The organism is Paenibacillus sp. B2(2019) (genome assembly GCF_008370385.1).
GTDB lineage: Bacteria > Bacillota > Bacilli > Paenibacillales > Paenibacillaceae > Paenibacillus_AQ.
Window position 1 is genome coordinate 57,672 of the sequence record NZ_VTZR01000012.1, and the last position, 57,671, is coordinate 115,342.

Sequence of the window (57,671 nt, forward strand, 5' to 3'; positions counted from 1 at the left end):
AACATAAGCAAGGCCGATCTCTGCATCTGTATTATCCGCAGGGATCAGCCTCTTAAACACTATATATTCTATTCGAATGTACTAATGGATTAATGGCAATGAGATTACAAAATGAGTACCTTCGTTAACTCTACTACTGACAGAAATACATCCGCCATGATTTTTGATGATTCGGTCACTCACGGAAAGCCCTAGCCCTGTCCCATTCTCCTTAGTTGTAAAAAATGGACTAAATAACATGTCCAGTGTACGGATATCCATTCCCTTACCGTTATCAGAAATGAACATACGGACCTCAGAACCCTCTCTGTGGGCTCCGACCTCTATTTTACCCATTAAACCATCTGCTCTATCCGCAACGGCCTCCATAGCGTTTCTAATCAAGTTGAGGACTACCTGCTTCATTTGTTTTACATCTCCAGAAATCATCATATCCTCCTGAAAAGGATGTAGATTGATCTGGCAACCTTTCATCAGGGCTTCGCTCTCTGTAAGCAGCACTACTTCCTTGAGTAAAGCTGACACAGGAATCATTCCCACTTGAGGAACTGACGGCTTGGAGGAAGTAAGGAATTCATGAATGATATCATTGGCACGATCGATCTCTGCCAAGATTATCTTGCCGTATTCCTGCTTCCCAAGCTGCTGTAGATGCGGGTGAAGCAATTGAATAAATCCACGAATTGCAGTTAATGGATTCCGGATTTCATGTGCAATAGATGCAGATAATTTACCTAGCATAGCCAAACTATCGTTCTGGTAAGCCGTTTGCTCAATCAACTTATAATCGGAGATTTCTTTAACTGTAAACAAATAACAACCCTTCATTTGCTCTCCACAGCATAATGTAACCTTCCAGTAACGGCCATACTCGTCTAAAAATTCATAATTTGATTTTCCTTTGTATACCATCTCTCTATAGCTTTGCAGTACTTGCTTTTTCTTAAAGCGGCTTAGTCTAACGTTAGATAATAGGTGTGATATTGTACAGCCGACAAGGGAGTGACGGGTTAATTCTAGCATCCCGTACATTTGCTTATTTACAAAACTTATAACTCCCTCTTCATCAAAAAGCATGATTCCGCTGTCAATATTCTCTAGTACATCCTCGTATGTAGTATCCACAGGTCCTGATTGATAGGTTCTTCCCGGTAATAGAAGACTTTCTTGATATTGGCTAATCACGATACGAAGTTCCCCCTTTTACTGCATTTGACGAAGACGCTAAAGCGACATCAAATTACTATGTATTTGAGTATATGACGAAGCCGCCAGAACATTCGGTAATCGTTGCACTTTTTCCAACCGGTTCAATTATATTCCAATCATATCCAAGTGAAGTAGACAACGCAATCAGAGAAACTGTCGAATGATAAAAAAATTCATAAAATGATTCCAAAGACATATAAAAAATCACATCTAATTATATTTATTACTATTAATTCGTTCAATTGATTTAAACACGTTTAAGAAAAATTTAGAAAAAGCTAAAAGCCCTCGCAGTTGCGAAGGCCTTGATAAAGAAATGGGTCAGACCCAAATTGTAAATAATCTTACGCTTTCTGTTGCAGACGAAGGCGTCTTTGACTCATCACAGCTAATCTTTTCTTCAATTCCCGTTCCCACTTCGTATCCTCAATCTGTTTGGCTACAGCAAGCAGGTCAAGCGCCATATCGATCTGACTCCGCACAATAGCTAGAGGCTCTTCACTCTCGATGTTAATGACATTCTCGAATATTGCAGTTTCGTCTTCCATGACATAGTCCTGAAAATCCACATCAGTAACACCGTCTCCATGTGCGTATTCCGCCAAGATCTCATACTCGTTTTCGACCTTATAGTGAACCTCTACACGATGACATACCGGACAAAAAAGCAGGGGAACATTATGGACTTGCGTGCGATAATGTTTAAGGGTTCCCTTTGTTCCTACCATACTCGCTCCACAGCAAAAGCTCATATTTGTTCACCCTCCTTAGAATAACTAACCCATCTGAGTTTTTATTATTGTATTACATTACCCCAATGGAGATTCCTCCACTCGAGGACATAATATAACTTTTCACGCCTATTTTCAAATCCATTTTTTATTTAAGTCTTTTTTGGTGCAAAAAACCTCCATACAGAAAAAACTTCTGCAAGGAGGTCGAAATCAGAATATCAAAGATCAGATAATAGCAGAACAACATTTAAAGGTTTCTGTCACCTGGTTTCCAGTTCATAGGGCATAAGCCACCAGATTGCAGGGCTTGCAGGACACGAAGTGTTTCTTCTACGCTGCGACCTACATCATTGTGATTAACGACCTGATATTTCAATTCACCTTCAGGATCAATGATGAACAATCCACGCAATGCAATACCTTCTTCTTCAATCAGAATGCCGTAGTCTTTAGCAACTTGTTTAGTAATATCAGCAGCAAGCGGGAAATTCAAACGGCCAAGACCATTCGAATCCTTAGGTGTATTGATCCATGCTTTGTGGCTGTGGATCGAATCTACACTTGCGCCGAGAATCTCTGTATCAAGCGCTTCGAACTGCGCAGCTGCTTCACTGAGAGCTGTGATTTCAGTCGGACATACAAAAGTGAAGTCCAGAGGATAAAAGAAGAATACCAGCCATTTGCCACGATAGTCGGACAGACTTACTTTACCAAAATCCTTACCATCACCTGATACGGTTTGCATAGTAAAATCTGGAGCTGGTCTACCTACTAAACGTTCAGCCATTGCCAAAATCCTCCTTTGATTATGTAAGAAACCAACCATTTCTTGTCGTGATATGCTGGAATAATTTACATCTTGTCTACATATCAAATGGTATCATCGTACAAAATCAAAGTCAATCTTAGACAAATTCCCCTATAATCGTAATTAGGAATCAGATTTTATTATGCTTTGCGGATAGCTGCAACAATCAGGTCGCCCATTTCAGATGTACTGATCGCTTTGCTCTTATCTACGGCGATATCACTTGTACGGTGTCCTGCGTCCAATACTTCAGCTACTGCAGCCTCTATCGCAGCAGCAGCATCCTCATAACCAAAGGTTAAACGGTACATTAGTGCTAAGGACAAGATTGTTGCAATCGGGTTCGCAAGTCCTTGTCCGGCAATATCAGGTGCGGAGCCGTGAACGGGCTCGTAGAGACCGTAGTTACCATCGCCCATTGATGCGGAAGCAAGCATACCGATAGAGCCTGTCAACATCGCAGCCTCGTCGCTCAGAATGTCACCAAACATGTTCTCGGTAACGATAACATCAAAGCTAGCTGGACGACGCAGCAGCTGCATTGCGCAGTTATCAACGAGTACATGCTCAACCTCTACCTCAGGATATTCTGGAGCAATCTTATTTACGACCTCACGCCATAAACGTGAAGTTTCAAGTACATTCGCTTTATCAACACTTGCCAGCTTATTGCGACGCTTGCCAGCAATCTCAAAAGCCTGACGCACAATTCGTTCCACTTCCATTACGTTATACACACAGGTATCCACTGCTTCTTCACCATATTCACCTTGACGACGCAGTTTATCTCCGAAATAAATCCCACCAGTCAGCTCACGAACGACCATAAGATCGGTACCTTCTAATACTTCTGGCTTCAATGTCGAAGCGTCCTTAAGGCAATCGAATACGACTGCTGGACGTAAGTTTGAGAACAATCCAAGCGCTTTGCGAATGCCAAGCAATCCGGTTTCAGGACGAAGCTCCTTAGAATTGTTATCCCACTTCGGTCCGCCTACAGCGCCCAGTAATACGGCGTCAGCACTGCGACAGATTTCCAGTGTATCTTCCGGCAGCGGTGTGCCTCTTTCGTCTATTGCAATGCCTCCAAAAAGAGCGTGCTCCGTTTCAAAAGCATAACCAAATACTTCTTCAGTTGCTTTCAATACTTTTTCTGCTTCAGCTACTACTTCAGTTCCAATACCGTCCCCTGCGATTACGGCGATTTTTTTAACCTCACTCATCTCAGTCACTCCTCAAGTGGTCTGCTCTAACAGACATAGTTCTTCTTTATATTGTTGTATCATACCCAGTCGTAAAGGACAAAGATATAGATTCTATTGAGTTGATAGGCATAGCCTATAATTCAATGAGATAAGACAACTTATCCAAATTGCCGCTTCATATTTGCTCTTATTTGCTCTTATTTCTGAAGATGTTTACAATTAAGTTGAAATCATCTACCTAAGGAGTGAATGCGAAGTGCAATATGCTAAGCTTGGTAAATCCGGTATGAAGGTCAGTCGGCTATGTCTCGGAACAATGAACTTCGGCCCACAAACAGATGAACAAGAAGCCTTCCGTATTATGGACGCTGCACTCGACGCAGGTGTTAATTTTTTTGATACCGCTAACATTTATGGTTGGGGTGAGAATTCCGGTTTAACAGAAACGATTATTGGTCGTTGGTTTAAGCAAGGTGGTGGGCGACGTGAAAAGGTCGTGTTAGCTACCAAAGTATACGGTGCAATGAGTGATAAGCTCGATGGGCCTAATGATGAGGGTGGACTATCATCTTATATTATACGCCGCCATCTAGAGGGGTCTCTGCAGCGTCTCCAGACCGATCATATTGAATTGTACCAGATGCATCACGTTGACCGTAGTGTCTCTTGGGACGAGCTGTGGGGGGCTTTCGAGCTTGCTGTAAACCAAGGAAAGATTGGTTATGTCGGCTCCAGTAACTTTGCGGGATGGGATATCGCTGTAGCCCAACAAGAAGCGAAGGCACGTGGCTTTTTAGGTTTGATTTCTGAGCAGCATAAATACAGCCTCACCTGTCGCCTTCCTGAACTTGAAGTATTACCCTCCTCTCTCCATCATGGATTAGGCGTTATTCCTTGGAGCCCACTCGATGGAGGTCTTCTTGGACGCAATGCACTTAAGAAAATAGAAGGCAGCCGCAGTGGAGGAAATGCTGAGCGCGTAGAGCAATACAAAGATCAGCTTGAGGCTTTTGCAAGCTTATGTATGGAGCTTGGGGAACCACAAGATAATGTAGCACTAGCATGGTTATTAGCCAATCCTGCTGTAACCGCACCAATTATTGGACCACGCACACTAGAGCAATTCGAGAGTGCACTGCGCAGTCTTGAGATTGTGCTAGATGAATCTGTCCTTAAACGTCTAGATGAGATCTTCCCAGGACCGGGCGGAGAAGCTCCTAAAGCTTACGCTTGGTAGGTTTCTTATAATTTGAAAAAGGGAGCTAAGGCTTCAGCAGAACCAATCGCTGAAGCCTTAACTCCCTTTATTGTTCGTACTTATTCAGCTGTGTCCACGGTTACACTTCCATTACTCGTACTTAGGTCCACAGTATAAGTTCCTTTACCAAGAATGGCAGTGCCAAAGCTGTCCCCGTCTAGATCCCAAGGGACATTCCCCTTTAGTGAGCCATTGCTAGTATCCGCTGTAATCTTCGCATCGGACACAGTTGGCAATCCCACCGTAATCTTTCCGTTACTAGACGAACATTTCCATTTTCCAGTCACTGCTGAATTAATAGTGATCTTGCCGTTGCTGCTCTTTGCGGTCAACGCTCCATCTATACTATCCAATATAATCGCACCATTAGAGCTTTTGAGCTGCGCTCCACCTTGGATGTTCTGAACAGTCAGTGAGCCATTGCTGGTATCTGCCTCAACTCCGCCAGCAACATCATGAATATTTATAACCCCATTACTAGTGTCAACCACTAAGCCAGACTTTAAATCCCAAGCTTCTATTGACCCGTCACTAGTATCTACCTCAACGGCAAGGCTGCTAGGTACACTTACATTTAAATAAGGACTTTTAGTATTAAATCCAAACTGAATATTAGAGAACCAATTATGATCTGTATCAAGCTCCATAATCAGTGTATCTCCCTCAGTTTTTACTTTCCATTTCTTTTCCAACGCACTTTCGGCTTCACTTTGTGATTTTCCAGGTAGGAGTAAGCTTCCCTCATAATCCAATGAGCTTCCATCTATTCCCTCGACCTTTACTTTTCCACTTGGAAGTACGATTTTCAGCGTCGTAATATTGTCTTTCACTTCGAGATTGCCGCTTAGTGGAGTTAAATGTGTATTCCCGATTAAACTGCTAAGTGAGCCGCCGGCCATTACGCTCTGTGCACTGCTTGCTCCAACCAACAGGATGATCAATAGGATTGCCCAACCGCTCACACGACTTTTGGCATCGGATTTGATAAACAATCTTAGCAACATCTCGAGTCCGAACAGGATCAACAGTGCTGGCCATAAATAACCAAGTACTTCATAGCTGATCATATTATACTGAGCCATCACAATAATGACACCAAGTGCAATGCAGCCTATAGCTGCAGTAAAACTCCCGATTTTCCATCTCCCCATAGTCAAATCCCCGTTTCTTACGCTCTCGTATTGTTTCTTAGCATCTTCAGACCGTACGCAATCAGACCCAGTGATAACAAGATCGTACCAATGTTAATCTCAATTAACATTCTCCAAAGCGTCGGAAATGCTGAGATCACCAGCATAAGGAACCCAGCAACAACACATCCAACACCAACCCAAGCCGGATTCACATCTTCATGTGGGTAACCCGGCATAGAGGATATCCCCATCGTCCAAGGTTCTCCGAAGCTGTCAGGATGGAACATCATACGCTCGTGTTCGGCAGCAGTTACTTTCATCCAAGCCGCTTTCTGCAGGGCATCAAACAATTGGTAAAACCATAGTGCAGCTAGCGCAAAAGGGAAGATCATGGGCTCAGACGGAATAAACATAATACATAAGGAAGCCCCGATCATAAACTGCAGCCCCTGCTTTTTGAAGCCTAAGTACAAATGACCTACACCAGGAATCATAGCTAGCATAAAAGTGAGCCAACGTCTCTTCTTAATCATAATACATCCTCCTAAAATTTGGATAGCATAAACTTTTCAGTTTACCTGAATCCATCTATTATTTATAAATCTCTTTATGACTATTTTCTAAAGCCACCAAACCATTGGGTCACCGAATTCGACACATGACCATTAATTTCAGTAATCCCATAAGCCAAATTCTCAAAAACGCCAAACTGTAACAATAAGAAGCTCAAGCAGGCAGCCACCGCATAATGCATCCAAGATGTTCTAGGAGCATAACGACGTCTTACACTTGTCGCTTTAACCGCTCGCTCTCTGCGTCCTGTTTCGAGCTGCTCGATATGGGCCATAACACCTGCTGCGAGATCTGGAAAGTCCATCTGTTCATGCTGATATTCACTGTCCGTTTCCATTTCTGACCAAAGAGCGGACATTTCCTTAGCTTCCTCCAGCCACTGCGCGCAATCAGGACAGGATTGTATGTGCAACCGGATACTCAGCTCCATATCTGGAGACAGTAGGCCGTCAATGTAATGTGGCATCCATTCCTTCACTATTGCACAATTCATCGCAATTCCTCCCTTTGTCTACGCATCATCTGTCTGGCACGATAAAGCTGCGATTCGATAGTCTTAACGGAAACACCTTTTTGCTCCGCTATCTCTTGATAAGAATTTCGCTGAAAATAGTACAGCTGTACGACCGACCGGTACGGTTCCGCAAGGCTGTTCACATTCTCACCCAGCTCAGCTGATTGTTCCTGCTCTAGCACCTCTTGCTCTGGTGTTTGAGACGTTACCCAATCATTCTCAGTGTAATCAGCTGCACTCCGATGCCTCCACTCCCTATCATTGGCCCGTTTCCAGTCCAGACAGGTACGATAGGCTATCCGATAAAGCCATGTCGAGAAGGTAGACTGTCCTCTGAAGGAGGGGAGCGCTTTGTATGCTTTTATAAAAACCTCTTGGGCCATATCTTTGGCCGATTCGGCTTCTCCAGTAATCTTGACGCACACTCTGTATACCATGCCTTGATAACGTGTCACCAAATGCCCAAAGGCCTGATGCTCACCGTTCAGCACAGCAGAAATCCATTCCGCCTCTTCCAGCTTTCTCCCCTCCTTCACCTACATAACGTTAGACGCCAGCCAATTCTAATCCCCTGCAACTTTTTTTTAATTTTTGAAATATTTTTGGGAAAGGAATATATTGTTTTTTGTCGAATAATGTTTAATTACTATGACTAAAAGAAAACTCTTTCTAATTATCGTGCTATTTCTTACTATACTTACTGGATTTCGCTTCTTATGGGTTTGGGCATCGCCTCATGCTATACAACCACAATTAGTCAAAGGAGTTCTCGATTTACGGAATAAAGACTTAAATCAAGACAAGCTCCTTACCTTAAAAGGCCAATGGGAGTTCTATCCTAATACGCTGCTTCCCACTTTCAATAAAGAATCTCTAAACAAAGCTCCCCCTAAAAAATATATACAAGTCCCGGATCAGTGGAACGATGCCATTCATAATGGCGAAAAGTCTGCTTTTGGCTACGGCTCCTATCGGTTACGGATTCTTGTAGATAAAAATGAAAAGCAGTCTTATGGCATACTCATATCCGGGGTTCGGACTTCTTCGGAAATATATATCAATGGTGAACTACTAGGAAATTCAGGTTCTCCATCTGCCAATAAAAAAGACTATGTTGCTCGTGTATTACCTTACTCCGTATCTTTTACAACGGATAAGACTGAGATTGAAATTGTGATTCATGTAGCCAACTACTCTTTATCTCATACAGGCGGTATTTTTAAACCCATTTTATTTGGTAACGAAAAAACCTTAACACATCAGCGGATCGTTTCCATAATCCTTCAACTGTTATTATGTGTAGTACTTCTACTTCATGCAGTCTATGCAGCAATATTATATACCATTGGTCCGCGGCAAAAGATGTTGATCTATTTTTTTCTGTTGGTAATTTCCGCTATAACTACAGTACTCATTGATGATGACAAGCTTTTGCTGCATATGCTTCCCTTAAACTACCAATGGAGCTTAAAACTATTAATTATATCTAATATTATGGCTTTTTTATTCATCTTACTGACAAGCAAGCATCTAATGTTCCAGAATTTAAAAATTAAAAGTGTTCGGATCCTGACCAGCTTATCCTTGGTACATATCCTTTTCATAATGCTCGGTCCCGTTGTCCGCTATTACGAATTATTTACACCTATTTTTATCATCAATATAATCGTTCTATCATTAGAAGTTGTAGTTCTCTTTCTGAAATCTGCGCTTAAAAACAACGATGGCTCTATTTTTCTATTGCTATCTATCCTAGCCATCGTTAACAGCACTCATTGGGGATTGTTCAAAAATTTCGATCTGGTTGACGTTACCTATTATCCTTTCGACCTGATTATTGCCTTTTTATGCTTTGCGACTTTTGGGTTTAAGCGCTATTTCTGGAATGCTAAGCAGACTGAAAATCTGGCAAAAAGCCTGCAAAGAACCGTTACGCAAAAGGATGATTTCCTAGCTAATACCTCTCTCGAGCTGAAAAACCCCCTACATAGCATCATTAATATTGCTGAGACCGTCTTAGACAGTGAGAGAGATTCTTTAATGCATCAGAACGCAAATAATCTAGAACTGCTAATTACCGTCGGAAGACGTATGTCTTTACTGATAAACGATCTTCTAGATCAATCACAGCTTCGTGAAAGCAACATTCAATTACAGTTAAGAAATGTTCCCATTCAATCCGTAGCTGTTGGCGTACTCGATATGCTCAAGTTCCTAACGGAAGGTAAGCACATTACACTAATCTCGGAGATTCCCGACTCGTTTCCTTCTATTGTGGCAGATGAGAAAAGACTCATTCAGATTTTGTTCAATCTGCTTCAAAATGCTGTGAAATATACGAGTGTAGGCTCAGTTAGGGTCCATGCGGATATTCATAAAGGTGTGGCGCGCATCCATATTACGGATACTGGCATTGGAATGAACGAGGAAACACAGCTTAGAGCCTTCCAACCCTATGAACAGGGTGACTCAAGCGTGACAGCAATAAGTGGTGGAATTGGATTGGGCTTAAGTATTTGTAAACAGTTAGTTGAACTTCACGGTGGAGAGATTAGCGTAAAATCTTCACTTGGCAAAGGCTCTACTTTTACTTTTACTATGCCTCTGTCCGATTCAAACATTCAAAAATTCAATTTAGAATTCTCAACAGTGACTGAATACACGGACAAACTATCTCATATTAGGCTATCCGAATTTAACACTACATCTGCTACTTCAACGGATGGAAGGAGACCTAAGATTTTGGCTGTCGACGATGACCCGGTTAATCTGAAAATCCTTACTAGCGTACTATCCATCAAAGACTATGAAATGGTTACGGTAACCAGTGGAATTGATGCTTTAATAAAACTGGATACTGATCAATGGGATTTAATCATTACAGATGTAATGATGCCCCAGATGTCCGGCTATGAATTAGCACAGAGAATTCGTGAACGTTTTACTATAGCTGAGCTTCCTATTCTACTTCTGACCGCACGTAGCCAGCCGGAAGATATCTACACCGGATTTGTTTCGGGCGCGAACGACTATGTAATGAAACCCATGAACGCTATGGAGCTAAGAGGACGGGTACGTTCCTTAACAGACTTAAAACAGTCCGTAAATGAACGGCTTCGTCTGGAAGCAGCATATCTTCAAGCGCAAATACAACCACATTTTTTATTCAACACATTAAATTCTATATCTGCTCTGGCATCTTTTGATACACAGCGTATGAGTCACCTTATTGACGCCTTTAGCTCTTATTTACGCTTAAGCTTTAACTTCTTGAACGCTGAGCCGATGATACCGATTGAACACGAGCTTGAGCTTGTCCGTGCCTATCTGTACATAGAGAAAGAGCGCTTTGAGGACAGGATGACCATCAACTGGGAGTTAACAGAAAATCTACATTTTCAGTTACCTCCCTTGACCATTCAGCCACTCGTTGAAAATGCCGTTAGGCATGGTATATTAAGCCGCTCCAAAGGAGGTACGCTTTCAATATCCATCAAAGAACTAGCTGATGACATCGAGATTACAATCGCTGATAATGGTAAAGGTATGACTTCCGAGCAACTTCAGCAACTGCTGAGCAGTCAGTCTAATGTAACAAGAGGGATTGGATTTCTTAATACACATAAACGCTTGTTACGTGTCTATGCTAAGGGTTTGCAAATTAAAAGCAAGGAAGGGCTAGGTACTTCAGTAAGTTTCATAATCCCTTCTGAAAAAAGAAATATGAATCACAAAAATACCTAGTCACAGACAGACTATAATGAACCGAAAAATAAAGAAGAGTTTATTGTTTTTTGCTAAAAAATACTATATTGAGTGGTGAAATAACAATGATTCAAGCAGTATTGGTGGACGATGAACGCCTTGCTCTCGTAAAGTTAGAATTCATGTTAAAAGAAATGGAAGCTGTTCATATCATCGCGTCCTATACAGATCCTGTTCAAGCTATACAAGAAGCTCCAGCCTTGGAGCCTGACGTTATTTTTATTGATATTGAAATGCCTGAAGTGAGCGGACTTCAAGCTGCCGCAATTCTGCAAGAGGTCTGTCCAAACGCTAATATCGTTTTCGTGACCGCGTATAACCAATATGCAGTGGAAGCCTTTGAGTTAAATGCGATTGATTATATTTTGAAGCCCGTGCGACATGACCGTTTATTCAAAACAGTACAACGCTTGGAGGACAGATTGAGGTTTGCACCAAAAAGCACAGAGGTAGCACATGAACTAACGATTCGTTGTTTTCAATCGCTGCGTTTTGAACGAGGAGGACAACCTTTAAACAATCTCCGTTGGAGAACTTCTAAGGCACAAGAATTGTTTGCTTTCTTGCTTCATAATCGCAATCGATTCGTCAGTAAAGATACCCTGATTGACCTACTATGGCCAGATTTCAACCTTAAAAAGGCTTCTACCCATCTCTACACAACCATTTATCAAGTACGACAATGTTTAAAGCAGAGTGAGGTAGATCTGCATATCAGCAACGTCAGTGGCGGGGAAGGGTATACGCTTGAGACCGGGCCGCTTCTAATCGATGCAGCCCAGTGGGAGCACAACATTCTTGCACTCGAATCCATCGGAGAGGACAATTGTGCAGAACATCAAAGCTTATTTGAGCTTTATTCAGGGGATTATTTTGGAGATTACGATTATTTGTGGGCGGAGGGTGAACGACAACGTCTGCGCACCATTTGGCTACACCATGCTATGGGAATGGCCCAGTTCTATATCGACAACAACAGAGTTCCCGAAGCTGTCACTGTGTATCAAAAGGTAGTACAGCTTCAGCCCTATTTTGAACAAGGACATTTAGGATTAATGAAGGTCTACGACAGTATTGGGGAACGATCCGCAGTGGAAGAACAATACAAGAATCTGACGGAATTATTGAAAGGCGATCTAAGTATTGGTCTTCCTGCCGTTGTTCAAGATTGGTATGAACAATGGGAACTACATAACCTTAGAATACGCAGCAAGAAATAGTTTCTATTTAACAAAGACACCCGGATCTATTCGGGTGTCTTTGTTGTTACGATATATTAATTGCTGCATTTGAAACAGCTAGTTAAACGAAGCTAGCGAATTATGCAAGATTGAACAAACTTGTCCGAAGCAAATTCAGACATTGTTCAATAAGCCGCAATTCTAACATGTTGTTGGCGGAGCTATGCCCTATTATCCTAGTTCCGGTTGATCTACGAAGGTAACAGCGGTATCTGAAGTGCTGTGCAATTCAAAGATGACAATCTCATTGTTGCCTTGTTTCAATAGAGGACCTGGCACATACATTGTTTTCTGTGGTCCAATATTCCAATAGCGTCCAAGGTTGAACCCATTAATGAACACGACGCCTTTAGTCCATCCTTCCATGCTCAAGAACGTATCACAAGGTTCATCCACAACCAAGGTGCTGCGGAAGAAACTAGGTTCCACTTGACTGAATAAACCCTCAAACTGCAGACCAGATAAATCTGTTAATGGCAACCTATAAGTCGTCCATTCCGACAGAAACTGCCGTCCATAACGTACCCCTTCAGTAATCCCTTTACAATCTCTCATAAAAGGACCATAGTTGACGCGTCCTAAATTCTCCACAAGTATACTAACATGCAGCCCTTCGGCCGGAACCTCGAACTCTAATTTCACCTCTGGCTCTACACGATCTAAGGTTGCAGTGAGCTCTCCATTCAGAAAGACTAATGCACGATCATGTAAATTCTGGATGAAGAACTCATCTTTGGGACGAGGTCCTGTAAGGAACGTACTATAATGAATAAAGCCATAATCCTGACCCAATTTCTCCATCGGTTCAGGGTATGCAGAGTGAATAGGTGCAGAAATGCGATTCAAGTTTGCGGTAAGTGAAGTTTGCTCCTTCATCTCTACTCTCCCATATGCCCTCTTAGCAACAGGAGCTGGCAATTCAATGGGTCCGAGATCTACATATTTGGAGATCACTTCACGAACTGCATAATATTTAGCTGTCGGCTCACCGGATTCACTCAGTAAGGAATCATAGTCATAACTAGTAATTGTTGGTTCATAGCTGTCAAACGTATGTCCATTCGCTCCGTTGTAGAACCCAAAGTTAGTTCCGCCATGGAACATATAGAAATTAACGGATGCGCCTAAACTAAGTATCTCATCCAATACCTTCGCTACATCCTCAGCCGGACGCGTATGATGCTCCTCACGCCAATGATCAAACCAACCGTTCCAGTATTCCATACACATGATTGGAGCCTCTGGTTGGTATTCACGGAGCTTGTTGAATGCTTCTACAGGACGTGATCCAAAGTTCACCGTCTCCAGCACACCTGGGACCATACCTCCCTGTAACATCGCGTCTTCAGGTCCATCGGAAGTGAATAGTAGTACATCTATCCCACGGGAAATCATGCTGTCTTTTAAATGAGTCAAATAGCGCTTGTCATTACCGTAACTTCCGTACTCATTCTCAATCTGCATAGCAATGATCGGGCCACCATTTGTACATAACAGTGGTTGTAATTTGGGGAGCAATACATCATAATACGCATCTACATGATCTAGAAATGGCTTATGGTAGCATCGAAGACGCATATCCGAATCAGCTAGCAACCAAGATGGCAGTCCACCAAATTCCCATTCTGCACAAATATAAGGTGCGGGACGAACGATGACATGCAGACCCAAATCTCCAGCCAATTCAATAAACCGGACTACATCTGCCATACCTTCAAAATTATGTTGGCCTTTCTTCGGCTCGTGTAAATTCCATGCCACATAGGTTTCAACCGTATTGAAGCCGCAAGCTTTTAATTTGATAAGACGGTCTTCCCAATGTTCCGGCAGAGTCCGAAAATAATGGATGGCTCCTGAGATAAGCCGTATCGCCTGATCGTTATAATAAAAGGAAGATCCTGAATAATGAAAAGTTGCCATATTCTCAACACCTCGTAATGGTATGATCACTTAAGTAGAATAACTTGCTATCGCTTGATTGATCCGCTCTCTTGCCTCTAAGAGCCATGTTCCATGATCCCTTGGGTATACAGAGAAGGTCAACGATGTACTCAGACCCTCTTCCATAATGGCTATCGTTGCTTTCTTGCCAATTTTCTGCTCAAGTAATTCTAGTGCGCGCAAATCCTGCAACCCTTCATATAGAACTTCCAATCGAATGGATTCAATCGGGCCTTCTTCTCCCGGATAGACCAAGTAGGCATCTCCTGAGGGAAATGCATGCTCAGCGTCAGTCGTACGATAAGGGTCCAGCTGCTGATTCAATGAATATTGCGAGTACCAGAAGTTATAACCCCAATGCAAGAAGCCCTGTAATCCGAATTTATACAATTGAAACCCGATTATACGATTTCTAGCAGACGGCATGTTGAAAAACCGGTTGGATACTTGTTCACCTTGAGCGCAGCAATAGTACGTCCAAAGGTCTGGAACCTGATGTTCTAAGAACGGTTCAATATGCGTATTCGCAGGAATCGGCCTTTTCACCAGGCCCTGTTCATACAACTCCAATTCGGACAAAGCGTCCATGATCGGATAACTTGATAAATGTTTATAAATGATCTCACTTGCAGCTCGGTACGATTCCAAATGTTCCTCTCCTGGTTCATCTGAAATATGGAACCAGCTTTGCTGGTCTATTCCCTGCTCTTTCAAATATTGATCTAAGCAAGGTAAAAATTGATCCAAGAAACTACGGTATTCCGCCGAGGATGCGTCCGTATCCCAGCCGAATAGTTGCTGATCTTCACCTTGAATGGTTACCATTATTTTTGGTGCACATTTTGCACCCCATTGAGTAAATAAATGAGAGAACTCAAAGTATTTGAAGCCAAGTCGGCGGCACATCGATACCCAACGAGTAAGCAGATCAAATCCGAATTCATAACGATCTCCCGCTTTAGTCACGGAAATCAATTGAACGGTTGGACGTACTCCACCAATGGCTGTATCCAAAGGCGGTGTAAACAACGGAGTTAAGATCATGTTCATGCCATGCTTAACCATCGTATCTGCATAACGTTCTATAAGGGCCCAATGCGCTTCACTAAATACTTCGACACCATACTTTGTAGCAAGACAATCCACATGGAACCATTCCGTATGAATTAACTGTTGCGGAGGTAGTGTTGCAGGGATAACGGTTAACTCGAATACATCCGATTCACCTAACATCTGCCCTTCAGATGATTGGAAGAGGACCTGAATAGAGCGAAGCCCCGTACTCATTGTTTCATCCAAGGTTATCGTCACCCATAAAGATCGCCATTGTCCCGGGATCGATGAAATAGATTGTTGATCCAGCGTATACAATGGATCTGGATATAATCCCGGCGTAGTTCTTAGCACATCGTCATCATGATTTTTGAAACAAGGCATTTCTGAGGGAACAAGTCCAACAGATCTTATACATATTAGATCTGGAAGAGATGACTTTATCTCTACTTTAATATTCTTTAGAAGTGTATCTGAGGTATAAGCGACTTGGAACGAAAATGTTTCTCCGACAAGTGCGGTTGCACTGTGATAGGATTCATGATTCGGCACTTCATCAGCAAATACCTTAACCAACGAACTTAATAACATCGTCTGAAATGGCTGCGGGGCATTCATCGTTGCTTCACCTCTTCATCATTACAGACACTTTGTGCAAATTCTTTCAGAACAATACTGTTACCCTCGATGCGAGATTGCTCTGCTGCAAAAGCCATAAGGTGACTTTGAACGGAATGATTTGCTGATGTAAGACCTTGAATCTTCCCTTCCGCTCGAACCAGCTTAACAAAATCTTTGATTAACCCCATATCGCCGCCGCCATGACCAACATGACCACCTGCATTCTCGAACGAGATTCTCTCTACCTTACCGCTGCCAAAATGGATCACTTCAATTTCATTCTTCTCCATCGCACCGCGAATTTCCCCCGTGGTACCCATCAGCTTGAGGGTACGACTTACATCTTTGGTAAACGCACTCATTGTAAAAGCTATAGTTACGGAATTAGCAAATTCTAGATTTACCACTTGATGGTCAACGACATCATTATCACAATGATAGACACATCGTCCATAAGGTCCTTCCTGAAGAGCATTCAGGCGGGCTTCATAGCTTGGATCATCGCTAATTGCCGATGTAGGCCAATCCGTATCCTCCGTCAAATATTGATTAGGAGCATAATAGAGACATTTATCTGCTGCTGGGCATCCATCTGTGCAACGTAGCGGGGCTCCTTCCGGTGCTTCACTAGATTTGAAATGGGACAGTGAGCCAAAGGAAGACACTCGAACACATTCTGAATCTGTCAACCAGGAAAGAATGTCCAGATCATGACAGGACTTAGCGAGAATCATCGGACTGGACTCATCCTTTTTGCGCCAATTCCCCCTTACGAAGCTATGAGCTTGATGCCAGTAACCCACGTTCTCATTATGTTGAATGGACATCAATTGTCCGATCGCACCACTTTCCAGCAGCTCCTTGATCGTAGAGAAGAAATTGGTATATCTCAATACATGGCATATCGAGAAGACACGATTCACTTTAGAGGCCATTTCCCCCATAAGTACACATTCCTTGGCATCAGGGGACATCGGTTTTTCTAATAGTACATGATACCCTGCCTCCAGTGCTTTCATTGTTGGCACATAATGCTGATTGTCTTGGGTACAGATAAATACCGCATCTGCTACTTTCGGGGAGGCAAAAAAATCATCCCAATGGGTAAAGCACATATCATCAGCCAGCTTATGTCTTGCCTTAAATTTATTTCTCCGCTTCGCATTCGGCTCTGCAACAGCTACAACTTGAAGCTCATTGGGGTGCTGAATCGCATATTCTGAATAATTAATTCCTCGCAGGCCCGCTCCAATTAAAGCAACAGTAACTTTCTTCATCGCAATCTGCTCCTTCATATGAGACTTTATGCTATGTCTGTACTCTATTTCTTTATTCTTTAACACTACCAACCGTCATTCCTTTTACGAAATACCTTTGTAAGAATGGATACACTACCATAATTGGCAATGCGCCCATGAATATTTGCGCCGTTCGGATCGTCTTCTCACTCAGGTTCTCCATCACCTTGAGCTGCTCAATGGACATCGAGGACATCTGGGCATTGATAGACATAATCAAGGTAGAAAGATAGGTCTGTAGCGGATAATGCTCAGGTGAATTCAGGTAAAGGATACCGTCAAACCAAGCGTTCCAATGCCCAACTATGGTGAATAACCCAATCGTTGCGATGGATGGAAGGGATATCGGTAAATAAATTTGCCAAAGTACTCTCCAATGTCCGGCACCATCAATCGTAGCCGCTTCATCCAATTCTCTTGGAATAGATCTGAAGAAGTTAAGCATCAGAACCATATTCCATACATTCAATGCACCTGGTAAGATAAGTGCCCAAATGGAATCGATTAAGCCTGTATTCTTCACTACGATATACGTCGGAATTAAGCCGCCTCCAAAAAACATCGTAATCGCGAATATCCATACATATACGGTTCTAAATTTAAACTGATCATTCGATTTGGAAAGCGGAAAAGCAGTAATAAATACTAGAAACAAGTTAACTACTGAACCGAGCACTACTCGTTTTACGGAGACTCCCAAGGAACGAAAGAACTCTACCTTTTCTCCTAAATATACATAAGCATCCCAGGAAAAGCCGACGGGCCAAAGCTTCACTTCTCCAGCCATCGCAGCTGTATTCGAGCTAAGTGAGATGGAGAGTAAGTGTACAAATGGGATAATGCCGAGTATGGTAATGAAAGTTAACAACAGCGTATTGAACACGATAAATAACTTTCTGCTGAATGATTGTTTATGTAGCACCATCTCCACCTCCTAGAATATGCGGTAATTGTTAAATTTGTAAGCTGCATAGTAAGTTGTTGATACCATAAATAAAGATATTATCGATTTAAAGAGACCCACTGCTGCCGCAGGTCCAAATTGTTGGCTGAACATCCCCAATCGATAGACAAATGTATCTATTATATCTGCGCCTGCATATACAGTCGGGTTATACATAATCAATATCTGCTCAAAACCTGCGTTAAGAATACCACCGAGACCTAATACACTAAGTAAAATAATAATCGGTGCTATACCTGGAAGCGTAATGTTAAGCATTTGCTTCCATTTCCCTGCACCATCTACCTCTGCCGCTTCATACAGCGTCGCATTAATTCCTGTGATGGCAGCAAGCATGATGATCATATTGTAGCCCATGCCTTTCCAGACATCCGAGCCAATGATAATCCCCCTGAACCAACCATTATCAAGCATGAACATGATAGGTTCTAAGCCCATAGCGGAAATTAAGCCATTAATAGGCCCATTCAGAGAGAATAATTCAATAATGACACCCCCAAGTACAGTCCATGAAAGGAAGAACGGGAGGAAAATGGCGGATTGAATAAAACCTGCGAACCATTTCTTAGTAAGCTCATTTAATAATAAAGCTAGAATGAGCGGGACAAGCAGAGACAATACCATTTTGATGATAGCTATGACTAGCGTATTCCAAAGTACTTGCTTGAAATCCGGTAAATTAAATACATAACGGAAGTTATCTAATCCCACAAAATCGGATTTAAAAAAACCGGATAACGGCTCAAACTGTTGAAACGCCATAACCAGGCCGGCCATCGGTCCGTAGGCATAAATCAGTGTAACAATCACACCCGGTATTAACATGATATGAAGCGGATATTCTTTCTTCAGTGATTTCATAGATGCCCTCCTCACCAACTTACTCATTTTAAAACGGGAGGTGAGTCGGCTCACCCGACTCACCTCACCCGCTTTCTTGTCCCTATGATTTATTTCGTAGCTTCCGTGCTATACCATTCATTGACCTCATCGATAATTTCATTACCGCCAAGTGCCTTCCAGCTATCCACGAATTTATCGAAATCATCAAGAGAACCGCCCATGATAATCTTGGTAAAGGACTCTTGCATCAACTTATCCAGCTGACCGCCCTTTTCCACTACTGTTGGTGTAGGAAGACCGTAAAACTCGTTGTATACAAATTGTTGATTTTCTTTAATTTGTCGTGTTAAGCCCCAGCCACCGTCTTTTGCAGCCCGGCTATAATATTGACCCCAGTTTACACCTTTGGTAGCGTTAGATGTGTCGCCTGCCAGGAAGTCCTTAGTTGCTTTGAAAGTATCCGCAACGGTCTTATAATTTGCATCGTCTATTGTAATTTCAGTCTGATTAGCATCGAGCGCTTTGTTTACTTCCCTGTAAATCGTATCAATATCAACAGGGTTGGCAATCCGTGGGTTAAACCAGTTGTATACATAGCCATCCGCTGCTTTGTTCTTATCCTTGTATTTCTTATTACCAACTTCGATGTAGAAATTGAGCATCTTAATCGCTGCTTCTGGGTTCTTCATCTTTTTGTTCACAACGAAAATTTTGTTGCTGCGAATTTTTGGAACGAGTGATTTAGCTGGACCATCAATCCCTGGAAGCTGAATTGCAATCCAATCCGCCTTTGGATCTTTGTCTACGCTGGAGTTAAGCGGCCAGTTCGGATACCACCACTCTCCGTAGGAAATACCCACTTTACCTGCAGTCAGATCTTCTACAGCCTTATTCTCATCCTTTAGTGCAAACTCTTTATCAATAATTCCATCTTTATACCATGCTTGTAGCTTACCAAGTGCAGTCTTCACTTCAGGCTGAATCAATCCCGGTAACAATTTGTCATCGCCGCCTTTAATCCAAGCCGATTGTTTATCACCAACGGAAGGATAAGCACCGAATCCATTAAAGAAACCTCTGACATCAAATCCCCAAAAGAAGAGATTCTTTTGCATGGCGATACCATAGGTGTCATTCTTACCATTCTGATCTGGATCATTATGTGTGAATGCTTGTGCAACTTTCTCAAGCTCATCGATCGTCTTCGGTGCCTGTAAACCTAGATTATTAAGCCAATCTTGACGAATCCATAGCAGCTGCGTGGATAAGAAGGGATCTTCAAATGCAGGAATACCTAATTGCTTACCATCCGCACTGAACGTTTTCATCGCGAATCCTCCATCTGAGTCCATATAAGCCTTAAGAGCTGGTGACGCATATTGTGCATAAGCATCTGTCAGATCAGCAAGCATATCTTGCTTTTTAAGTTTCTCATAGTTCTTCTGATCGACTTCTATCACATCGGGTAGATCCCCCGATGCCATGGCAAGCGAGAACTTCTGCTCAAACTGGGCAGAGGGAACGGTCCATTTGTATTTCACTTCAATATTCATCATCTCTTTGAGATCTTTCAGGTAGGCATTTTGTTCCGGTGTTATTCCGCTTGGAGTTCTTGGATCTTCTGGTGGATTATATCCTAGTATTTCTGTAACAGTGACCGTTTCCGGGTATTTCCCTAGTGGATCAGGTGCTGTGGCGCTGTCTGTCGCACTATTCGTAGTCTCTTCCTTAGGCGTAGATGGTGCATTCGCATTTCCATTCCCTTGACTTCCACATGCTGACAATAATGAAAGAATCATCGTTACTGACAAAATCATTTTCCATGGTCTCATTTTTTTCATCTGAACGCTTCCCCCCTTTGTTTGCTGCAATTCTTGTTGTTAATCAGTGTTCCTAGTTATTATTTTAGTCACAGAGGAAACCGCTTTCAATTTCACTTTTTTTACATCACTTTCACTTTATTTACTTATTTTGAATTTCGATAATCCTGTGGAGATAAACCCATTTTGCGTTTGAAGAATGTTGTAAAGTAGGATGGTGATTCAAAACCGACCCGGATGGCGATTTCATTTAATTTCAGAGTTGTATTCTTCATCAGCTGCAGAGCAACATGCAGCTTCGTCGACTGGATATACTCTAATAAATTTTGACCTGTCGTCTGTTTATAATAACGAGATAAATAGGACGGATTAAGATGCACCTCTGCAGCAATTGAGGTAAGCGATAGATCTCCAGATAGGTTCTCCTGCACAAATTGGTGAATTTGTTCGATGATTAGCGTCTTGAAATCTTCCTGCTCGATTCCTCCAGCTTTGTGCATCGTATCCTCAAGTTGACTTAGTTTCTCAAGGTCTAAGATAAGCATGTGCTGACCTAATAAAGCTCTCTTAAGAATCATAGAGCGCACTGCTTCAACTTGAAGATGGATTGATTCCCAATGGTTAAGTAAATCCCCCGATATTCCGAATGAAACGCAGACACTTAGCAGCTCATCACACTCATTCTGTACAGGCTCTAATATCCCTCTCATATAAGCAACGATTCCAGGCCAATTCACCCCTTGATCTGGATAGCCACTACGAAAGCGATTCAGCAATCCTTCATCTGGTTGAAGCAGCCATATGAATACACGATCATCATAAATCACTTCTTCACATGCAATAGATGTAGGCAGGTGATCATGGAAAATATGCTGAACAGACGGAGGCATTTTAAATTTAGGATCATCTAGTCGATCCAAGATACCAACAAGAAAGAACGAAGGACGATCTAATGTAATGCCGAACTCTACATCCTTGTAACGTACATTATTGAGTATAGAAGTAATAGACTCCCCGCTCAGCACCCGCTCCATCAGCTCTTTCTTTAGGAAGGAACTAGCGATTTGATAGTGCATTTGTGCCTTCTCCAATTGAAGTCTACGACGGTTCTCCTCGTCTAGCTTGTCGACTGCTGCCTTCACAGCTTCGAAAATAGGTTCAATTCCTTCCGTTTTCAGAATGTAATTGTCCACATTCTTACGAATCGCTTCGTATACATAATCAAATTCACTGTATCCTGTAAGGAAAATCACTCGGCATAATGGCCAATAATAGACGATTTCGTCCACGAGCTGGAGACCATTCTTCTGAGGCATACGAATATCGCTAACCAAAATATCCAATTTCGTTTTCTTAGCAATTTCAAGAGCTTCGCTTGAGGAGTAAGCTTTTCGTATATCCAGTTCAAATTCTGAGTTATCCTGAAACAGTTGGACTAATCCATTCACAATCACAGGCTCGTCATCTACGATTAGTAATCTATACATAATCACACTTCCTTACTCTCATATTTAACTATCAGTTCTACCCTCAATCCTCCGTATTTGCTGCGTGAGACAAACAAGCCACTATCTGGTCCGTACTTCAATTGGAGTCTATTATTAACGTTGATTAATCCCGTCTTCTCAACTTGTTTCAGACCCATCGCAAGTTTCTTCTGCAAGTACTCTATTTCCTCATCTTTTAAAAGATTGCCGTTATCTTCAATCGTGATAATTACTATTCCCTCTTCGCATTCGGCACCAATATAGACAACCCCTTGTCGGGAGTCGTCTTCGAAAGCATGCTCGAACACATTCTCAACAATCGGCTGAATAATCAGCCTCGGTACTAAAATCGCATTCGCCAAAACGGGTATTTCTTCATATTCGAAAGAAATACGATTCGAGAAGCGAATACACTGAATTTCACAATAATCAAGCGCATGCTGATACTCCTTAAAGAAAGCCACCTCGTCCGATCCACTTCTTGTGATGTATTGGTAGTAGCTCCCTAGCTTTTGTGAGAGCTCAGCCGCACTATCGGAATCTCCTACTTTACACATCATGTAAATATTAAAGAAGCTGTTATAGAGAAAATGCGGGTTAATCTGTGACTGCAATTGCTTCAACTGCGAATGCTGCAGGGCAATCTTCTGTTCATAATTTTCCTCAATAGAACGCTTAAGTCTAGAAGCCATGCGATTAAAACTATTAAATATATAGTAAAACTCATCTTTGGTCTTTGACTCGATGACTAAATCAAGATTATCCGTTTCTACCATACGGAATGTCTTAACCAATTTGGATAAGGGCCTATGAATCATTAGATTTACCGAATAAGAATAAAGTATCATTACCACAATAGCGATGACGAAAGAGGCATATAGTAGTGTATTAAATTGGCTTAAGGGCCTTGTGATTTCATTCTGATTCACGTACATAATCAAGGATAGATTCAAAGAACTGATAAAGTTATGGGCAATAAAGTAACTTTTACCGTTCACCTTGTTTATTTCTGGGATATCGGAATTAAACTGATCCTGTTTGGTGATGAGTCTAAGGACCTCAGTAGATACTAACTGATCGTCTGTAGTAGATAGAATATTGCCCAGCTCATTACTTCCCAGAAATACCTCCGATTCTTGATATAAGGTTGCGATTTGATTTAGTGCCTCCAATAGCTTACCTTTTGAGATTTCAATATACGACCAAAGCTCCGCATTATCTCCTGTTTCTATAAGGAAAATCGCATCACCACTCCGATAGAATGAAGGCTTCTGCTTAACGTTAAGTAACGAGGAAATTTTTTCGTACTCCATATTAGGAATAGACGTGATCCCCGTCTTACCAGAGATCGTTTTTCCCAGAGACTTAATATATACCCCGGCGTTAACCACATATTCGCTTGAGGCAATGATCCGATTCAATAGATCTTCAGCATTACCGATTAATTCTACCTCTTCATACTTTTCTAAACTTTCGCCTCGGAAACTAAGCTTCTGTATGTTTTTATCTTCTTGAAATTGTAATTGTTGATTGCGGATGAAATATATCTCTTTATCCAGTTGCTTGGAATAGAACGACGCCCCAGCCAGGGATGAGTCCAAAATCGTATTTTTGGTGAATGACATCCCCTTATAATTCACCCAAATATTCATCGATATGAGCGGAATCAAAAAGACGATAAATACGATGACAACTTTCTGATAGACGAACCATTTTACTTTTCCCGTAGCCAGCAGCTTCATTCTCTACCTCCGTATCTACTCATTTTGAGCCCTTAAAGCTATAAAAAAGACCCGTAAAGTAGTCCTTTCCTCAAGGGAGGATTTTACGGGTAATGACTATTCTTTTAATTATAGATAGACTATCATCATGTCATGCTAAGAAGACTTTCATCCCATCATAGGAAATGATGAAATTCTCCTCTGCTGTATTCTTAACTAAAGTATCATGCAACTCTGCGCTGTAGTGTGAGAAATGAGTCAGAATAAATGATGTACTAGTATCACAACTATTTTGGTCAAGCAAACGTTCTCTTACAATCCGACAACCGGAGATCCCCATATGATAATCATATCTATCCTCTAGCCCATAATTACAATCCAGACTAACAACGTCCAGATGCTTATCACGTAGATAATTGAAGGTTTCATCACTGAAACACCACTATCATTGCCGTATAAGAATCTTGTGTTATTCTGCTCAAGTAGATAGATAAAGCTGTGTTCATCCGGCTTGTGATGGGCTGGCAATGCGGTTACTGTCACTTCTCCTAGAGTGAAGGGCATGAAAGGCTGTATGATATGAAACTCGTAAAAAGGATCTTCAATCGTATCGGTTCCATAATCATAGCGAAGAGCTGACTTCATCGTTTCTTCTACCGTTTCATTTCCGTAAATATGCAGTTTTTTTTCACTCTCCTGCAGCTGACAATACCAATGTTCATGCCTCATCATGAGCTCTGCTGCTGCAAAATGATCCGTATGCGAATGCGTAACAATCAAATGATTAACTTTCCCCAAATCCAATTTGTAACGAAGCTTATTCATATACATGTCAGGTGAGAAATCCAGCAGAAAATCAGAGTTAATAAGCGCTCCTGTACGAGCGCGAATATTCTTGCCACCAAGCTCCATCGCCATAGAGCAACGTTCACATTGACAAAATAAAGCTGGATAACCCTCGCTTGCTCCAGTTCCTAAATACATAAATTCCATGGTATCATCTCCCAGCGCATTTTATGATAGCGCTTACTAATTAGTAAAAAAAAGATATATGCTAAATAGTGTCGCTGGCGCTACATTACGAATAATGAGTGAAAATCCCATTTTCGTCAAGGTTCACTTCGTTGGGAGTTGGGTAGTAAGTGAAGAAGGTTATGAAACGAGTAGCCATAGACCAAAAAAAAAGCAAGGCTCCTCCAATAACAGGAGGAGCCTTGCTCCGTTGACTTTTATCCTATGGGTGTTGAGTGCCGGGACAGCACCCTTATCATTACGATATATTAATTACTTCGTTTAAATCTTCGAGCTAACACAAATCCCACAAGAACTAGACCTCCACCTACTAAGTAAATAGGAAGTGCACTGTCTTCTCCCGTTTTCGGAAGCTCTGTTGGTTTATTGCTGTTATCCCCTGGTTCTTTCACAGTACCTGTCGGTACTTCCTCGACATCAATCTCGATCTCAATCTCTTCTTCATTTCCATTCTCATCTGTCACAATGATCGTGAACTTGTCTTTGCCAATGAAGCCTGGATCTGGTGTATAAATCCACTTGCCATCTTTAGTAATTGTCACCTTACCATGATCTGGCTTTTCGCCGACACTCGGCACGCCCCCAAGTGGGATTTCACCTTCAAGAGGAACTTCCTCATCTGTAGTCAGTTTCTCTACAGGTGGCGTCACCTTCGGAACAATAGGCGTACTAGTTGGCACCGACGTGATAGTTGGTGTTACTGTTGGTGCTACTGTTGGTGTCGCCACCACAGGTGTTGCGGATGGAGTAGCCGTAACGATTACTCCCGGTATTGACGTCGGGGTCGACACAGGGAAAATTGGATTGTCTGGCGTCGACGTAGGTGTTACTGTCGACACAGGTGTTTCCGTCGGTGTTGGTGTTGGTGTTGTTGTCGACGTTGGTGTTGTTGTCGGCGTCGGCGTTGCAGTTGCTGTCGGCGTCGGTGTTGCTGTCGGTGTCGGCGTTGCTGTCGGCGTCGGCGTTGCTGTTGCTGTCGGCGTCGGCGTTGCTGTCGGCGTCGGTGTTGCTGTCGGCGTTGGTGTTGCTGTCGGCGTTGGTGTTGCTGTCGACGTCGGTGTAGGCGTTGCTGTCGGCATCGGTGTCGGTGCTGTTGTTGGCGCTGTTGTTGGTGAAGTTGTTGGCGTCACTATCTTTTGATTCGTTACAGTCATATCTGTAACTGTTGTTGAAATAAATTTCACCTCATATTTATTTGGATCCTTGATATATCCAATAGGTGCCGTTTTTTCTTGCAGGAAGTATTTACCTGGCCGGAGATCTTTAAATACTGTTTTACCGTCCTTATCTGTCGGTATAGACGTGCTAAATAAAACCTCTTCCGATCCAGACACTCGATATAAATTGAAGATAGCTCCTTCAAGAACTTTACTATCTGCTACATCTACTTTCTTGACGGCTAATTCTTTTCTAGTCCCTTGTCCAATTCCACTGGAATCCGAAAATACTACAGTTACACTTGATTCTTTTGATTGGGTTCCTGTTTGGGATCCATTACCACTAAATTTAACGAAGTTACTAATCTTCCCACCATTTTTCGCCTCTAAAATTATGGAGTCATACTTCAAAATAAAAGGTTTCTCAATACTATTATTGAACTTCAATATAAACTGCTCTGCACCTGTCTTTTCATCCTTAGTAATTTCAAGTGTATAATCCTTGTCCGCTCCTTGTTTAAGTGCTGGGCCAGATTCAACAACTACGCCTTCCTTTGTAATTGTTGTCGGCAGCAACCGAAATGACTCCGGCAATAACATCTGGTTAGCGTCCGGATTGTCAATGATTTGTGCATCTTCTACAAAAGATTGATTATAGTTGATCTTTAAAGTCCAATTTATCTTTGTCTCATTTTTAGGATCCTGAGCCCCTGCCTTGGTAACATACTGATCATTTTTACCGCCGTTTGGAATGCTAACTTCACTTTTCAAATCTTTTGATACAGGCACACCGTTATCAGACAGCTTAGCTGTATTATAAATTTTTTCATTCTCGACCACTTGATCTTTTAAGCTGGTGGTGAATTTAATCAAATAAGGCTTAGCGATTTTATCATTAAAGCTTATTTTCAACAATTTAGTCGTTTTATTGTAATCTACTGAATATAGTTTGGGATTAGAACTGGCAGTAACAGTGACTTCTTTTCCAACCTTAGGGTTGCCATTGCTTTCTATCGAAAGCTCATAAACCTTTATAGATTCCTCTATCAACTGCTGTTTATCTTCTAAGGTATCAACAAGCACAGCTTTAGCAAGCTCTTTGCTGTTGTAGTTAATTCCTATTTCCCAAGAAATCTCCTTGGTTTGAGCGTCATAGGAACCGTTTTTGTAGCCATTATTCTGTGCTTTTGAATTAGGATAGAATGTATCCTCAACCGTGATGGTTTTCATTTCTGTAGGTTTGGATGGGTCATTCCAGGCAACAGAAGCTCTATTCAAAAATTTCACTTCGTTCTTAACCCAATCATATACAGTTCCATTACTATTCTTCATCCAATCATTATTGAAATACGTTTTGTAAGTAATCGTATAACTCTTATCAATAGTTGATTTGAATTTCACGGTAAAACCTTCTGTAGGTTTTGAATCATCAAGAATATACATAGAAGGAGCCATTAGATTACCGTCTTTATCCTTGATAGTAAACCCAACATCAGTAAATTTCAAACCTCTATTAGGGAAGGTATCTGTAATCACTACATTATTCATTACTTTTTCATCACTATTAATTTTTATCGTCCAGCTTACAGTTTTATCAGCGTAATTAGCCTGTCCAACCTTTTTGGAGATAATATTTTGATTAAGTGTCTCGTCATCAGTCTTATCATTAGTAACACCATTAACTACAGTAGTAACAGTATTTGAAACCTTTGTTGCTTCTTCGATGCGATCTTTCGCCCGGGTCTGATACTCGATCTTGTAAGCATTCGAAATATTATTATTAAATGATAATTCGAAATTTTTCAGCCCTGCTTTCGGAGTTAAAGTATTCTCAGATACTGTGTAGTCAGTTACTAAAACTTTATCAGGATTATCTTTAGACTTAGTGAAATCTAATTTATATACCTTCAGAGAGCCAGGTACAAACTGTTGAGAGTCCGTATAATAATCGAACAATTTGGCATCTGCTTTAGAGATCGATTTTTCACCATAATTGTATTCAATCGCCCAATAAGTGTCCTGTGTCACGGAATTATAACTGAGAAAAGATTTCTTCAATAATGCTCCATGATTAAGAGATACACTTGCATTATCTGAAAAAGGTCCTGTATTATTCCCCTTGAAAGTTGCCGTGTTTACAAAAGTGGTTTTAGTATCATCAATAACATCCGTAACGTATTCAATACGGTATGCTTCCGTAATAGGTGTATTAATATCTGGAGTAATAAACTTTACCTCTAAGGTGTTCCCCTGTTGACTTGCAGAATATTGACTAGTGTTTAAAGGAGCACCAGGAGATACATCACCGTTTAGTGCTACATTAAGCTTACTGACCTTGATATCACTTATATCAGTTAAAGCTAAACCCGTAGGGATTACATCAGTTACAACAGCTCCATATACACTATCCATAACTTTGTTCACATCAACAGTCCATTTAATCTGTTTGGCATTATAATTTCCTTGATTAGTGCCTACCGCAACTCCATCTTTGTCAATAGTAGAACTAACCTCAGGTTTAAATTGGACTGTAAACTCCTGCTCTGCACCACCATTTATCGGAAACTTAATCGTATAGGGTATAGTATCCGTAAACTTTGTTGTGTCAAAACGAGTCTCCACTTCAATTGCACCTTTGACATCGAAATATTCTCCGACTTCACCGGTGAATGTTAAGGTAACTTTGTTAGGACTCCCTTTTATAATGTCGTAATGCCCCAGTTCTTGCCCTTCAATCATAATCTTTTTATTCAAAAAGTCTTTCTCGAGCACAAACCCTTCTGGTAGTTCAAATGTAAAAGTATCACCTGCAACGTAATCACTTCCATCTGGAACCGCCCAGTTATAGTTCAACTTCACGGTGGAGCTCAGCTTGTAAACAGAATCTGTGACCTGTACCCCCTTCTCATATACAGACATCGTCACACTTGTAATGATATTAGCACTGTTCTCAATCGCCTTTGCTTTGACCTGAGAATCGAAGCCAAAAGCATTGAAAAACTGCGTACTAAGAAGTATTACTACCATCCATAAACCAATTTTCTTTTTCCACATAAAACGAAAGTCCTCCTTCTTCCTATAAAATACTTACTCGACTATTTCTAAGTTGTTTGTTCTCCAAATACTTCAATAATCTCCCTTCGATTGTAATTTGCCGACATGAACAATTTCTGAACAGATCTGAAATTTCGCCAGAATTGGCTCAATTAGCAAATTTTTTGAATAACAAAAAAGCCCTGACAGTGAGTTCACTGTCAGGGCTTCCTCTAAGTATTAGTAAATTTCTGCACAATATAATTTCACTTATATACTTGCGTGGTCACGTTTGGTGTAAGTTTTACGCTTCTCCAGAAGCTTGTTAAGCGCATCAATATAAGCACGGGCACTCGCTTCCAGAATATCGGTGCTAAGTCCACGGCCCTGTGCAGCAACTTCACCCTGCGACAGTACTACATGAACCTCGCCCTGTGCATCTTTACCACGGGAGACGGATTTAATGGAATAGTCCCCAAGGGTAACTTCCTCACCCGTGGCTTTATCAATAGCATTGTAGATGGCATCTACAGAACCATTGCCTTCTGCCTCTGCTACAATAGGCTCCGCTTCCGGACCATCGATAATCACCTTAGCAGTTGGAACAGCTTTATTACCGTAAGTAACGTAAATCGTCTGAAGTCTGAATACTTCTGGCGTATCAATTAGTTTCTCTTCAATTAATGCCAAAATATCTTCATCCGACACTTCTTTTTTCTTATCCGCCAAGTCCTTAAACCTTGAAAAAGCTGTATTAAGCTCTTCTTCAGATAAATCATACCCTAGATCACTTAGCTTATCGCGGAAAGCATGGCGTCCAGAGTGCTTACCAAGTACCAATTTGCTCTCTTTAAGTCCAATGGTCTCCGGTGTCATGATCTCATAAGTGGTTTTCTCTTTCAGCATTCCGTCCTGGTGAATACCCGATTCATGAGCAAATGCATTAGCTCCTACAATCGCCTTATTCCCTGGGACTACCATACCTGTCAACTTGCTGACCAAGCGACTTGTGCGAGAAATCTCGGACAAAGTTAAGGAAGTTTTTGCGCCAAAGAATTCAGCACGTGTCTCCAGCGCCAATGCCACTTCTTCAATCGCTGTGTTCCCGGCACGTTCACCGATACCGTTGATCGTTCCTTCGATCTGATCTGCACCATTCTGAATCGCAGCCAGTGTATTTGCTGTAGCCATGCCAAGATCGTTATGACAATGGGCACTAAGCTGTACGCGTTCAATATCAGGCACATTCTCTTTTAGATATTTAAAGATAGCTCCGTACTCAGAAGGATTCAAATAACCTACAGTATCCGGGATATTAACAACATTAGCCCCTTCCCGGATAGCCATGCCGACCATTTCAGCCATGAAATCATACTCCGTACGGCCCGCGTCTTCTAATGAAAACTCGAGCTTAGGGAAATATTTCTTAGCGTATCGGATAGCAGACTGTGCAGTTTCCAACACCTGAGCCTTATCCATCCGCAGCTTATGCTGCCGGTGAATAGGAGATGTAGCTAGAAAAATATGAATACAAGGGTCCTGCGCTCCCTGTAGTGCTTCTTTTACAGCATCAATATCTGTCTCTCTAGAACGAGAAAGGCCGATTACCGTGACGTTCTTCACAGCTCTTGCCACCGCATTAACAGAAGCTAGATCACCTGGAGAAGCTGCAGGAAAACCCGCTTCCATGCGATCAATTCCCAGCTTCTCTAACTGGTAAGCGATCTCCACTTTCTCACGCGTGTTGAGGTTCACACCTGGTGACTGCTCTCCATCTCGCAGTGTCGTATCGAACACATAAATTTTCCGCATGCTAAGCACCTCCCAAAAATTGTGCTGAAACTCTCAAATGCGGCTCGCAAAGTCACGGCCGCATTTGAAGGTAACACTATTTAATCATAAGTATGAATATGATTATTTCTTAATCCAGTGCATCATTTCACGCAATTGGCTACCTACAACTTCTACTGGGTGAGCAGCTTCGTTGCGGCGAGTAGCGGTAAGGAAAGCACGTCCGGATTGGTTCTCAAGGATAAAGTCACGAGCGAATTTACCTTCTTGAATATCTGTCAGAACAGCTTTCATTGCTTTTTTAGTATCTTCAGTTACAATGCGTGGTCCAGTTACATAGTCACCGTATTCCGCAGTGTTACTGATGGAATCGCGCATGCTGGACAATCCGCCTTCGTATACCATGTCAACGATCAGTTTCAATTCGTGCAGACATTCGAAGTAAGCCATTTCAGGAGCATAGCCTGCTTCTGTCAAAGTTTCGAATCCAGCTTTGATCAGTGCGGATACACCACCACAAAGTACTGCTTGTTCGCCGAACAAGTCGGTTTCGGTTTCTTCGCGGAAAGAAGTTTCGATAACTCCTGCACGTGTACAACCAATACCTTTTGCATAAGCAAGACCGATTTCTTTCGCTTTACCTGTTGCATCTTGTTCGATTGCAATCAAGCCAGGAACGCCGAAGCCTTCAACATAAGTACGACGAACCATGTGACCTGGAGATTTTGGTGCTACGAGCAGCACGTCCGCATCTTTAGGAGCAACGATTTGTCCAAAGTGTACGTTAAATCCGTGGGAGAACATCAAAGCTGCGCCTTTTTTGAGGTTTGGTTCCACTTCATTTTTATATACGGATGCTTGAGTTTCATCTGGCATTAAGATTTGCACAACATCTGCACGGGATACTGCTTCAGCTACTGGCAATACTTCAAAACCGTCATTTTTCGCAGTTTCAAAAGATTTACCTTCACGAAGACCGATGACAACTTGAAGACCACTGTCACGTAGGTTTTGTGCTTGGGCATGTCCTTGGCTACCGTACCCGATTACCGCAATTGTCTTTCCTTTTAATACACTAAGTTCTGCATCCTGTTCATAGTACGTTGTAACTGCCATTGTCAATATCCTCCTTTAATTTGAGACCCATCATAAAGAGCGGGTGCTTCAAGAGAACTGGATTCGTCGATTAGATCAAGCTGCTCCTCAAGCTCCCGCTCTTTAGCGGGAATGTCATTCATATCATATCAGATTAATGCAATCAAGCAGTAATCCGTTAAAGTCGCAAAATAAACTATTTAAGAGTTGCCACGTACCATAGCCGTAACACCTGTGCGAGACAGCTCTCTGATTCCATAAGGCTTCAATAGCTCTATCATCGCGTCAATCTTCTGTGTCTCCCCAACTACCTGCACCAGTATAGTGGTGCTGCCGATATCGACAACTGAAGCACGGAAAGTCTCAACTACACCCAAAATTTCCGGACGCTCACTTGGATCAGCATTCACTTTAATCAGAGCCAGCTCGCGTGCAACCATTGGCTTAGCTCCAAGATCAACAACTTTGATAACATCAATTAGCTTATAGAGCTGCTTCTCGATTTGTTCAAGGGTATGCTGGTCGCCAAGAGTAACGATAACCATCCGGGATAATCCAACCTCTTCGGACTGGCCGACTGTAATACTCTCAATATTAAATCCACGGCGACCGAACAAGCCTGACACCCGTTGAAGCACACCTGGCTGGTCATTTACGAGTACAGAAATCGTATGTCTTGTCACTGTTATTCATCCCCCATCAGCATATGATCGATGGTTGAACCTTGAGTTACCATCGGGTAGACATTCTCGTCTTTTGGAACAACGAATTCTACCAATACTGGACCCGGTGTTTCCAGAGCTTTCTGCCATGCATCACGTGCTTCTTCCTTATTCGTCGCCCGTAGACCTTTTACACCATAGGCCTCAGCCAGCTTAACGAAATCCGGACTACCTGCAAGGTCTGTATAGCTATAACGTTTGTCATAGATAAGATTCTGCCATTGGCGAACCATTCCAAGCACTTGATTATTAATAACAACGATTTTGACAGGTATATTGTTAATCGCACAAATCGCCAGCTCTTGGGAACACATTTGCATACCGCCATCCCCGTTAATCGATACTACCAACCGTTCAGGATGTGCCATTTGCGCACCGATAGCTGATGGGAATCCGAAGCCCATCGTTCCAAGACCACCTGAAGTAATCCATGAACGCGGATGATTGAACTTGTAATATTGTGCTGCCCACATTTGATGCTGGCCAACGTCCGTAGTAACAATCGCTTCACCATTAGTGGTGTCATTAATCATTTCAATAACCCATTGTGGTTTAAGCTCTGTCTCCGAATCTTTATACCGAAGTGGCTGATCAAGCTTCGACTGCGCGATATGCGTTCTCCAAGCATCAGCCTTAGATGCACGGCCAACCTCAGGAATCAGCATTTCCAGTACAGTTTTTACATCTCCAACGATCGGAATATCAGGCGATACATTTTTTCCGATTTCTGCAGGATCGATATCGATATGCACGATCTTGGCTTTTGGCGCGAAGCCGTCCAGCCTACCCGTAACACGGTCATCGAAGCGGGCACCGATATTAATGAGCAGATCGCATTGCTGAATCGCATTGTTTGCGGTATATGTGCCATGCATACCTGGCATTCCCATCCAAAGCTCTTCAGCACTTGGGAAGGCTCCAAGTCCCAGCAAGGTTGTAGTTATTGGAATCTCTGTCCGTTTCACGAATTCGAACATAGCCTCATGTGCTCCAGAGTAGATAACTCCACCACCTGCAATGATAATCGGACGTTCAGCAACCTCAATCGCACGAACCAGTTTATCAAGCTGCAGTTTGTTTGGAACTGTACAAGGGTTGTAGCCACGAAGATTTACGGTCTTCACTGGTGTGAACAACGTCTTTGCTGCCGACACATCTTTCGGTATATCGATCAATACTGGACCTTTACGACCGGTATTCGCCACATGGAAAGCTTCATGTATTACGCGAGGGAGATCCTCAACATCTCTTACAAAGTAGCTGTGTTTAGTGATTGGCATCGTGATTCCAGTAATGTCTGCTTCCTGGAAAGCATCTGTACCGATCAGGCTTGAGAAAACGTTACCTGTGATTACGACCAATGGAGTGGAGTCCATATATGCTGTAGCAATACCTGTTACAAGGTTTGTTGCGCCAGGACCCGAGGTTGCGATACACACCCCTGGTTTGCCACTTGCTCTAGCGTAACCGTCAGCTGCATGAATCGCTCCTTGCTCATGACGTGTTAACACGTGATTGAAATCCGTAAAACCGTACAATGCATCATAAATGTACAATACAGCTCCACCTGGATATCCGAATACTGTGTCTACACCCTCCAATACAAGGCTGCGGAGTAGTATTTCCGAACCGGTAATAACTTCCGGCTCCATCCATTTTTCTTTTAGCTGCTCTGTAGACCGTAATTCCGGTATTTGCGCGCTCATCAGTATTCCTCCTCCGATATTTAACATTCATTATGCAAATGACGGACCGTCCTCTATACATCAGCAAATAGTTATTTATAAAACAAAAAAACCTTCCGCCTCCCACGCACAGTATTAGCGCGTGAGGGACGAAAGGTTGATCTTCCGTGGTACCACCCATGTTTGCATTACATCTCGCGATGCAACGCCTTATCAGGTATACAAAAATCCATCGATGTAGGCAAGGGCCCTAATCTCTGTAACCTGAAGTCCGTAACGCGGACTAAACGATTCCCCCTAATAATTCCACCACTCTAGCCAGTGGACCTTTCAGGGAAACAGCTCCGAGGTGAGCTCGTATATAAGGGATTTCGGTGGAGGTTGCAGCAAATCCTCACACTCTCTGAGCAAAAGAGCCCTTAAAACTTCGTCCTCATCATTGCCGATACATGTATGTTCGTTAAAATGTTTAGACACATTATATGATTCCTACCACGGATAGTCAATACCCTTATTTTTAAAATCGTCACAACTCCTGCTTCTACCCTCTCGGAACGCCTGCCCCTCTCCCAACATATGATGTACGACAATGCGTGGAAAGGGGACGCTCTATGATTCGTTATCGTCGACCGAAGCAGGATGACGTTGTTATTTTTGATTTAATCGAGCGACAGCTCGTTCCATTATCTCATCTGCCGCAAACTGAAATCACTAAAATCAAAAAGGATTTACCCCGTCGTCTAGGACACGGAATCACACTTGTCACCTGTCCCGACTATGAAAGCGATCCAAACGGGTTTGTCCATTTCTTGCTGCATGGTGACTTACTCTACATCGATATGCTAGCCATTGCACCAGATGCTCGGCGAAAACACTTGGGAAATATGCTTATGGATCGGGCAGAAAGATTTGCACTTTCTCGCGGTTGTCATCGTTCTAAGGTATCTGTCGATCTAGGGAATGCAGCAGCGCTAGCCTTTTATCGAAAATTGGGCTACAGTGTAGCCCGTTATCAATCGCTAAGTTTTTGTTACGAGCTTGAGAAACGATTCTCCTAGCCAAAGCAGCACTTATCGGAACTCAAAAGAATCCAAAAGGTGAATATGGTGTGCCTCCGTACCCATAACCTCCATAAGGAGTTCCATATCCGTAACCGCCACCATAAGGTGTAGCTCCACCATAGCCACCGCCATAACCTCCACCATAAGCATAAGGGGCAGTACCAATGGCGAGCAAATCAAACAACACTAATGGAATGATTGCTTTAGTTTGTACTTTTTTACCACTTACACGTTGCAAAATAAGACGATTTCCTGATACACGAAGCAGCTTTCCTGTAACCTGTGTGCCATCTTTTTTCACAGCGATGATCTGTTTACCTATGAGCCTCATAACCTGCTTCTTCGTAACTGGCTTAGTCATAATATCCCCTCCAAAAAGTTTTGCATGCCTCTGATTCCCGCCATCTTCAAAACAGTTTATTCGCACAAAAGTACCTTCGCCTGTACACTTGCCCTTACCTCTTAATGTTTATCCATATCGATCCTAACAAAAAAAGCCGTATCTCCGGAAAAGTCCGGAAATACGGCTTGATAATGATATAAGCAAAAAATCGAAAAGATCTAGCGTTTACCAGGATCGTAAGGCTGACCTAATGCCTTAGGAGCAGCGGAACGACCTACAGCACCCACCAATACAATGATCGTTAATACGTAAGGAATCATAAAGATAAACTCTTGTGGAATGTCCTTTGACCATTCAAACAATTGTACGTAGTTACGGATCGCTTGAGAGAATCCGAAGAATACAGCAGCGCCAAAGGCACCAAGCGGATTCCACTTACCAAAGATCATCGCTGCAATAGCGATAAAACCTTGACCTGAAATCGTATTATGTCCAAAGGTTCCGGTTGTAGTTAGAGTGATTGTAGCACCACCGATACCAGCCAGCAATCCACTCAGCATTACGCCGATATATCTCATCCGCTTCACCTTGACCCCTAAGGTGTCTGCAGCACTAGGATGTTCACCTACTGCGCGTAAACGCAGTCCAAATGGCGTTTTAAACAAAACGAAATAAATAACAATAACCAGCACAATGGCCAGATAAGTGGTCGGATAGGAATTAAATATCCCTTCACCGATCACTGGGATTTTGGAGAGTCCAGGAATTGAAACCTTGTTAAACCCATCGATTAGTGGAGTTTCAGCAGATCCATCAAACAGCAGCTTTACCATGTAGAGCGTACTGCCTGCGGCTAAAAAGTTAATAACCGTACCACTGATCGTCTGATCCGATTTAAAGGTAATAGCTGCAACTGCATGAATTAGTGAACCAATTACTCCGACGGCCATAGCACATAGTACGCCAATCCAAGGAGCCCATTCACCCATCCCAGCATCTTGAGCATAATAACCGCCCACTGCTGCGGCAAAAGCACCAAACATCATCAAACCTTCAAGTCCAATATTTACGACACCGGAGCGTTCAGAGAAGATGCCGCCAAGTGAGGCAAAAATAAGCGCTGTGGAAAAAACAAGCGTTGTATTAAGCAGTTGACCTAACGTCTGCAGATCCATCTATAACACCTTCTCTTTCTTGCGCTTGAAGTAAAAGGGCTTAAGCACCCAGCGCACAATCCCTTGTGCCGCAATAAAGAATATGATTGAACCTATAACGATTCGAATAAGCTCTGGAGGAACATCTGCAGCAAAACTCATTCCTGCAGAACCATAAGTCAACGTACCATAGAGAATCGCAGCAAGAACAACACCAAGTGGATGTGTTAAACCAAGTAGAGCCACTGCGATACCATCAAAACCATATCCTGGTGATGCCGCGAACACAGATTGATAATGGAATACACCCAGTACCTCCCCTGCTCCGGCCAACCCTGCAAACACTCCACTTATGAACATTGCTTTTACAACGTTACGGCCAACATTCATACCTGCGTACTCGGCAGCATGAGGATTGTAACCAACAGCACGCATTTCATATCCTTGCTTAGTCTTCCATAAGTAGACATAGAAGAATACTGCTGCGGCAAGGGCAATAGCTGTTCCCCAGTGCAGACGTGCATTGTCAAATAACGAATTCAAGAACGTCATAGAAAGTGAAGCTGGAATATCCTCGGAACGATTCTGTCCCGGGAGTAAAAGAAATGCTCTTACAATATAATTCGACAAGTACAGAGCAACCCAGTTTAACATGATCGTGGTAATAACTTCATTAATCCCACGTTTGGCCTTCAAGTAGCCGGCGATACCAGCCCACAGACCTCCACATAACCCCGCTATAATAACAGCAAGCGGAACCAATATGAATCCTGGCAAGGCTGCAAATTTAATGCCCACCACGGTTGCAGCTGTCATACCAATCATCACTTGTCCGTCTGCCCCGATATTAAACATCCCTGAACGGAATGCAAAGGCTACGGCTAAACCAGTGAGCATTAATGGCGTCATTTCGCGCACGGCTTCACCAAAGTTGTACAAGTTACCAAATACACGTGAGAACAGTGCGGAGTAAGCAGTTATCGGATCATAACCACCCATAAGCATAACTATTGCTCCCACAAGAAAACCAAGTACGATGGCGACAAGAGGAACGATATAGCTGTCAGTTGTGAAGATTTTTTTGAACTTATTCAACTGCCTTACCTCCCCGCTTCAAGCTGCCTGCCATCATAAGACCCAGTTCCTGGTCATTCGTATCCTGCGGGAACACTTCACCGACAATTTTGCCTTCATAGATAACAGCAATTCTGTCTGATACATTCATAATCTCGTCCAATTCAAACGAAATGAGCAATACAGCTTTTCCTTGGTCACGCTGTGCGATAAGCTGCTTTTGAACAAACTCGATAGCCCCAACATCTAGACCGCGTGTTGGTTGTGCTGCAATAAGTAATGTCGGATCTTTATCTATTTCCCGAGCAATAATCGCTTTCTGTTGATTTCCGCCGGATAGAGAACGTGCTTTGGTCTGAATTGAAGGTGTACGCACATCAAATTGCTCCACAAGACCTTCAGCATATTTATCAATGACATCATTTTGCATAAAGCCATTTTTGTTATATGGACTCTTATAGTAAGTTTCCAGAACCATGTTCTCACTTACTGAGAAATCAAGCACCAAACCATGCTTATGACGGTCCTCTGGAATATGAGACACATTCATCTCCGTAATCTTACGCGGGGATAAATTAGCTATCTCGTTCCCGGACACCTGAATAGAACCAGAATCAATTTTACGCAGACCTGTAATGGCCTGAATCAGTTCACTCTGTCCATTGCCATCTACACCAGCTATTCCGAGAATTTCTCCGGCTTTCACATCAAAGCTAAGGCCGTCCAGCACTGAGACACCATCTTTACTCTTGCTGTTCACATCCTTCAGCTCGAGTACAGTTTTGCCAACCTCAGGAGCCTTCTTATCTACCTTGAAGGTTACGCCACGTCCAACCATCTTCTCAGCTAGTTCATTCGGATTAGTCTCTGCGGTATTTACGGTATCGATTACTTTCCCGCGTCTAATAATGGTGACCCGATCAGATATTTGCATAATTTCTTTAAGCTTATGCGTAATCAGGATAATAGATTTTCCCTCTGCAACAAGCCGCTTCATAATCGCCATCAATTCCGTAATTTCTTGAGGCGTAAGTACTGCAGTCGGCTCATCAAATATGAGAATATCCGCTCCGCGGTACAGGGTCTTCATAATTTCTACCCTTTGCTGCATACCTACAGAAATGTCATGAATAACGGCATTTGGATTCACTTGCAGGCCATATTGCTCCGATAGCTTCCGAACCTGTTCCGCAGCGGATTTATAGTCAATTTTAAGACCTTTCTTCGGCTCCATCCCAAGAACAATATTCTCGGTAACCGTAAAAGGTTCCACGAGCTTGAAATGCTGATGCACCATACCAATACCAAGCTCAATCGCTTTATTGGGATTATCAATTATAACCGGTTTCCCGTCGATTTCAATACTACCTTCGTCCGGTTGATACAATCCAAACACGATATTCATTAGGGTTGATTTACCTGCACCATTCTCACCGAGCAATGCAAGAATCTCACCCTTTTTTAAGGTCAAGCTAATGGAATCGTTAGCAACAATACCAGGAAATCGTTTTGTGATTTGCTTCAACTCTACGACAGGAGCCGCAGCACTCATGGAATCACCCTCATCACAGAATATATAACTACCATGCAGACACGGATGTACCGCCCTTTTCAAGACGGTATAACTGTGTCCAACTTATCATAACCAGTGCTTTAACAAGGAATAAGGCCAGCACATAACCGGCCTTATTCTTTGTTGCTTATTGTAATCCGACAAATAAAAGGGAGATCTTACTCGGTAGGAACTGTAATTGTTCCATCAATAATTTGTTTTTTGTAATCTTCAACTTTAGCCAAGATCTCTTCAGAAACGTTAACTTTAGATGTATCAGAGATACCTACACCATTGTCTTTCAAACCAAGAACAGTTGTAGTACCACCTTTGAAAGTACCATCGATTACTTCTTTGGAAACCTTCTTCACAGCTTCGTCAACGCGTTTGATCATGGAAGTCAAAGTTACGTCCGTACCAAATTCAATGGATTGGTCTTTGTCTACACCGATAACCCAAACTTTTGCACCGCCAGCTTTGTTACGGGATTTAGCTTCGTTAAATACGCCATTTCCTGTTGCACCAGCAGCAGGGAAGATGATGTCATTACCATCGTTATATAATGTAGCGGCAAGAGATTTACCAGTATCTGGCTTGTCATATGCACCTGCATAAGTAATTGTAACTTTAGCGTCAGGCTTAACTGCTAATACACCAGCTTTAAAGCCTACTTCAAAACGTTTGATTACTGGGCTTTCCATACCGCCGATAAAAGCTACCTTGTTAGTTTTTGTAGTCAAACCAGCAACCACACCAACCAAGAAGGAACCTTCGTTCTCAGAGAAAGTAACGGATGCTACGTTAGGAGCATCTACAACGCTATCAATAATTGCCAAGTTAGCATTTGCGTTCTCACCAGCAACCTTTTTAATTGCGTCGCCAAGATCAAAACCAATACCCCAAGTCAAGTTGTAGCCATCTTTAACGAATTGGTTAAGGTTTGGCTCATAGTCAGCGTTTGATTTACTTTGCAAATATTTAACGGAAGAACCTGTTTCTTTTTCAAGAGCTTGTAATGCTTCCCATGCGGATTGGTTAAACGATTTATCGTTTACGCCTCCGATGTCAGTAACCATACCAAATTTGAAATCAGATTTTGCGGCATTTGTTCCGCCATTTGTTCCTGCATTAGTCTCGCCATTTGCAGCATTTTTAGCGTTGTTGTTTCCGCAACCAGCCAATACTACTGTGAATGCCAGCAACATTACAAGAGATAGCTTGAAAACTTTTTTCATTGAATGTGATCCCCCTTAAAATATTGGATGTCATCTGTGTTCTACTTGGACATTCCATAGATCAAATTATAACTGCAATAAAATCTAAAATCCAGTCCATAAATGACCTCAGGTCAATAAATATTTGTACTTTTTCGTAAGTAACCGCTTTCCATGACACGACATGTTATCATCATGTTTGAATGATGTTAGAAAACCTTATTTTACTTTGTATAGTATTCCAACACATTACAAATATTATTGCACACTTATGTGTTTTCTATTATTATGATTGCTTAGTATTTGCACTGAAAGGAAGTTATCAGATATGACCGATGAAAAAAATCCACAAACGATGCCGGCTTTTAAATATTGCCGTGAATCCCGTGTCTTCAAAACCGGACGCGTTTTCCCTAATGATGTTAATAATCACAAAACATTGTTTGGCGGTAAGCTTATGAGCGGCATTGATGAAGTAGCCTCCATCTCAGCTATGCGCCATTGCCGTGCTAATGTCGTTACAGCCTCTACAGACTCTGTTGACTTCTTGAGGCCCATCCGACCTACAGACTCCGTATGTTTCGAATCCTTCGTTTCTTGGACCGGACGTACAAGCATAGAGGTATTCGTAAAGATCATTTCAGAAAACTTATATACGGGTGAGCGCGCCGTCGCCGCCACTTCATTCCTTACCTTTGTTGCAGTTGGGGAGGATGGTACTCCCACTCCAGTTCCTGCCATAATCCCAGAGACCGATGAAGAGAAATTGATCAGCGAATCAGCTAATGAACGTTCTGAGCTACGTAAAGTAAGAAGAACCATCAGTAAAAAGCTCGCTGCCGAGCTCAATACTGTGAAGTACTGGGAATAACTCTGCATTAAGCAGAGTTTTTTTCTCGTTTTTTTACGGCAGAGAAATCATTTCCTTATTTTATATACTTCATACCACACAAAAAAGCACCGCTGCATGGGCAACACGCAGGCGGTGCTTTTCGATTATATTACAACACTTACGCGTTGATTTTCTCTTTGGCAATACCAGCCAAGGAGTTGAATGCGTTAAGATCATTTACAGCCAGATCAGCCAGCATCTTACGGTTAACTTCTACACCAGCCAATTTCAGGCCGTATACAAGCTTGCTGTAAGAAAGACCGTTCAAACGAGCTGCTGCATTAATACGAACGATCCACAGTCTGCGGAAGTTACGTTTAGTTTGACGACGGTCGCGGTAAGCGTAAACCATCGATTTCATTACTTGTTCTTTAGCTGTTTTAAAAATGCGGTGTTTAGAACCGAAATAACCTTTTGCCAATTTCAATACTTTTTTATGTCTACGACGAACTACAAATCCGCCCTTAACTCTTGCCATATTAATAAACCTCCCAAAAATGTGTGATAAACTATTTCAAGTTAGCCAATCCTTGTTTCAAACGTCTTACATCCCCAGGGGCCATTACTGGATTACCGTTCAGAACGCGCTTAGCGCGTTTAGATTTGTGGGACAGCAAGTGGTTTTTGTGAGCTTTGTAACGTGTTACTTTACCAGTTCCGGTAATTTTGAAGCGGCCTTTCAGGCTGCTATGTGTTTTCATCTTAGGCATGGTGTTTCCTCCTTGAATATTATGCGGCGCCAAATTGCATGTAAGCAAGTGACTCCAGATTTATTGGGCTTTAGGAGCCAAGATCATAATCATGCTGCGACCTTCCAGCTTAGGCTGGCGCTCAACAACAGATATATCAGCCACTTCGTTCTTAACACGCTCGAGGATTTTCTGGCCGATATTCGCATGTGTAATCTCACGTCCGCGGAAACGAACGGAGCACTTTACTTTATCGCCTTCACCCAAGAACTTGATCACATTGCGGAACTTGGTTTGATAATCATGTTCCTCAATGTTAGCACGGAACCAGACTTCCTTGATATCAACGACCTTCTGGTTCTTACGGGCTTCCTTCTCTTTCTTCTGCGTTTCATAACGGAACTTGCCGTAATCCATGATGCGGCATACCGGCGGCTTAGCCTGTGGTGCTACATTGACTAAATCTAGATTAAGATCGATCGCCATTTGCAACGCTTCGCGGATCGGTTTAATTCCGATTTGTTCACCTTCCGCACCAACCAACCGTACCTCTTTGGCCCGAATTTCATCATTGATCATATGTTCCTTACTGATAACTCTCCACCTCCGGATCTTTTTAACAACTATACTGCCTTACTCCATAAAAAAGGGGTGCCGGTAACACCCGACACCCCGTGTTTGATCAACGTTCATGAACATTAACATTCATAAAGCATTGAGATCAAAACCAGCCGGCGAATATGCCAGTCAGGTGAGAAGCAGGTGCTTCTTCTTGCAATCCCTATGATTTGCGTACTTGAATACTATACACCACTCCAAACGGAGTGTCAATTCTTTTATTCAATATTCTTAAATATCTTATACCTGCTTGCTTTGCACTTCTTCAAGTCTTACGACACGCGTATGCTTGGTATGGCTCCATTGCTTGTTGTTCTGCGTAAAGAACGCATAGAACGTAATTGGATACCAAGAGATCAGGTAAATTGGGAAGAATACCAGATAAGCGTACACCTTCTTGAATTTAACCTTCTCCAAAGCCATCGCAATCCCAAAGGTCACCAGATTCAAACCGATCGCAAGGAAACCGAGCCAGACTGGCAAGCTGCCGTAAATATTAGCAATATTCGGTCCGTTAAAGAGGGCCATATCCACCCACATTACCGCCGTCATCAAGAAGGTGAGCAAAACAATGTACACATTTGCTCCGTAAAGCGCAAGGTCAAACTTCGTTAGGCTACGTTCTTTAATACTTTGCCAAAGTAATGGAAAAAAATAACGACGAGCTACAGTAAAGTGTCCTTGCATCCAGCGCAGACGCTGTCTTGAAGAGGCCTTGAAAGTTAGAGGCTTCTCATCAAATACCTTTGCGTCATAGTTGAACTTAGGATATACACCATGAGATGCACTGCGCATCGTAAACTCCAGATCCTCAACCAAGCTTGTAGCTCCCCAGCCCATCTCTTTAAGGAGATTGGTCTCGAAACACATTCCTGTTCCGCCAAGGAAGTTCGCCATATTCAAATTATGGCGTGAAAGTTGCCACAAACGGTTAATATACCAATACGACACACCATACGCTGCAGTAATCCAGGAATCTTCTGGATTCTTGGTGTCAATATAACCTTGAATAACACGTGCTCCTGAACAAAGATCATTATTCATCTCCATTAGGAATTCAGTATGTGCCAGATTATCGGCATCAAACATTACAACTGCGTCATATTGACGCTGCATGCCCCAAAGCTCCTTGAGCATCCATTCAATGGCATAACCTTTACCACGTAGATTCGGGTTAGTACGGACACAAGCGTTCATTCCGTGCTCTCTAACGATGCGAGCTGTGCCATCTGTACAATTGTCACAAATTACAAATACGTCAAACAGTTCTGAAGGATAGTTAAGCTGCTTCAGGTTCTCCATTAACGCGCCGACGACTTCTTCCTCGTTATGTGCAGCAACAAGTACTGCAAATGTTTTTTCTGGCTTATACTTTGTCTTTGTCTTTTTCTTGTGCAGACCAAATAACGAAAAGGTAAACTGATATACTGCGATTGCTGCCAAGATCACTTGGAGCGTAACAAACAGTGCGTCTGTCATGACCTTTTGATGCCCCCTTTTTTTCACTCTCGGTGTTCTTTTTTTTCTCTCTAGCTTGCTTGACGTTCCTTCTGACCCTTTTGTTGCATCCCTTAACAATAGACCAAGAGTATTCTTATTCTAGGCAGACTTCACAATTTTTATATGTGTTGTTTAAAAGAATTGTATGGATTCCATTAATTCGGATCCTTATTTATCTCTTACCCTTTTAAACATGTTTAGTCCGCTTGAATCATTGTACGGCGTTAGCGGCTCTAAGTCAAAACTAGCAAATTTCTAGCAAAACTGAGCTTTTCCTTGAAATGGACTACCTTTAAAAAGTATGATTAAGACAGATCTAATGCTAAAGAACGGACTGCTCATAAGCACCTGTTATCGGTAGCCGACTGGCGGAGGGACAAGATATGAGACATTTATTCATGAAGCTACATCTCTGGGAGCGGCACCTTTTTAAGTGGATCAACGGACGAATGCATAATCGTTTTCTGAACTTTTGGCTCTTTTATCTCACTCATTTGGGTGGAGCTACAAGCACAATTGTTATCAACATACTGATATGGGCATTTGCTCCTCAGCCATGGAGAACCGCTAGCCTGCAAGCAATGACGGCTCTAGCTGTTAGCCATTTGCCCGTTGCTGTCGCTAAAAAACTGTATCCACGCATGCGGCCTTATCTGGCGTTACCGGATACGAACACATTTCGTAATCCATTAAAGGATCATTCTTTTCCTTCTGGTCATACTACAGCTATCTTTGCTTCAACGGTCCCATATATGGTAGCATTTCCTGCCTTGACCGTTATTCTGCTGCCGCTGGCCTGTATTGTCGGGTTTTCACGCATTTATCTGGGATTACATTATCCATCTGATGTCTTTGCAGGCTTAGTGATCGGAACCAGTGTTGCAGCGGGCACTATAGCCTTATGGATCTGAAGTATATATGGTTAAACCGGGAAAACCTTTGAGAATAGGTGAATCAAAATTGCAAAAAAAAAGAATTTTAATACTCTCAGAAGGCTTTGGAGCAGGACATACTCAAGCAGCTTATGCGCTGTCGAGTAGTCTGCGCCAACTGTCACCTAATTTACAAACGAAGGTGCTAGAACTTGGGAATTTCCTTAATCCCAAAATGGCACCCATTATTCTGTCTGCTTACCGTAAGACGGTAACGACTCAGCCAAAGCTGATGGGGTATGTCTACCGTCACCAGAAATCATTTAATCGTCTTACCACGCTTGCCCTGCATCGTATATTTTATACGCATACCAAAAATGTTGTTATGCAGTTGAAACCTGACGTTATTGTCTGCACACACTTCATTCCGGGTGCTGTAGTATCTCGTCTTAAGAGAGTGGATCCTACCCTAAAGATGCCACTCGTAACTGTTATAACGGATTATGACGCACATGCCAGTTGGATCAGTCCAGAGGTAGACCGTTATCTGGTATCAACACCAGAGGTTAAATCCAAATTGCGTATGCGAAACATTCCTTCTGCAAAAATTCAGGTTACAGGGATACCCGTACACCCTAACTTTTGGCAGCATCCTGGAAAGCAGGAGATTCGACAGCAATTCAATCTCAAGGATATGCCAACGGTACTAGTCATGGGCGGCGGCTGGGGGATCATGAACGATCAGGTTGTAAATGCCTGTCTGGCGGAATGGCGAGAGAAGATTCAGATTGTTTTCTGTCTCGGCAAGAATGAAGAGCTGCTTCAGGAAATGAAAGAAGACTCACTTTATAATCATCCTAATATATCCTTGATCGGCTTTACGCGTGAGATTGACAAGCTGATGGAGGTGTCCGATCTGCTCGTCACGAAGCCGGGTGGAATGACCTGCAGTGAAGGGCTTGCTAAAGGAATACCGATGCTTTTCTATAACCCTCTGCCCGGGCAGGAGGAGGAGAATTGCCGCTATTTTACCGCATCAGGTTTCGGAGAGCCGATAGAGTCTTTAGACGTAGTCGTAATGTGGATGGAACGTCTATTAAACAACTACGAGGATGTGCAGAATAAGCGAAAACTTCATCTTGAGGAAATCGCCCGTTACCACCCATTGCAATGTGCTCAGAGCATTATCGAATTATTGGAATAGTTAATAAAAAAGCAGCAGCCTCCAAACCACTTGGAGGCTGCTGCTTTTTTATTGAAGCACATCTTTTGGAGTAGTGCTTTGTAACTACAACCGATATTTGTCCAAACGGGTAGCTTGATACTGCTTGAGCGCTTCCGCACCTACAATGGCCTCACAACGATGGATATTCACGCCACGTCCGACAAATTTCGTCTCGTATTCCGTCATAATATGATCCTCATTTATGATGCCGTCTGCATGTAGGTCTAACGAGATATTTTTCATCTGTAGACCAAAGTCCGCAAATGCATTTAATGAGAATTCAAATAGGCTTCGAGAATCTGTTTTCAAATGAATTTCACCTAAGTCGCTTAGCAGCCCCCGATATTTGTCAAGAAAACGCGGGTGTGTCAAACGACGACGAGCATGCTTACTCTTTGGCCACGGATCACTGAAGTTAAGATAAATTCGTTCCAGCTCTCCTGGAGCAAATACTTCCTCTGCATAATCAATATTGGCGAGTGCCAATTTCAGGTTGGGCGGCGTCTCATGACCTGCCGGCTCCCATACTGCTCTAGCCTTATCTCCAGCACGGCGGATCAGCTCATCATACATATCAACGCCGATAAAATTAATATCGGGATATTTGAAGCTCATTTGGCTGATAAACTGTCCCTTGCCCATTCCGAACTCCACATGGATCGGATGATCATTTCCGAACAGCTTAGACCACTCACCTTTATAACTCCGAGGGTCAAGAATGACTAGATCGGTCTGTTCTTCCAAACTTTCACGTATTCCTTTTCTTCCGCGTAAACGCATAGGTATTCCTCCGATTATCTCTTATACGATAACTGTCACTTGCAATATTGTGCCGAAATTGTCCCGAAAAGTAAAGGGATTGGGGTAAAAAAGAAAAAGGAATTCTCTGGCTCAGCTCTTAAATGAGCTATCCAGGGGAATTCCTTCGTTGTGTATATTTGGGATTAAGGCTCATTCTTGTCCGGTAGATTAGGATCTACTTTGTGTTTGAGCTTGTGGCAAATGTCTTTTTTTCGAATGCGCTGCGAATTTTACGCTGTGCATCTGTCTTGATCTTAGGGTTGCCGTTAAATTCCACACCTGTTAGTGCAAGGGCTTCATCTGGCGTTAAGTGGACTTCAATCGAATCTTTACCCTCAGCATATACCGTTTGAGAATTCATTGCTATCACCTCACGGTTATTATTATGGATCGGACGACACGAAATTATGAACTCCTGGCTGAATTTCTTTAAGCCACAGCAGCTTTTCACACTCTGAATATAACATACTATGTAAGCATTTTCAAGTTGAAAGCGCCTTACTTTCGGCCTATTTTTCATGCCAGTACCGGGAGTGAATGTTACGCCGAGCTCTGTTTTTTGATACAATGTATTGGATTATAAGAAACGGCTGTGTGTTCTTCTTTTATAAAGGATGCCATCCGTCTCAGAAAAATATAAGGATAAGGATAGTTATCCATGTTTATATTTTCAGAAAGGAGCTCCTCGTGTCTAATCTTCAATACACTACTCCTCCGCAGCTTTGGGGAGATAAACGTTTTCATACCTGGAATTACGAAATGCGTGAACATTTGAACACCAAGGTATTCAAAGTTATGCTTGATGCAGGCTTTACCTGTCCCAACCGTGACGGCTCCATCGCTAAAGGTGGTTGTACTTTTTGCAGTGCCAGAGGTTCTGGTGATTTTGCGGGAAGTCGCCGAGATGATCTCGTCACCCAATTTAATAATATCCGTGACAAGCAGCATCTAAAATGGCCAAATGCTAAATACATCGGATATTTTCAGGCCTATACGAATACGTACGCTCCGGTCGAAGAGCTTAGAGAATATTTCGAAGTGATTTTACAGCAGCCAGGTGTCGTTGGACTATCTATTGCTACACGGCCTGACTGTTTGCCGGATGATGTTGTCGAATATTTGGCGGAGCTAAACGAGCGCACGTATCTGTGGGTAGAGATGGGTCTCCAGACTATACACGACTCCACTTCTGAGCTAATTAACCGGGCTCACGACAGCCAGTGTTATGTAGATGCTGTTGAGAAGTTGCGGCGTCACGGCATTCGTGTCTGCACCCATATCATTCACGGTCTCCCACAGGAGTCGCATGAAATGATGCTCGAAACGGTATCTGCTGTGGCTCGCATGGATGTACAAGGAATTAAGATTCACCTTCTGCATCTCATGCGTAAAACACCAATGGTGAAGCAATACGAAGCCGGGTTGCTACGATTCATGGAACAGGACGAGTATGTGAAGCTCATTGCTGATTCACTCGAAATTTTGCCCCCTGAAATGATTGTACATCGTTTGACTGGAGACGCTCCTCGGGATCTCTTAATCGGACCGATGTGGAGCCTCAAGAAATGGGAAGTGCTAAATGCCATTGACGATGAGCTAGTTGCTCGTGATACTTGGCAGGGTAAGTATTGGAGGAAGAGCTAATGGGCTTTATGTCCGTTTTAAGCTTTGCTCATAAATTAATCTCTGAGCGGTTAACTTTAGGTGATCGTGCGATTGATGCCACTGTAGGTACTGGTGCTGATACGCTTTTTCTAGCCAAAACAACCGGAGCTCGCGGTGAAGTCTACGGCTTTGACATTCAAGCTGCAGCGCTGAACCTGGCTAAAGAGCGCCTGCGGCTTGCAAAAGAGGAAGCTCCCTCGCTCGCCACCGTCACCTTGCTGGAACGTAGTCACGCCGAAATGGCTGAAGCAGTTCCAGCGAACTGGCATGGCACCGTTGGAGCTGTAATGTTCAATCTAGGCTACTTGCCTTCAGGAGATGCTGACAAGAACATCATTACTCAGCCGGGCAGCTCCATTGCAGCCTTGGAAGCTTCTCTCCAGTTACTGCGTCCAGGTGGGATCATTACGGCAGTTCTTTATCCCGGCCATGCAGGCGGAGATAAAGAAGCCGCTGCTGTTGAATCTTGGGCAGCAGCTGTTTCCCAAAAGGTAGCACAAAGCATTGTTTATCGTCAGCTGCAGCGCACGGATTCACCTTATATGATTGCGCTCGAAAAGAAAAAAGGAAACCCCTCTTAAACTGTAAGCATCAAACTATTTTATATTTGGGAAGGAAGATGTAGCAATGACTCAACCATATCCTTTGAAATTTCAACCGGAGTTTAAAGAACGTGTCTGGGGAGGCCGCGCGCTGGAGAAATTCGGCCTAGATCTACCAGAAGGACATATTGGCGAAGGATGGATGATCGCCGATCACGCGAATGGAACGTCATCGGTGGTAAACGGAGAGTTAGCCGGTCAAGGCTTAGATCAAATTCGTGAGCAGTTCGGCCATGAATGGTTCGGAAGCAAAGGGATTTCAGAAACGGGTGGAAGATTTCCTCTACTAATCAAATTGCTGGATTGCAACGACAATCTTTCCGTTCAAGTCCACCCTACAGATGATTATGAGGGATTGCCACAAGGTGAACTGGGCAAAACAGAGATGTGGTACGTGTTAGACGCTAAGCCAGGTGCCAAAATCATCTATGGTCTTAAAGAAGGCGTGGATCGTGAAACATTGCGCGAAGCACTGGAGAAAGGCACCGTTATGGATAGCCTTCAAGAAGTATCTGTCTCTGCAGGAGACTCCTTCTATATTCCAGCCGGAACCGTTCATGCGCTATGTGCTGGTGTCGTTGTAGCAGAGATCCAGCAAAATTCCGACACTACATACCGCATTTATGACTATGACCGTCCAGGCCTGGACGGAAAACCACGTGAGCTTCATATTGAAGATTCACTTAATGTTACAGCTTATGAAGGCGCCGGGGCTACTTCGATGAAGACAGATAACGCAGTCCCTGGAGAGTGGCTGCAACTTGCCGCTTCGCCATATTTTATCGTTGAAAAAGGAATCGTAAATGGTTCATGGGACCTCACCACTACAGAAGACAGCTTCACTATTCTAGTCATCTGTGAAGGCAGCGGACATCTTACTTGGGATGGCGGCTCCCAACCTTATGCTGCAGGAGAATGCTATCTGATTCCTTCCAGTCTCGGCCGTTACGCTATCGAAGGTCATTCTACTGTGCTTCGCTCTTATTTACCATAAGTCGAGAACCTTTAGGAGGAATGGACCATGAAGGAAAATAGTTTTACCTTAACGGATCCCATAGGTGTAAATATCCATGTCTATGAATGGTTACCTGAATCCGATGTGCCAGTTAGAGGAATCGTGCAAATTTCTCACGGTATGTGTGAAACAGCTGCCCGCTATGCTCGTTTTGCGGAAGCATTAACCGGAGTAGGTTATGCAGTATATGTCAATGACCACCGGGGACATGGTAAAACCGCTGGTCAAGTCGATCTGCTTGGCGATGTTGGGGAGGACGGATTCTATTGGATGCGGCGCAATCTGCTCCAGGTAGCAGCCAAAGCACTCTCCAAACATGAAGGTAAGCCCATCTTTCTATTCGCTCATAGTATGGGCTCCTTTCTGGCTCAAAAGCTGATGTGTGAAGAGGGTAACGAAATCTATGCAGGATTTATCCTAAGCGGTACAAATGGTCCTCGCGGTATGCTGCGCCTTGGAGAATCTCTGGCTAGTGCACAGCTCAAGTTAAAGGGTGAACATCACCGAAGTGTACTACTGAACAGCTTAGTATTCGGCAGTTACAACCGTGCTTTTTCTCCCGTAAGAACTGCATATGACTGGCTGAGCAGCGATGATGCGGAAGTAGATAAGTACATATCTGATCCATTCTGCGGAGCCATTTGTACAACACGCTTTTTCCGTGGTTTCTTCCACCTCCTACGGGAGATCCATTCCGAGGAATCACTTAGGACATTATGTACAAGTAAGCCCATTTATATATTTGGTGGGGATAAGGATCCTGTAGGGATGAGCGGCCAAGGCATTCCTCGTCTTGCGGAGCTATACAAGAAACGAGGGATATCGGACGTAGAGTATCGGCTCTATCCAGGTGGCAGGCATGAAATGCTTAATGAGGTGAACCGGGATCAAGTTACAGCCGATGTGCTTAACTGGTTAGAACAGCATTTCCCTTCTGAGGTTACGACTACAAGTTAAGAGAAAAACGTGGTTTATCAGTTTTATTAGACAGAAGAGCAGCGATCCTCCCATTATTAGGGGATCGCTGCTCTTCGTTTTGGGTTGTGAGCAGCTTACATTACTCCTAGTTCCTTTCTTCCCCTCCGCTCCCGGACTCATCTGACGCTTTTGGCCAGCCATTCCTATCCCCCTTCATTTTCGGACTTAGAAGACTTTTATGGCCAATCATCACTTCCCTCCACCACTTGCGAATTCAGAAGACGCTTGCGCATGTAACAAAAAAAGACCGCCCCCAAAGGAGCGATCTTTCCTCCCAACACAATCGCCTTATTACAAAGGCAACGTATAATACTGAGCGCGTTGGCTCTCGTTCTGCTGATACATTACGATTAGCAGTGTACGACCTTCTCGAACGGAAGGTGATTCAGCTACGGCTACAGCAGAGCTTGTGGTTTGGACAGACTCTACTAAACTACTCTCTGTAACTCCCTGTATTAATAACTCAGGAGAAGGTACAGCCCCGTCGTTAGCATCGCCTGATTCCTCTTCCTCTGAACCCCCATCCGCCCGTAGACCGCTGATGGATTCCAGCACCGCTTCAAGCGAGAACGGTAGCACTTCAAGCACCGTATATTTTTGCAGCTCTCTTTCACTGAGTCCGGCTTCTGCCAACTGCGCAGAGATTTGATCCGGATTAGCAGCGATATCCCTCAAGTAACTCGACCAATCCGACTTATCCAGTACGAAATCCCACCAGATTTTGCGAGGCTTATACTTGTGTCCTAGGAAATAATCAAGCTTCATTAGCCCAGTAATAATATCCATAGACGGAGTCCCACGATCTATCAAGAAGGACTGCAAACGGGTAAAGAGATCTTCTAGCTGATGCCCAATCTTTTGCCAGCCTCTCTCCTCCCAGTAGTCACCGAACTCCTGAAAGAAATCAAATGGTGAATCAAACACGTGACGGATCAAGTATTTGGCTGTATGGTCCATCCGGTGGCTGTTCCAGTATTTCTCCAGCACATCCTCAAGCCGCTTCAAACGAATAATATCCGAGAAGGTCATCATATGACTGCTAAGAATTTCGTAAGGGGCATGTTCCATATACGTATACTCATATTTTGCCGCCTGTGCACGCAGACCCGTCCCGCGAAGCATTTTGAGGAATCCAAGTTGCAGCTCTTCTGGCTCCATAACGAATACATCATTAAAGGTTTTGCGGAAGGTGGAGTAATCCTCCATCGGAAGCCCCGCGATCAAATCCAGATGCTGATCGATATTGCGACTTTCCTTAATCTTCATTACCGTACGAGAGAGCTTCTTGAAATTCTGACGGCGTTTAACAAGCTCGTTCGTCTCATCATTTGTAGATTGTACACCAATCTCAAATCTAAAGATGCCCGGAGGCGCATTGTTCGACAGGAAATCCAGAACTTCTGGCCGCATGATATCTGCTGTGATTTCAAACTGGAACACACAGCCTTGATGATTATCGATCAGGAATTGAAACATTTCCATTGCATAGTTGCGGTTGATATTGAAGGTGCGGTCCAAGAATTTAATGATTTTGGCGCCATTTTCTATTAAGTAGAGTAAATCAGACTTCACTCGTTCAATATCATAGTAACGTACGCCTACCTCAATACTGGATAAACAAAATTGACAGTTAAACGGGCACCCACGGCTCGTCTCAAAATAAACAATACGTTTGCTCAGATCTGGAATATCCTCTGGAAAACGATGCGGTGTAGGCAGCGTATTTAGATCGCTTTTGGGACGAGGTGGATTTACAATGATCTCCTCTCCCTTACGATAAGCAGCTCCGTACACAAAATGAAATTTCCGGTCGTCTCTCAGCTCCTGCAGCAGATGATGAAAGGTCTCTTCTCCATCTCCGTTGACGATGAAATCAATGCCGGCTTCTCTCTTCATCCAATGCAGCGGCTCATAAGAGACTTCCGGTCCTCCGAGAACAATCGTAACCTCAGGCATCACTTGCTTAAGAATTCCGATCAGCTTGAGCGTCTCTTCGATATTCCAGATATAACAGGAGAAGCCAATCACATCTGGCCGTTTCTGAAACAAGTCGGACACGATATTCATCACAGGATCTTTAATGGTGTACTCCACCAAATGAATATCTTTAAATTCATGCTCACTGTAAGCTTTAAGCAAACGGATCGCCAGTGAGGTATGGATATATTTTGCGTTTAGCGTGGTCAGAACGATTTTCAATGCTACACGACCTTTTCTACATTTCATTTTGAAAAAACTCTAGGAATGCCTTACCATACTTCCGGTATTTCACTTCCCCGACACCCTTTACCCTCAGCATTTCCGCTTCGGTCTGCGGGCAAACCACACTCATCTCACGCAGCGTGGCATCATTAAAAATAATATATGAGGGCACATGCTCACGTCCCGCCAACTCTCGCCGGATCAGACGCAGCTGCTCAAAGACGGTCTCATTGACTGCCGAAGGTGACAGGTCATGCCCGCGACTACGAACTCGCGTACCAGATGCCGCACCTGCTCGTGATGGCCGCGCTACTCGCTGCATGACCTCACGCTGTCCGCGCAGTACCTCAGCAGCCAAAGGCTGGAGCCGCACTACGGGGTATTGTCCTTCAGACAAAGCAAGATATCCTTCAGAGATGAGTACATTGATGCTCTCTGAGATCTCCTTCTCTGTCCGGCTCGACATCGCCCCATGCGTTGGCAGCTTGTCAAAACCATATTGCATCACCTTCTGATTGCGAGAGCCTTTCAGCACAGAAGCCACCAACGCAACTCCATAACGTTCCCGCATACGGTGAATGCAGGAGAATATTTTCTGCGCATCTACGGTCATATCTACAAGCTCTCGTTCATCTGTACATGAGCTGCAAATGCCGCATAACTTGTCCTCATGCTCCTCACCGAAATAATCCAGCTGGGCACTGCGCAAGCAGCGGGTAGTATAACAATAATCAATCATTTGCTGAAGCTTGCGATATTCGTTAGCTTTACGGTCCGTATCCTGCGGATTCTGCTCGATCAGGAACTTTTGCGTCATAATATCCTGCGCACTAAACAGCAAAATACATTCACTCGGCTCCCCGTCACGTCCAGCACGGCCCGCTTCCTGAACATAAGCTTCCATATTTTTCGGCATATTATAATGAATTACGTACCGGACATTGGATTTGTCAATCCCCATCCCAAAAGCGTTGGTGGCCACCATGACCCGGATATCGTCATATAGGAAGCCTTCCTGACTATCTGCCCGCTCCTGATCATTCATACCTGCGTGATAGCGGCCTGCCGCTATTCCTGAAGCCTGCAGCCTTTGATATAGATCATCCACTTCTTTGCGTGTAGCCGCATAAACAATACCCGGCTGATGAGAATGCGTTGCGGTGTAATCCATGACGAATTCCCGCTTATTCTCTCCACGTAGCACAGACATCGCTAGATTATCTCTTCCAAGTCCAGTCATGAAAATACCCGGCTCGCGCAGACGCAGCAGCCGAACCATATCTTCCATAACCTCTGGTGTTGCCGTCGCTGTAAATGCAGCCAAGATCGGCCGTTCTGGCAGCTCGTTCACAAAAGGCGATACCGACAAATAACTTGTACGGAAATCATGTCCCCACTGAGATACACAGTGCGCCTCATCCACAGCCACACAGGAAATCGCCAGCTCAGCCATCTCCAGACGGAACCAGTCCAGCTCTAGCCTTTCGGGCGCAACATAAAGCAGCTTCAAATCGCCGCGACGGGCAGCCCGAATCCGCTCATTTACTTCTTTCCCGCTTAACGTGCTATTAATAAAGGCTGCCGGAATACCTGCCGTGGTTAACGCATCGACCTGATCCTTCATCAGAGAGATCAATGGTGAGATCACTAGTGTTAGCCCAGGAAGCAGCAGTGCGGGAACTTGATAGCAAATCGATTTCCCACCTCCCGTAGGAAGAATACCGAGTGTGTCGCGACCTTCCAGCAAGTTCTGAACAATCTTCTTCTGACCATCCCGAAAATCCGGATAACCGTAATATTTTTGCAGCTCAGCCTGCGCCTGTTCAATAGTAGGTGCTTGCATCATCATATCTCTCATAACCCCTTAAGCGTTTCTATCTTTAGTTTAGCGGTCAAAAGTGTATTGAGCAACACTCCTTAACTATGGTCACCATGTTCTTCCTTTGAAATATTTACATAAAAGGCCTTCTTTTAAGCCAAGCTTTAAGAAGAGAGATTTCATAGAAGGGTGGAGCGACCGTGCAAAATTGGAAACAAAAATATACCTCTTTTAAACATAAGCCTGCACGCAAAGAGTCCTCTGCCCAGGACAATCGTCCGGTAAAGCCACTGGATTCCAGCCTGGAGAGCAATATAAGCTTCATTCAACAAGTCTTTGGAGAAGACAGCGATCTTATAGTCCGTAACTTCAAGGTGTACGGTAGACATGATGCGGCTATTATCTTTTTTTCTTCTGTGGTGGACCAGAATCAAATTCAGAACTATGTTTTAAAGCCATTAATGAATGTTTCCTCTGATCTCTCAGAAATTCCAAAAGATCTAAAGGATTTACCTGATTACATCTGGAGTATGACAGTACAAGTAACACAAGGTAACCGTACTAAGGATCTAAATACTCTAGCCTCTATCTTGTTGGAGGGAAATGTAGTTCTAATCATAGATGGAATGGATCAGGCACTTTACTTCAATCTGCGTAAAATTGAGCATCGTAGCATTGAGCAACCTCAAACTGAACAAGTCATACGCGGTTCGCGTGATGGGTTTATTGAGAATTTAGAATCCAATATCTCTTTGCTTCGCTATCGACTGCAAACGCCGGATTTTCGTGTAGTAACTGCCCCTCTTGGGGTACGGACGCGCTCAAAAGTAGCTGTTTGTTATATCGAAGGAATAGCCGATCCAGGGCTAGTTCAAAAGGTGATGAAGCGATTATCAGCAATAAATGTAGACGGCATCCTTGATGCGGGGTATATCGAGCAATTCATAGAGGATCATCCCCTTTCCCCGTTTCCACAGGTTCAGCCAACCGAACGTCCGGATAAATCTATAGCCTCTTTATTAGAAGGACGAGTCATCATCCTTGTAGATGGCTCACCATTCTGCCTCATCGTCCCGGCGCTTTTCAATCAGTTCTTTCAGACGATGGATGACTATACAGAACGTTTTGTTGTAGGAAGCCTCCTAAGAATGATCCGCCTGATCGCATTATTATTTTCCCTTTTCTTCCCAGCCTTATATGTATCCATTATCTCTTTCAATCCTGAGCTATTGCCGACAGAGTTCGCCGTAGCAATAACTGGTGCAAGAGCTGGCGTACCCTTTCCAGCCGTATTGGAAGTTCTGATTATGGAAGTCTTCATGGAGGTGCTGCGCGAAGCAACCATTCGCTTACCGCAAATGATTGGCGGGGCTCTTTCTATTGTAGGTGTGCTTGTCATTGGTCAGGCAGCCGTAGCAGCAGGTCTGGCGAGTCCCACTACCGTAGTTGTTGTTGCTATAACGACTATAGGGTCTTTTGCCACACCCGCTTACAATGCTGCTATCTCTTCAAGAATGCTTAGATTTCCATTGATCATATTGGCAGGCTGCTTTGGCCTGTACGGAGTAATGCTTGGCACTATTGTTATTGTTAACCACTTATTATTCTTGGAATCCTTTGGCGTTCCCTACATGACACCCTTTGTTCCTACGATTTGGAAGGACCTCAAGGATAGTATCGTTCGGGTACCTT

47 protein-coding genes (1 of these 47 only partly in view) are annotated in these 57,671 nt (G+C 43.1%); 12 read left to right on the top strand and 35 right to left on the bottom strand.

What is annotated here, in order from left to right; genetic code table 11:
• Positions 1-81: 81 nt before the first annotated feature.
• From PAENI_RS09810 to leuB, 4 genes are all read right to left on the bottom strand, one after another.
• Complete coding sequence (locus tag PAENI_RS09810) at positions 82-1,185, bottom strand: ATP-binding protein (protein WP_149645109.1); 1,104 nt, start codon at positions 1,183-1,185, stop codon at positions 82-84.
• A 368-nt stretch (positions 1,186-1,553) separates the two neighbouring features.
• A complete protein-coding gene (locus PAENI_RS09815; protein WP_042125131.1) occupies positions 1,554-1,961 on the bottom strand; it encodes a hypothetical protein in 408 nt (135 codons plus the stop codon).
• Positions 1,962-2,190: 229 nt separating this feature from the next.
• Positions 2,191-2,730: a peroxiredoxin gene (locus PAENI_RS09820; RefSeq protein ID WP_042125130.1), complete on the bottom strand. Its 540-nt coding sequence runs from the start codon at positions 2,728-2,730 to the stop codon at positions 2,191-2,193.
• A gap of 161 nt (positions 2,731-2,891) precedes the next feature.
• Complete coding sequence (gene leuB / locus PAENI_RS09825; protein WP_149645110.1) at positions 2,892-3,974, bottom strand: 3-isopropylmalate dehydrogenase; 1,083 nt, start codon at positions 3,972-3,974, stop codon at positions 2,892-2,894.
• Positions 3,975-4,212: 238 nt separating this feature from the next.
• On the opposite strand from leuB, the gene PAENI_RS09830 reads away from it, so the two are divergent.
• Positions 4,213-5,193: an aldo/keto reductase gene (locus PAENI_RS09830; protein ID WP_042125126.1), complete on the top strand. Its 981-nt coding sequence runs from the start codon at positions 4,213-4,215 to the stop codon at positions 5,191-5,193.
• 80 nt (positions 5,194-5,273) lie between these two features.
• Here the strand turns inward: PAENI_RS09830 and PAENI_RS09835 are convergent, their stop codons facing one another.
• The 4 genes from PAENI_RS09835 to PAENI_RS09850 all read right to left on the bottom strand — a co-directional run bounded on the left by PAENI_RS09835 (position 5,274) and on the right by PAENI_RS09850 (position 7,970).
• Entirely contained in the window at positions 5,274-6,365 is a 1,092-nt protein-coding gene (locus PAENI_RS09835) for a LiaI-LiaF-like domain-containing protein (protein ID WP_149645111.1), read from the bottom strand.
• Positions 6,366-6,382: 17 nt separating this feature from the next.
• The gene (locus PAENI_RS09840) at positions 6,383-6,880 is read right to left on the bottom strand and encodes a hypothetical protein (RefSeq protein ID WP_042125123.1); all 498 of its coding nucleotides are present in this window, start codon (positions 6,878-6,880) and stop codon (positions 6,383-6,385) included.
• An 80-nt stretch (positions 6,881-6,960) separates the two neighbouring features.
• Positions 6,961-7,413 (bottom strand): anti-sigma factor family protein, encoded by a 453-nt coding sequence (locus tag PAENI_RS09845; protein WP_042125121.1) that lies wholly within the window; start codon positions 7,411-7,413, stop codon positions 6,961-6,963.
• Positions 7,410-7,970: an RNA polymerase sigma factor gene (locus PAENI_RS09850; protein ID WP_042125119.1), complete on the bottom strand. Its 561-nt coding sequence runs from the start codon at positions 7,968-7,970 to the stop codon at positions 7,410-7,412. Before PAENI_RS09850 ends, PAENI_RS09845 begins: the two co-directional genes overlap by 4 nt.
• Positions 7,971-8,082: 112 nt before the next feature.
• Here PAENI_RS09850 and PAENI_RS09855 point away from each other — a divergent pair, with 112 nt between their 5' ends.
• Positions 8,083-11,178 carry a hybrid sensor histidine kinase/response regulator gene (locus tag PAENI_RS09855; RefSeq protein ID WP_149645112.1) on the top strand — a complete coding sequence of 1,032 codons (3,096 nt, stop codon included), beginning with the start codon at positions 8,083-8,085 and terminating at the stop codon, positions 11,176-11,178.
• An 86-nt stretch (positions 11,179-11,264) separates the two neighbouring features.
• A complete protein-coding gene (locus PAENI_RS09860; RefSeq protein WP_076298232.1) occupies positions 11,265-12,419 on the top strand; it encodes a response regulator in 1,155 nt (384 codons plus the stop codon).
• A gap of 192 nt (positions 12,420-12,611) precedes the next feature.
• Here the strand turns inward: PAENI_RS09860 and PAENI_RS09865 are convergent, their stop codons facing one another.
• The 14 genes from PAENI_RS09865 to ilvB all read right to left on the bottom strand — a co-directional run bounded on the left by PAENI_RS09865 (position 12,612) and on the right by ilvB (position 34,724).
• Positions 12,612-14,360, bottom strand: coding sequence for a glycoside hydrolase family 35 protein (locus tag PAENI_RS09865; RefSeq protein ID WP_149645113.1), 1,749 nt, complete (start codon positions 14,358-14,360; stop codon positions 12,612-12,614).
• A 30-nt stretch (positions 14,361-14,390) separates the two neighbouring features.
• The gene (locus PAENI_RS09870) at positions 14,391-16,052 is read right to left on the bottom strand and encodes a DUF4091 domain-containing protein (RefSeq protein WP_149645114.1); all 1,662 of its coding nucleotides are present in this window, start codon (positions 16,050-16,052) and stop codon (positions 14,391-14,393) included.
• Entirely contained in the window at positions 16,049-17,332 is a 1,284-nt protein-coding gene (locus tag PAENI_RS09875; RefSeq protein WP_042185725.1) for a Gfo/Idh/MocA family protein, read from the bottom strand. The genes PAENI_RS09870 and PAENI_RS09875 overlap by 4 nt, the downstream gene beginning before the upstream one ends.
• A 52-nt stretch (positions 17,333-17,384) precedes the next feature.
• The gene (locus tag PAENI_RS09880) at positions 17,385-18,278 is read right to left on the bottom strand and encodes a carbohydrate ABC transporter permease (protein WP_042125110.1); all 894 of its coding nucleotides are present in this window, start codon (positions 18,276-18,278) and stop codon (positions 17,385-17,387) included.
• A gap of 9 nt (positions 18,279-18,287) precedes the next feature.
• Positions 18,288-19,178 (bottom strand): ABC transporter permease, encoded by an 891-nt coding sequence (locus tag PAENI_RS09885; RefSeq protein ID WP_042125108.1) that lies wholly within the window; start codon positions 19,176-19,178, stop codon positions 18,288-18,290.
• An 89-nt stretch (positions 19,179-19,267) separates the two neighbouring features.
• Positions 19,268-21,001 carry an extracellular solute-binding protein gene (locus PAENI_RS09890; protein WP_149645115.1) on the bottom strand — a complete coding sequence of 578 codons (1,734 nt, stop codon included), beginning with the start codon at positions 20,999-21,001 and terminating at the stop codon, positions 19,268-19,270.
• Positions 21,002-21,126: 125 nt separating this feature from the next.
• Positions 21,127-22,467 (bottom strand): response regulator transcription factor, encoded by a 1,341-nt coding sequence (locus PAENI_RS09895; RefSeq protein ID WP_149645116.1) that lies wholly within the window; start codon positions 22,465-22,467, stop codon positions 21,127-21,129.
• Positions 22,468-22,469: 2 nt separating this feature from the next.
• The gene (locus PAENI_RS09900) at positions 22,470-24,209 is read right to left on the bottom strand and encodes a sensor histidine kinase (protein WP_149645117.1); all 1,740 of its coding nucleotides are present in this window, start codon (positions 24,207-24,209) and stop codon (positions 22,470-22,472) included.
• 339 nt (positions 24,210-24,548) lie between these two features.
• A complete protein-coding gene (locus PAENI_RS09905) occupies positions 24,549-25,181 on the bottom strand; it encodes an MBL fold metallo-hydrolase (RefSeq protein ID WP_149645118.1) in 633 nt (210 codons plus the stop codon).
• A 287-nt stretch (positions 25,182-25,468) separates the two neighbouring features.
• A complete protein-coding gene (locus PAENI_RS09910; RefSeq protein WP_149645119.1) occupies positions 25,469-29,431 on the bottom strand; it encodes a collagen binding domain-containing protein in 3,963 nt (1,320 codons plus the stop codon).
• A 249-nt stretch (positions 29,432-29,680) separates the two neighbouring features.
• Entirely contained in the window at positions 29,681-31,222 is a 1,542-nt protein-coding gene (locus PAENI_RS09915; RefSeq protein ID WP_042125095.1) for a 2-isopropylmalate synthase, read from the bottom strand.
• Between the two features lie 102 nt (positions 31,223-31,324).
• Positions 31,325-32,317, bottom strand: a complete 993-nt coding sequence (ilvC, locus tag PAENI_RS09920) for a ketol-acid reductoisomerase (RefSeq protein ID WP_036679485.1) — start codon at positions 32,315-32,317, stop codon at positions 31,325-31,327.
• 179 nt (positions 32,318-32,496) lie between these two features.
• The gene (gene ilvN / locus PAENI_RS09925) at positions 32,497-32,985 is read right to left on the bottom strand and encodes an acetolactate synthase small subunit (protein ID WP_170880323.1); all 489 of its coding nucleotides are present in this window, start codon (positions 32,983-32,985) and stop codon (positions 32,497-32,499) included.
• Positions 32,982-34,724 (bottom strand): biosynthetic-type acetolactate synthase large subunit, encoded by a 1,743-nt coding sequence (gene ilvB, locus PAENI_RS09930; RefSeq protein WP_042125091.1) that lies wholly within the window; start codon positions 34,722-34,724, stop codon positions 32,982-32,984. Before ilvB ends, ilvN begins: the two co-directional genes overlap by 4 nt.
• A 590-nt stretch (positions 34,725-35,314) precedes the next feature.
• On the opposite strand from ilvB, the gene PAENI_RS09935 reads away from it, so the two are divergent.
• Positions 35,315-35,761, top strand: coding sequence for a GNAT family N-acetyltransferase (locus tag PAENI_RS09935; protein ID WP_042125089.1), 447 nt, complete (start codon positions 35,315-35,317; stop codon positions 35,759-35,761).
• A 22-nt stretch (positions 35,762-35,783) separates the two neighbouring features.
• Here the strand turns inward: PAENI_RS09935 and PAENI_RS09940 are convergent, their stop codons facing one another.
• From PAENI_RS09940 to PAENI_RS09960, 5 genes are all read right to left on the bottom strand, one after another.
• Entirely contained in the window at positions 35,784-36,125 is a 342-nt protein-coding gene (locus tag PAENI_RS09940) for a hypothetical protein (RefSeq protein ID WP_149645120.1), read from the bottom strand.
• 200 nt (positions 36,126-36,325) lie between these two features.
• A complete protein-coding gene (locus tag PAENI_RS09945) occupies positions 36,326-37,282 on the bottom strand; it encodes an ABC transporter permease (protein WP_042125085.1) in 957 nt (318 codons plus the stop codon).
• On the bottom strand, positions 37,283-38,356 hold the full coding sequence (locus PAENI_RS09950; RefSeq protein WP_042125082.1) for an ABC transporter permease: 1,074 nt from the start codon (positions 38,354-38,356) through the stop codon (positions 37,283-37,285).
• On the bottom strand, positions 38,349-39,887 hold the full coding sequence (locus PAENI_RS09955) for an ABC transporter ATP-binding protein (protein ID WP_042125080.1): 1,539 nt from the start codon (positions 39,885-39,887) through the stop codon (positions 38,349-38,351). The genes PAENI_RS09950 and PAENI_RS09955 overlap by 8 nt, the downstream gene beginning before the upstream one ends.
• Before the next feature lie 179 nt (positions 39,888-40,066).
• Positions 40,067-41,122, bottom strand: coding sequence for a BMP family lipoprotein (locus tag PAENI_RS09960; RefSeq protein ID WP_042185713.1), 1,056 nt, complete (start codon positions 41,120-41,122; stop codon positions 40,067-40,069).
• 307 nt (positions 41,123-41,429) lie between these two features.
• Here PAENI_RS09960 and PAENI_RS09965 point away from each other — a divergent pair, with 307 nt between their 5' ends.
• Positions 41,430-41,972, top strand: a complete 543-nt coding sequence (locus PAENI_RS09965) for an acyl-CoA thioesterase (protein WP_042185711.1) — start codon at positions 41,430-41,432, stop codon at positions 41,970-41,972.
• A 139-nt stretch (positions 41,973-42,111) separates the two neighbouring features.
• Here PAENI_RS09965 and rplT read toward each other — a convergent pair whose 3' ends face one another.
• From rplT to PAENI_RS09985, 4 genes are all read right to left on the bottom strand, one after another.
• Positions 42,112-42,471: a 50S ribosomal protein L20 gene (gene rplT / locus PAENI_RS09970; protein WP_042125073.1), complete on the bottom strand. Its 360-nt coding sequence runs from the start codon at positions 42,469-42,471 to the stop codon at positions 42,112-42,114.
• A 31-nt stretch (positions 42,472-42,502) separates the two neighbouring features.
• Positions 42,503-42,703 carry a 50S ribosomal protein L35 gene (rpmI, locus tag PAENI_RS09975; RefSeq protein WP_036679507.1) on the bottom strand — a complete coding sequence of 67 codons (201 nt, stop codon included), beginning with the start codon at positions 42,701-42,703 and terminating at the stop codon, positions 42,503-42,505.
• A gap of 60 nt (positions 42,704-42,763) precedes the next feature.
• Complete coding sequence (infC, locus tag PAENI_RS09980) at positions 42,764-43,261, bottom strand: translation initiation factor IF-3 (protein WP_036679510.1); 498 nt, start codon at positions 43,259-43,261, stop codon at positions 42,764-42,766.
• A 279-nt stretch (positions 43,262-43,540) separates the two neighbouring features.
• Complete coding sequence (locus tag PAENI_RS09985) at positions 43,541-44,779, bottom strand: glycosyltransferase family 2 protein (protein WP_042185708.1); 1,239 nt, start codon at positions 44,777-44,779, stop codon at positions 43,541-43,543.
• A gap of 404 nt (positions 44,780-45,183) precedes the next feature.
• Between PAENI_RS09985 and PAENI_RS09990 the strand changes: the two genes are divergently transcribed.
• Positions 45,184-45,711 carry a phosphatase PAP2 family protein gene (locus PAENI_RS09990; protein ID WP_042185706.1) on the top strand — a complete coding sequence of 176 codons (528 nt, stop codon included), beginning with the start codon at positions 45,184-45,186 and terminating at the stop codon, positions 45,709-45,711.
• 49 nt (positions 45,712-45,760) lie between these two features.
• A complete protein-coding gene (locus PAENI_RS09995) occupies positions 45,761-46,876 on the top strand; it encodes an MGDG synthase family glycosyltransferase (RefSeq protein WP_149645121.1) in 1,116 nt (371 codons plus the stop codon).
• 84 nt (positions 46,877-46,960) lie between these two features.
• On the opposite strand, the gene trmB is transcribed toward PAENI_RS09995, so the two are convergent.
• Complete coding sequence (gene trmB / locus PAENI_RS10000) at positions 46,961-47,677, bottom strand: tRNA (guanosine(46)-N7)-methyltransferase TrmB (RefSeq protein WP_036679523.1); 717 nt, start codon at positions 47,675-47,677, stop codon at positions 46,961-46,963.
• Positions 47,678-47,873: 196 nt separating this feature from the next.
• Positions 47,874-48,059 carry a hypothetical protein gene (locus tag PAENI_RS10005; protein ID WP_042125061.1) on the bottom strand — a complete coding sequence of 62 codons (186 nt, stop codon included), beginning with the start codon at positions 48,057-48,059 and terminating at the stop codon, positions 47,874-47,876.
• Between the two features lie 326 nt (positions 48,060-48,385).
• Between PAENI_RS10005 and mnmL the strand changes: the two genes are divergently transcribed.
• From mnmL to PAENI_RS10025, 4 genes are read left to right on the top strand one after another with little or no spacing between them, the layout of a single operon-like run.
• The gene (mnmL, locus tag PAENI_RS10010) at positions 48,386-49,342 is read left to right on the top strand and encodes a tRNA modification radical SAM protein MnmL/YtqA (RefSeq protein WP_149645122.1); all 957 of its coding nucleotides are present in this window, start codon (positions 48,386-48,388) and stop codon (positions 49,340-49,342) included.
• Positions 49,342-49,944 carry a tRNA 5-(aminomethyl)-2-thiouridylate-methyltransferase MnmM gene (gene mnmM / locus PAENI_RS10015; RefSeq protein ID WP_149645123.1) on the top strand — a complete coding sequence of 201 codons (603 nt, stop codon included), beginning with the start codon at positions 49,342-49,344 and terminating at the stop codon, positions 49,942-49,944. Before mnmL ends, mnmM begins: the two co-directional genes overlap by 1 nt.
• Before the next feature lie 46 nt (positions 49,945-49,990).
• Positions 49,991-50,959, top strand: coding sequence for a type I phosphomannose isomerase catalytic subunit (locus tag PAENI_RS10020; RefSeq protein WP_042185697.1), 969 nt, complete (start codon positions 49,991-49,993; stop codon positions 50,957-50,959).
• Positions 50,960-50,986: 27 nt separating this feature from the next.
• The gene (locus PAENI_RS10025; RefSeq protein ID WP_149645124.1) at positions 50,987-51,937 is read left to right on the top strand and encodes an alpha/beta fold hydrolase; all 951 of its coding nucleotides are present in this window, start codon (positions 50,987-50,989) and stop codon (positions 51,935-51,937) included.
• 312 nt (positions 51,938-52,249) lie between these two features.
• Here PAENI_RS10025 and PAENI_RS10030 read toward each other — a convergent pair whose 3' ends face one another.
• Entirely contained in the window at positions 52,250-54,157 is a 1,908-nt protein-coding gene (locus PAENI_RS10030; protein WP_149645243.1) for a B12-binding domain-containing radical SAM protein, read from the bottom strand.
• A gap of 16 nt (positions 54,158-54,173) precedes the next feature.
• Positions 54,174-56,009, bottom strand: a complete 1,836-nt coding sequence (gene recQ, locus PAENI_RS10035) for a DNA helicase RecQ (RefSeq protein WP_076284133.1) — start codon at positions 56,007-56,009, stop codon at positions 54,174-54,176.
• 170 nt (positions 56,010-56,179) lie between these two features.
• Between recQ and PAENI_RS10040 the strand changes: the two genes are divergently transcribed.
• Positions 56,180-57,671, top strand: partial view of a spore germination protein gene (locus tag PAENI_RS10040; RefSeq protein WP_188114520.1) — the 5' portion only. Its footprint extends 122 nt past the window's final position; only the first 1,492 of its 1,614 coding nucleotides appear in the window; the start codon lies at positions 56,180-56,182; its stop codon lies beyond the right edge, outside the window.

Coding starts and splice junctions, on each gene's coding strand:
- recQ (WP_076284133.1), bottom strand. CDS start 56,009: ATGATGATGCAAGCACCTACTATTGAACAGGCGCAGGCTGAGCTGCAA.
- PAENI_RS09885 (WP_042125108.1), bottom strand. CDS start 19,178: ATGAAATCACTGAAGAAAGAATATCCGCTTCATATCATGTTAATACCG.
- infC (WP_036679510.1), bottom strand. CDS start 43,261: ATGATCAATGATGAAATTCGGGCCAAAGAGGTACGGTTGGTTGGTGCG.
- leuB (WP_149645110.1), bottom strand. CDS start 3,974: ATGAGTGAGGTTAAAAAAATCGCCGTAATCGCAGGGGACGGTATTGGA.
- PAENI_RS09935 (WP_042125089.1), top strand. CDS start 35,315: ATGATTCGTTATCGTCGACCGAAGCAGGATGACGTTGTTATTTTTGAT.
- PAENI_RS09875 (WP_042185725.1), bottom strand. CDS start 17,332: ATGAAGAAAGTTACTGTTGCTTTAATTGGAGCGGGCCTGCGAGGAATT.
- PAENI_RS10020 (WP_042185697.1), top strand. CDS start 49,991: ATGACTCAACCATATCCTTTGAAATTTCAACCGGAGTTTAAAGAACGT.
- PAENI_RS09895 (WP_149645116.1), bottom strand. CDS start 22,467: ATGTATAGATTACTAATCGTAGATGACGAGCCTGTGATTGTGAATGGA.
- PAENI_RS09945 (WP_042125085.1), bottom strand. CDS start 37,282: ATGGATCTGCAGACGTTAGGTCAACTGCTTAATACAACGCTTGTTTTT.
- PAENI_RS09870 (WP_149645114.1), bottom strand. CDS start 16,052: ATGAATGCCCCGCAGCCATTTCAGACGATGTTATTAAGTTCGTTGGTT.
- PAENI_RS09860 (WP_076298232.1), top strand. CDS start 11,265: ATGATTCAAGCAGTATTGGTGGACGATGAACGCCTTGCTCTCGTAAAG.
- PAENI_RS10025 (WP_149645124.1), top strand. CDS start 50,987: ATGAAGGAAAATAGTTTTACCTTAACGGATCCCATAGGTGTAAATATC.
- PAENI_RS09990 (WP_042185706.1), top strand. CDS start 45,184: ATGAGACATTTATTCATGAAGCTACATCTCTGGGAGCGGCACCTTTTT.
- PAENI_RS09985 (WP_042185708.1), bottom strand. CDS start 44,779: ATGACAGACGCACTGTTTGTTACGCTCCAAGTGATCTTGGCAGCAATC.
- PAENI_RS09855 (WP_149645112.1), top strand. CDS start 8,083: ATGACTAAAAGAAAACTCTTTCTAATTATCGTGCTATTTCTTACTATA.
- mnmM (WP_149645123.1), top strand. CDS start 49,342: ATGGGCTTTATGTCCGTTTTAAGCTTTGCTCATAAATTAATCTCTGAG.
- PAENI_RS09910 (WP_149645119.1), bottom strand. CDS start 29,431: ATGTGGAAAAAGAAAATTGGTTTATGGATGGTAGTAATACTTCTTAGT.
- PAENI_RS09965 (WP_042185711.1), top strand. CDS start 41,430: ATGACCGATGAAAAAAATCCACAAACGATGCCGGCTTTTAAATATTGC.
- PAENI_RS09900 (WP_149645117.1), bottom strand. CDS start 24,209: ATGAAGCTGCTGGCTACGGGAAAAGTAAAATGGTTCGTCTATCAGAAA.
- PAENI_RS09835 (WP_149645111.1), bottom strand. CDS start 6,365: ATGGGGAGATGGAAAATCGGGAGTTTTACTGCAGCTATAGGCTGCATT.
- PAENI_RS09840 (WP_042125123.1), bottom strand. CDS start 6,880: ATGATTAAGAAGAGACGTTGGCTCACTTTTATGCTAGCTATGATTCCT.
- PAENI_RS09880 (WP_042125110.1), bottom strand. CDS start 18,278: ATGGTGCTACATAAACAATCATTCAGCAGAAAGTTATTTATCGTGTTC.
- rplT (WP_042125073.1), bottom strand. CDS start 42,471: ATGGCAAGAGTTAAGGGCGGATTTGTAGTTCGTCGTAGACATAAAAAA.
- PAENI_RS10005 (WP_042125061.1), bottom strand. CDS start 48,059: ATGAATTCTCAAACGGTATATGCTGAGGGTAAAGATTCGATTGAAGTC.
- PAENI_RS09955 (WP_042125080.1), bottom strand. CDS start 39,887: ATGAGTGCTGCGGCTCCTGTCGTAGAGTTGAAGCAAATCACAAAACGA.
- PAENI_RS09820 (WP_042125130.1), bottom strand. CDS start 2,730: ATGGCTGAACGTTTAGTAGGTAGACCAGCTCCAGATTTTACTATGCAA.
- PAENI_RS09905 (WP_149645118.1), bottom strand. CDS start 25,181: ATGGAATTTATGTATTTAGGAACTGGAGCAAGCGAGGGTTATCCAGCT.
- trmB (WP_036679523.1), bottom strand. CDS start 47,677: ATGCGTTTACGCGGAAGAAAAGGAATACGTGAAAGTTTGGAAGAACAG.
- PAENI_RS09915 (WP_042125095.1), bottom strand. CDS start 31,222: ATGCGGAAAATTTATGTGTTCGATACGACACTGCGAGATGGAGAGCAG.
- ilvC (WP_036679485.1), bottom strand. CDS start 32,317: ATGGCAGTTACAACGTACTATGAACAGGATGCAGAACTTAGTGTATTA.
- PAENI_RS09960 (WP_042185713.1), bottom strand. CDS start 41,122: ATGAAAAAAGTTTTCAAGCTATCTCTTGTAATGTTGCTGGCATTCACA.
- rpmI (WP_036679507.1), bottom strand. CDS start 42,703: ATGCCTAAGATGAAAACACATAGCAGCCTGAAAGGCCGCTTCAAAATT.
- PAENI_RS09940 (WP_149645120.1), bottom strand. CDS start 36,125: ATGACTAAGCCAGTTACGAAGAAGCAGGTTATGAGGCTCATAGGTAAA.
- PAENI_RS09845 (WP_042125121.1), bottom strand. CDS start 7,413: ATGAATTGTGCAATAGTGAAGGAATGGATGCCACATTACATTGACGGC.
- PAENI_RS09890 (WP_149645115.1), bottom strand. CDS start 21,001: ATGAAAAAAATGAGACCATGGAAAATGATTTTGTCAGTAACGATGATT.
- PAENI_RS09815 (WP_042125131.1), bottom strand. CDS start 1,961: ATGAGCTTTTGCTGTGGAGCGAGTATGGTAGGAACAAAGGGAACCCTT.
- PAENI_RS09865 (WP_149645113.1), bottom strand. CDS start 14,360: ATGGCAACTTTTCATTATTCAGGATCTTCCTTTTATTATAACGATCAG.
- ilvB (WP_042125091.1), bottom strand. CDS start 34,724: ATGAGCGCGCAAATACCGGAATTACGGTCTACAGAGCAGCTAAAAGAA.